This is a genomic window from Halococcus thailandensis JCM 13552, assembly GCF_000336715.1.
Lineage (GTDB): Archaea > Halobacteriota > Halobacteria > Halobacteriales > Halococcaceae > Halococcus > Halococcus thailandensis.
This window is the reverse complement of the sequence record NZ_AOMF01000159.1, coordinates 1-57671: the sequence shown is the minus strand read 5'-3', so window position 1 is coordinate 57671 and position 57671 is coordinate 1. Positions and strand designations below refer to the sequence as shown.

Annotated in this window: 52 protein-coding genes and 2 pseudogenes (1 of these 54 running past the window's edge); 33 read left to right on the top strand and 21 right to left on the bottom strand. The window is 64.4% G+C overall.

Annotated features, from left to right (window positions below; all coding sequences use genetic code 11):
• On the bottom strand, nt 1–472 hold the 5' portion of the coding sequence (locus C451_RS12185; protein WP_007740955.1) for a DHH family phosphoesterase. Its footprint begins 1421 nt before the window's first position; 472 of the gene's 1893 nt are visible here — the first part of the coding sequence; its start codon is at nt 470–472; its stop codon lies beyond the left edge, outside the window.
• Nucleotides 473–570: 98 nt separating this feature from the next.
• Here C451_RS12185 and C451_RS12180 point away from each other — a divergent pair, with 98 nt between their 5' ends.
• The 3 genes from C451_RS12180 to C451_RS12170 are packed head-to-tail and all read left to right on the top strand — an operon-like array spanning nt 571 to nt 1851.
• Nucleotides 571–1053 carry a Mov34/MPN/PAD-1 family protein gene (locus tag C451_RS12180; protein WP_007740953.1) on the top strand — a complete coding sequence of 161 codons (483 nt, stop codon included), beginning with the start codon at nt 571–573 and terminating at the stop codon, nt 1051–1053.
• Nucleotides 1050–1490, top strand: coding sequence for an adenylyltransferase/cytidyltransferase family protein (locus tag C451_RS12175; protein WP_007740952.1), 441 nt, complete (start codon nt 1050–1052; stop codon nt 1488–1490). The genes C451_RS12180 and C451_RS12175 overlap by 4 nt, the downstream gene beginning before the upstream one ends.
• Nucleotides 1491–1545: 55 nt before the next feature.
• On the top strand, nt 1546–1851 hold the full coding sequence (locus tag C451_RS12170) for a hypothetical protein (RefSeq protein WP_007740951.1): 306 nt from the start codon (nt 1546–1548) through the stop codon (nt 1849–1851).
• Between the two features lie 143 nt (nt 1852–1994).
• Here C451_RS12170 and C451_RS12165 read toward each other — a convergent pair whose 3' ends face one another.
• The 3 genes from C451_RS12165 to C451_RS12155 are packed head-to-tail and all read right to left on the bottom strand — an operon-like array spanning nt 1995 to nt 7712.
• Nucleotides 1995–3587, bottom strand: coding sequence for a hypothetical protein (locus tag C451_RS12165; protein WP_007740950.1), 1593 nt, complete (start codon nt 3585–3587; stop codon nt 1995–1997).
• 1 nt (nt 3588) lies between these two features.
• Entirely contained in the window at nt 3589–5595 is a 2007-nt protein-coding gene (locus tag C451_RS12160; RefSeq protein ID WP_007740949.1) for a type II secretion system F family protein, read from the bottom strand.
• Entirely contained in the window at nt 5592–7712 is a 2121-nt protein-coding gene (locus C451_RS12155; RefSeq protein ID WP_007740947.1) for a type II/IV secretion system ATPase subunit, read from the bottom strand. Before C451_RS12155 ends, C451_RS12160 begins: the two co-directional genes overlap by 4 nt.
• Before the next feature lie 147 nt (nt 7713–7859).
• On the opposite strand from C451_RS12155, the gene C451_RS12150 reads away from it, so the two are divergent.
• On the top strand, nt 7860–9086 hold the full coding sequence (locus tag C451_RS12150) for an inorganic phosphate transporter (protein ID WP_049913100.1): 1227 nt from the start codon (nt 7860–7862) through the stop codon (nt 9084–9086).
• A gap of 24 nt (nt 9087–9110) precedes the next feature.
• On the opposite strand, the gene C451_RS12145 is transcribed toward C451_RS12150, so the two are convergent.
• From C451_RS12145 to C451_RS12130, 4 genes are all read right to left on the bottom strand, one after another.
• On the bottom strand, nt 9111–10250 hold the full coding sequence (locus tag C451_RS12145) for a pyridoxal phosphate-dependent aminotransferase (RefSeq protein ID WP_007740943.1): 1140 nt from the start codon (nt 10248–10250) through the stop codon (nt 9111–9113).
• On the bottom strand, nt 10247–10735 hold the full coding sequence (locus C451_RS12140; protein ID WP_007740941.1) for an Lrp/AsnC family transcriptional regulator: 489 nt from the start codon (nt 10733–10735) through the stop codon (nt 10247–10249). The genes C451_RS12145 and C451_RS12140 overlap by 4 nt, the downstream gene beginning before the upstream one ends.
• Nucleotides 10736–10774: 39 nt before the next feature.
• Nucleotides 10775–12361, bottom strand: a complete 1587-nt coding sequence (locus C451_RS12135) for a bacterio-opsin activator domain-containing protein (RefSeq protein WP_241431233.1) — start codon at nt 12359–12361, stop codon at nt 10775–10777.
• A gap of 89 nt (nt 12362–12450) precedes the next feature.
• Nucleotides 12451–15858, bottom strand: a complete 3408-nt coding sequence (locus tag C451_RS12130; protein WP_241431232.1) for a PAS domain S-box protein — start codon at nt 15856–15858, stop codon at nt 12451–12453.
• A 138-nt stretch (nt 15859–15996) separates the two neighbouring features.
• Here C451_RS12130 and C451_RS12125 point away from each other — a divergent pair, with 138 nt between their 5' ends.
• From C451_RS12125 to C451_RS12115, 3 genes are all read left to right on the top strand, one after another.
• Nucleotides 15997–16566 (top strand): thioredoxin family protein, encoded by a 570-nt coding sequence (locus tag C451_RS12125; RefSeq protein ID WP_007740938.1) that lies wholly within the window; start codon nt 15997–15999, stop codon nt 16564–16566.
• Between the two features lie 92 nt (nt 16567–16658).
• Entirely contained in the window at nt 16659–18305 is a 1647-nt protein-coding gene (locus tag C451_RS12120) for a long-chain fatty acid--CoA ligase (RefSeq protein ID WP_007740931.1), read from the top strand.
• A 169-nt stretch (nt 18306–18474) separates the two neighbouring features.
• Complete coding sequence (locus tag C451_RS12115) at nt 18475–19623, top strand: acyl-CoA dehydrogenase family protein (protein WP_007740929.1); 1149 nt, start codon at nt 18475–18477, stop codon at nt 19621–19623.
• Between the two features lie 15 nt (nt 19624–19638).
• Here the strand turns inward: C451_RS12115 and C451_RS12110 are convergent, their stop codons facing one another.
• Both C451_RS12110 and C451_RS12105 read right to left on the bottom strand, forming a co-directional pair.
• Nucleotides 19639–20835: a GNAT family N-acetyltransferase gene (locus tag C451_RS12110; RefSeq protein ID WP_007740927.1), complete on the bottom strand. Its 1197-nt coding sequence runs from the start codon at nt 20833–20835 to the stop codon at nt 19639–19641.
• 38 nt (nt 20836–20873) lie between these two features.
• Nucleotides 20874–21689 carry an undecaprenyl-diphosphate phosphatase gene (locus C451_RS12105; protein WP_007740926.1) on the bottom strand — a complete coding sequence of 272 codons (816 nt, stop codon included), beginning with the start codon at nt 21687–21689 and terminating at the stop codon, nt 20874–20876.
• Between the two features lie 111 nt (nt 21690–21800).
• On the opposite strand from C451_RS12105, the gene C451_RS23815 reads away from it, so the two are divergent.
• From C451_RS23815 to C451_RS12070, 9 genes are all read left to right on the top strand, one after another.
• Nucleotides 21801–22358: a hypothetical protein gene (locus tag C451_RS23815; protein WP_007740924.1), complete on the top strand. Its 558-nt coding sequence runs from the start codon at nt 21801–21803 to the stop codon at nt 22356–22358.
• 54 nt (nt 22359–22412) lie between these two features.
• Nucleotides 22413–22820 carry a hypothetical protein gene (locus tag C451_RS23810; RefSeq protein WP_007740922.1) on the top strand — a complete coding sequence of 136 codons (408 nt, stop codon included), beginning with the start codon at nt 22413–22415 and terminating at the stop codon, nt 22818–22820.
• A 96-nt stretch (nt 22821–22916) separates the two neighbouring features.
• On the top strand, nt 22917–23294 hold the full coding sequence (locus tag C451_RS23805) for a hypothetical protein (protein WP_007740920.1): 378 nt from the start codon (nt 22917–22919) through the stop codon (nt 23292–23294).
• 42 nt (nt 23295–23336) lie between these two features.
• A complete protein-coding gene (locus tag C451_RS12095; RefSeq protein WP_007740919.1) occupies nt 23337–24506 on the top strand; it encodes a thiolase C-terminal domain-containing protein in 1170 nt (389 codons plus the stop codon).
• Complete coding sequence (locus tag C451_RS12090; RefSeq protein WP_007740917.1) at nt 24506–25894, top strand: zinc ribbon domain-containing protein; 1389 nt, start codon at nt 24506–24508, stop codon at nt 25892–25894. The genes C451_RS12095 and C451_RS12090 overlap by 1 nt, the downstream gene beginning before the upstream one ends.
• Before the next feature lie 162 nt (nt 25895–26056).
• Complete coding sequence (locus C451_RS12085; RefSeq protein WP_007740915.1) at nt 26057–26518, top strand: MaoC/PaaZ C-terminal domain-containing protein; 462 nt, start codon at nt 26057–26059, stop codon at nt 26516–26518.
• Between the two features lie 147 nt (nt 26519–26665).
• On the top strand, nt 26666–27475 hold the full coding sequence (locus C451_RS12080; protein ID WP_007740913.1) for a hypothetical protein: 810 nt from the start codon (nt 26666–26668) through the stop codon (nt 27473–27475).
• Between the two features lie 150 nt (nt 27476–27625).
• Entirely contained in the window at nt 27626–28498 is an 873-nt protein-coding gene (locus C451_RS12075; RefSeq protein WP_007740912.1) for an amidohydrolase family protein, read from the top strand.
• A gap of 65 nt (nt 28499–28563) precedes the next feature.
• On the top strand, nt 28564–28950 hold the full coding sequence (locus C451_RS12070) for a DUF2267 domain-containing protein (protein ID WP_007740911.1): 387 nt from the start codon (nt 28564–28566) through the stop codon (nt 28948–28950).
• Between the two features lies 1 nt (nt 28951).
• Here the strand turns inward: C451_RS12070 and C451_RS12065 are convergent, their stop codons facing one another.
• Both C451_RS12065 and C451_RS12060 read right to left on the bottom strand, forming a co-directional pair.
• Nucleotides 28952–29611, bottom strand: a complete 660-nt coding sequence (locus C451_RS12065) for a helix-turn-helix domain-containing protein (protein ID WP_007740910.1) — start codon at nt 29609–29611, stop codon at nt 28952–28954.
• Nucleotides 29612–29746: 135 nt separating this feature from the next.
• The gene (locus C451_RS12060; RefSeq protein ID WP_007740909.1) at nt 29747–31195 is read right to left on the bottom strand and encodes a potassium channel family protein; all 1449 of its coding nucleotides are present in this window, start codon (nt 31193–31195) and stop codon (nt 29747–29749) included.
• A gap of 205 nt (nt 31196–31400) precedes the next feature.
• On the opposite strand from C451_RS12060, the gene C451_RS12055 reads away from it, so the two are divergent.
• The gene (locus C451_RS12055; protein WP_007740908.1) at nt 31401–32738 is read left to right on the top strand and encodes an ISH6-like element ISHth1 family transposase; all 1338 of its coding nucleotides are present in this window, start codon (nt 31401–31403) and stop codon (nt 32736–32738) included.
• A 26-nt stretch (nt 32739–32764) separates the two neighbouring features.
• A pseudogene (locus C451_RS23800) lies at nt 32765–33706 on the top strand (ISH6 family transposase); the annotation flags it as partial.
• Here C451_RS23800 and C451_RS12045 read toward each other — a convergent pair.
• On the bottom strand, nt 33647–33958 hold the full coding sequence (locus tag C451_RS12045) for a hypothetical protein (protein WP_206536691.1): 312 nt from the start codon (nt 33956–33958) through the stop codon (nt 33647–33649). The pseudogene C451_RS23800 and the gene C451_RS12045 sit on opposite strands and share 60 nt — an antisense overlap.
• Nucleotides 33959–34033: 75 nt before the next feature.
• A complete protein-coding gene (locus C451_RS12040) occupies nt 34034–34216 on the bottom strand; it encodes a hypothetical protein (RefSeq protein WP_007740903.1) in 183 nt (60 codons plus the stop codon).
• An 87-nt stretch (nt 34217–34303) separates the two neighbouring features.
• Between C451_RS12040 and C451_RS12035 the strand changes: the two genes are divergently transcribed.
• From C451_RS12035 to eif1A, 3 genes are all read left to right on the top strand, one after another.
• Nucleotides 34304–34681: a hypothetical protein gene (locus C451_RS12035; protein ID WP_007740901.1), complete on the top strand. Its 378-nt coding sequence runs from the start codon at nt 34304–34306 to the stop codon at nt 34679–34681.
• Nucleotides 34682–34774: 93 nt separating this feature from the next.
• Entirely contained in the window at nt 34775–35257 is a 483-nt protein-coding gene (locus tag C451_RS12030) for a GNAT family N-acetyltransferase (protein ID WP_007740900.1), read from the top strand.
• Between the two features lie 88 nt (nt 35258–35345).
• Nucleotides 35346–35630 (top strand): translation initiation factor eIF-1A, encoded by a 285-nt coding sequence (gene eif1A, locus C451_RS12025; protein WP_004052190.1) that lies wholly within the window; start codon nt 35346–35348, stop codon nt 35628–35630.
• Between the two features lie 5 nt (nt 35631–35635).
• Here the strand turns inward: eif1A and C451_RS12020 are convergent, their stop codons facing one another.
• From C451_RS12020 to C451_RS12005, 4 genes are all read right to left on the bottom strand, one after another.
• A complete protein-coding gene (locus tag C451_RS12020) occupies nt 35636–37201 on the bottom strand; it encodes an acyl CoA:acetate/3-ketoacid CoA transferase (protein ID WP_007740898.1) in 1566 nt (521 codons plus the stop codon).
• 67 nt (nt 37202–37268) lie between these two features.
• Entirely contained in the window at nt 37269–38336 is a 1068-nt protein-coding gene (locus tag C451_RS12015) for an ABC transporter ATP-binding protein (RefSeq protein WP_007740897.1), read from the bottom strand.
• Nucleotides 38333–39148, bottom strand: coding sequence for an ABC transporter permease (locus C451_RS12010; RefSeq protein WP_007740896.1), 816 nt, complete (start codon nt 39146–39148; stop codon nt 38333–38335). The genes C451_RS12015 and C451_RS12010 overlap by 4 nt, the downstream gene beginning before the upstream one ends.
• Nucleotides 39149–40294, bottom strand: coding sequence for an extracellular solute-binding protein (locus tag C451_RS12005; RefSeq protein ID WP_007740895.1), 1146 nt, complete (start codon nt 40292–40294; stop codon nt 39149–39151).
• Nucleotides 40295–40357: 63 nt separating this feature from the next.
• Here C451_RS12005 and C451_RS12000 point away from each other — a divergent pair, with 63 nt between their 5' ends.
• Complete coding sequence (locus C451_RS12000) at nt 40358–41074, top strand: TOBE domain-containing protein (protein ID WP_007740892.1); 717 nt, start codon at nt 40358–40360, stop codon at nt 41072–41074.
• Between the two features lie 57 nt (nt 41075–41131).
• Here the strand turns inward: C451_RS12000 and C451_RS11995 are convergent, their stop codons facing one another.
• The gene (locus C451_RS11995; RefSeq protein WP_007740890.1) at nt 41132–42400 is read right to left on the bottom strand and encodes a digeranylgeranylglycerophospholipid reductase; all 1269 of its coding nucleotides are present in this window, start codon (nt 42398–42400) and stop codon (nt 41132–41134) included.
• A gap of 63 nt (nt 42401–42463) precedes the next feature.
• Nucleotides 42464–42919, bottom strand: coding sequence for a ferritin-like domain-containing protein (locus C451_RS11990; RefSeq protein WP_007740889.1), 456 nt, complete (start codon nt 42917–42919; stop codon nt 42464–42466).
• 148 nt (nt 42920–43067) lie between these two features.
• Here C451_RS11990 and C451_RS11985 point away from each other — a divergent pair, with 148 nt between their 5' ends.
• The 9 genes from C451_RS11985 (at nt 43068) to C451_RS11945 (ending at nt 53631) form a co-directional block, all read left to right on the top strand.
• A complete protein-coding gene (locus C451_RS11985; RefSeq protein WP_007740887.1) occupies nt 43068–43709 on the top strand; it encodes a CoxG family protein in 642 nt (213 codons plus the stop codon).
• The gene (locus C451_RS11980; protein ID WP_007740886.1) at nt 43706–44224 is read left to right on the top strand and encodes a (2Fe-2S)-binding protein; all 519 of its coding nucleotides are present in this window, start codon (nt 43706–43708) and stop codon (nt 44222–44224) included. Before C451_RS11985 ends, C451_RS11980 begins: the two co-directional genes overlap by 4 nt.
• Complete coding sequence (locus C451_RS11975; protein ID WP_007740885.1) at nt 44224–46665, top strand: xanthine dehydrogenase family protein molybdopterin-binding subunit; 2442 nt, start codon at nt 44224–44226, stop codon at nt 46663–46665. Before C451_RS11980 ends, C451_RS11975 begins: the two co-directional genes overlap by 1 nt.
• Complete coding sequence (locus C451_RS11970) at nt 46665–47558, top strand: FAD binding domain-containing protein (RefSeq protein ID WP_007740884.1); 894 nt, start codon at nt 46665–46667, stop codon at nt 47556–47558. The genes C451_RS11975 and C451_RS11970 overlap by 1 nt, the downstream gene beginning before the upstream one ends.
• 203 nt (nt 47559–47761) lie before the next feature.
• The gene (locus C451_RS11965) at nt 47762–48664 is read left to right on the top strand and encodes an AAA family ATPase (RefSeq protein ID WP_007740882.1); all 903 of its coding nucleotides are present in this window, start codon (nt 47762–47764) and stop codon (nt 48662–48664) included.
• Nucleotides 48664–49938: a VWA domain-containing protein gene (locus C451_RS11960; RefSeq protein WP_007740880.1), complete on the top strand. Its 1275-nt coding sequence runs from the start codon at nt 48664–48666 to the stop codon at nt 49936–49938. Before C451_RS11965 ends, C451_RS11960 begins: the two co-directional genes overlap by 1 nt.
• Nucleotides 49935–51059 (top strand): XdhC family protein, encoded by a 1125-nt coding sequence (locus C451_RS11955; protein WP_007740879.1) that lies wholly within the window; start codon nt 49935–49937, stop codon nt 51057–51059. Before C451_RS11960 ends, C451_RS11955 begins: the two co-directional genes overlap by 4 nt.
• A 1131-nt stretch (nt 51060–52190) precedes the next feature.
• On the top strand, nt 52191–52601 hold the full coding sequence (locus C451_RS11950; RefSeq protein ID WP_007740878.1) for a DUF5805 domain-containing protein: 411 nt from the start codon (nt 52191–52193) through the stop codon (nt 52599–52601).
• Complete coding sequence (locus C451_RS11945; RefSeq protein WP_007740877.1) at nt 52591–53631, top strand: tyrosine-type recombinase/integrase; 1041 nt, start codon at nt 52591–52593, stop codon at nt 53629–53631. The genes C451_RS11950 and C451_RS11945 overlap by 11 nt, the downstream gene beginning before the upstream one ends.
• Before the next feature lie 342 nt (nt 53632–53973).
• On the opposite strand, the gene C451_RS11940 is transcribed toward C451_RS11945, so the two are convergent.
• The gene (locus tag C451_RS11940; RefSeq protein ID WP_007740875.1) at nt 53974–54858 is read right to left on the bottom strand and encodes a winged helix-turn-helix domain-containing protein; all 885 of its coding nucleotides are present in this window, start codon (nt 54856–54858) and stop codon (nt 53974–53976) included.
• A gap of 207 nt (nt 54859–55065) precedes the next feature.
• On the opposite strand from C451_RS11940, the gene C451_RS11935 reads away from it, so the two are divergent.
• Together C451_RS11935 and C451_RS11930 are read left to right on the top strand one after the other, a co-directional pair.
• On the top strand, nt 55066–56268 hold the full coding sequence (locus tag C451_RS11935; protein WP_007740874.1) for an MFS transporter: 1203 nt from the start codon (nt 55066–55068) through the stop codon (nt 56266–56268).
• 56 nt (nt 56269–56324) lie between these two features.
• Nucleotides 56325–57611 (top strand): annotated as a pseudogene (locus tag C451_RS11930) (transposase); the annotation flags it as partial.
• Nucleotides 57612–57671 lie beyond the last annotated feature (60 nt).

Sequence of the window (57671 nt, the reverse complement as noted above, 5' to 3'; positions counted from 1 at the left end):
GGACACCGGCCGCCTCGAAGGCTGCACACGGAACGATTCCGACGCCGTCGCGTAGCGTGAACACGGTGGGGCCGCCGGTCTGTTTGATCTGGACGAGTTCGCCCTCGACGGTGATCGACTCGCCGATCCGCTCGGCGAGATCGTCGGTCGCCGTGATGTCGGGCTCGTGGTCGATCTGGACCGTCTCGCGATCCGCGGCATCGATCGATTCGAATCCGAGATCGCCGTTTTCCCTGACGTCGACGAGGCGCACGGTGAGCTCGTCGCCGACGTCGTAGCTCCCATCGAGGTTCGATTCGTGGACGAGACCGGAGACCGATGCAGAGAGATCGACGAAGACACCGTATTCGACGACGCCGTTGACCGTCGCCCGGTAGCACGCACCCTCCTCGACGTCCTCGATCGTACAGTCGGCAGCGAGATCGTACACGGGGTCGTCCCCGGTCGCCTCAGAGCGCGATGGCGTAGACATTCTTGACAGTCGTTCGCCGCGACCGACTTTAACGCTTGGCAAACACGGTGGTCGGCGCTCCGGAACGCTTAGATGGACGCCGAGCGACGTGTCCCCATATGGGGCTGTTCCGGTCACGTGAGCTACTCGGCATCGCCGCCGACACTCTCGAGTTCGCTCGCTCGGCAGCCGCCGAGACCCACCCGAACGAGTATATGGGTCTCCTGCGAAGCCAACCCGCCGACGAGCTCGATCTCGACGACGCCGGCAGCGTGATCACCGACGTGCTCGTCATCCCCGCGACGGAGTCGAACCCGGTCAGCGCCACGGTGAAAACGAGCCTCGTCCCCAACGACATGCGCGCCGCCGGATCGATCCACTCCCATCCCAACGGCGTGCTCCGGCCGAGCACCGAGGACCGCGCCACGTTCGGCAAGGGCGACGCACACATCATTCTCGGCGCACCCTACGGACCCGACGACTGGCGCGCGTTCGACCGCGAGGGCGACGAACGCGATCTCCCCGTGCTCGACGTCTCGCTCCCCGATCCCGAGGAGTTCTTCGATTTCACACAGGCCGACATCGACGAGGAGCTCCGATGAGCGACGACGCCACCACGGTCATCGCACAGGGTACCTTCGACGTTCTCCATCCGGGCCATCTCCACTATCTCCGCGAGGCGGCGGCGATGGGCGACGTCCTGCACGTCATCATCGCCCGCCGTGAAAACGTCACCCACAAGCAACAGCCGGTGCTCGCCGACCGCCAGCGCCGGGACATGATCGCCGCACTCGACCCCGTCGACAGCGCACTGCTCGGCGACAGGGAGGACATCTTCGTCCCGATCGAACGCATCGATCCCGATGTCATCGTGCTCGGTCACGACCAACACCACGACGAAGCGGGCATCGAACACGCGCTGACCGAACGCGGCATCGACTGTACGGTTGAACGTGCCTCCGGCCGCGAGCCCGAATTCGACGACGAACTGCTCTCCACCGGACGGATCATCGATCGCATCTGCGAACAGCGCTGCTGACCGTCCGACACCCGTCTGACTGAGCCTTTTATTGTAGCGTGCTCCCTCTGAGAGTATGTCAACCACCCATGCGGCGAACGCGCGTGCGGTCGTCGAATCGCTCTCCTATCGAGACACTCCGCTCGATCGGACACCGGCCCGTGACGACGCCGTCCTCGCCGCCTACAAACATCTCATCACTCATCGATCGCTCTCGCGACTCGCCCTAGTGGGCAACGTCTATCCGATGCGCGATGCCGGACTCGGTGCGGGGGAATGGTACGACGCACTCATCGTCCCGCTGTTGGCCGATCTTCCGGGCGTCTCACCGCCTGGACCGGGAACGGCACTCTGGCGCTACGAGCCGGCATCGATATCCTGACAGTACGTCTCTTGATGAGGAATAGCCATTGTTCGACCACTAACGACCGCTATACGAACCGATTCGATACAGCTATACAGAACCGAGACACTCGGTTGGGAATTTCGTTCGTAGCACCACATCCCTCGTAGCGACGAACGGAATCAGTTACCCACTTTGATATAGATCGGCCGTTTCGACGAGTCCTCGGGATGGAGATAGATGATGAGATCCGCAGCTTCGTACGATGTGGCCACGTCGACCGACGAGATACTACTTGCTCCGATTTTGTCGAGAACGGCGTGCGAATCACGGATTGGCTGTGGACCCTCCTCGAACGTGTATTCCTCGCCGTCGAACTGGATCGGCTCGTCGGAGTCGTACTCCAGGTCCCCTGGATCGTCGATCTCGAACTCGTGCTCACCGCTGCTTTCGTTCGTTTCCGCGAGATCCTTTTTCGTCCGCACTGAGAACCCGTCGATGTCGTCCGGACCGTTCGGGATGTCGAACGACAGTCTTCCATCGTTGTGGAACGACAGTTTCTCGATCGTGAGCGGCTTTCTGTCCTTGTTTCCGGTAGATCCACCGGATTTGGGGTACGACAGTTCAAACGTCACGCTTTCACTCGTGTCTTTGAGACTGATGTCGACGCTCACCGTACTCCCGCTGTCCATCGTGCCCGGGTTGTAAACGAACGACGCCGTTCCGTTTCCGTTCGCCGTTTGCTGCGTCGAGATGAGTGTTCCCTTGCCAGTGGTAACGCTGGCGGTGATCGGTGTATCGGGCGACACACGCTGTCCGAAGTGATCGCGCACGCTGATGGTGAGACGCTCGTTCTCGTCGAGCGATACGTCCGGTTGTAGCGCCGATTCGCCGACCAGATGCAATCCTCGATTGGAACGGCCGTCGTTCGTCTCCGGATCACCTGCCGTTCCTTTGTAGACCTGCACGGTTGTTTCGGCATCGATGCTGATGGTGGCTGTGTTGAACCCATCCGAATTGGTCGTGAAGCCTGTGAGCTGCGAATCCCTGTCGGCCAGCAGCTCGTTCCATTTCGCTTTCGAGAGGGATGTGGGAACGTCGAGAGTGCCGCTCTTTCCAGCCCCGATGGATTCGACTGCCGTCTCGGTCGTGATCCGGGGCGTGATCGTGAGGCTTGCCGTGGGCGCGGATCGTTCGTAGCTCCCGTTGAGAAGAACGAGATTGATCGTTTTCTCGCCGCTCGGGAACATTACGCCGCCTGTCGTGAGACCGGTATTCTCCGATGTGGAGTAGTCCTTGACCAACATACCGTTCTCCGAGGTGTACTTCGTCTCCTCCTGCAACAGATTGTAGCTCGGCTGGTAGGAGACGAACGCCGTCTCGAAGCTCTGACCACCGCTATAGTAGCCGTCTCCATCTAGATCGATGGTAACTTCCTGTTTGGGCTCGACGACGCTGAGATCGCCGACCGTGGCTCCCGGATTGATCGCGAACGCACGACTCGGATACTGGACGCCGGTGTCGAGCGTCACCGACCGCGCTCGACCGGACGTCACCGTATCCGTGATCTCGTCGTTCAGCACGCTCATCTGTCCCTCGATCGCCCGGGAATGCTCGAACTCGACCTCCTCGTTCTGTGCCGGGACGACGCTCGACTGATAGAGCGTGAACACGATCATCACCAGCGCGAAGATCAACACGAACCCCACGACCGGTGAGACGCCACGCTCGTCGTCCACGAACCGCTGCAGTCGTCGTTTGAGTGTTTCCTTCATGTTATATCACCGCGAAGATGGCGAGCGCGAACGTCGGCAACACGACGGCGAACTTCGCGCCCGTGAGCAAGTCGCCGCTGCGGATGTAGCCCGCGATGAACCCGGACATGATCCCCTGGATCGTCACCGCGTGGAAGAACAGCATCCCCATCAGCTCCACGTCGATATTGGCCCCGAGACCAGCCTGGCCACCCGCACCGCTCGTGTCGAGCCCCGCCAGCGTGTCGAGGAAGTTCGTCTTCAAGATCGCCATCACCGCCAACAGCGTGAAAAACGTCATCACGATGATGACGATCTGCATTCGGGCCTGCGAACGCTGCTCGCGCTCGATCTCGTCCTGGTTTTCGCTCGCCCGCGCCGCCGTCGAAAGCACTTCCGTTATCTGACTCGACGCCTCCTGGGCCTTGCTGACGACGTTCACCGTGCGCGAGAGCCGTGGAATGTGGTACTTGTTGTTGAACTCGACCAGCGCCGTCGTCAGGTTCGTCCCGTAGTTCACCTTCGCATACATCGTGTGAAACTCCTCTGCGAGCCGACCGGAGGAGGTATCGGCGACGAGATTTAGCGATTCCAGCAGCGTGAGCCCCGTGCTATTCGCGCTCGACAGTTTCCGAAGGTTCTCCGAGAGCTTACCCGTGATATGTCGGCGAGTGCGGACGTTCCACTCGTAGAACACCGCCACCGGCAGACAGTTCACGTACAGCGGGACGTACACCCAGAGGAAGGTGCCGACGATGGAGTGCTGAACGAACCCGTCGATCGAGGTCGGCGCACGCCCCGACACGACTGCGAAGGCGACCAGCACGATCGAAGCCGGCAGCGTGAGTGCGAGTACGGCCAGCGGATGATCGCGGAAGAAATGGTGCGGGTTGGCGAGCAGCGTCGCCGTCCGATGGGTCCCCTCGCGACTCTCGATACGCTCGAAGACGCCGTACGAATCGGTGTAGCGTTCGACGAGTCCGAGATCGCTGATGCGCTCGATACCCGTCGTCGCCCCATCCTCGTCGTCTCCCTCGGGATGGAGATAGCCGTCTCCTATCTCGTCCTGTTTGACCGTCGACACCATGACGGTGAACCCGATCCCGATGAGCGGGATCAGCCCGTAGACGGTCACGTAGAGCAGTAGCGTCTGCGAACCGCCGATCATGCTCATCACGACGAGAATGATAATAAGGAGGAGCGGAAACACCGAGAGGGTGATGTACATCTCGCCGAACAGTTCGAGCGTTTCGAGGACGAGCGACTGCTCCTGTTTGGTGGTGCGGAGATGTTTGTCCTTCTTGTCGTTCAGGAAGTCGGTCATGTCGCCGCCGGAGTCGATGATCGAGAGCATATCGGTCAGAAACTGACTCAGCTCCTCGCTCGGCGTCCGGAGCGCCTGCTTTCTGATGGCGGTGCGGTAGTCGGTGTCGAAGTATTCGGTCTCCAGATGGATGCTCTCGAACTCCGCGGCGACCGCGCCGTAGGTGTCGTCGGCCTCGGCCATCGCCTCGAAGATTTCGAGCTGATTCAGCCCGCCGATCGACAGCGCGTACATGAACGAGACCGAATCGGCGAGCAGCATGTTGATCTCGCGTTTGCGTGAGTTCGCCCGGACGTAGGGTACGGCGACGAGCGTGCCGAACCCGGCGACGAACCCAACCAGCCCACAGACCAGCCCCGAGAGCAGGACGAGCAGCGGGAGTTTCACCGCCTCGAAGACGGCGAGCGCCGGCCCGTGAAGCACCCGGAGATCGGTGAGTTTCGGCACCTCCGTCACGAACAGCTCGACGACCGCGTAGCCCGAGAGCGAGGCGAACAGCCAGAGCAGCCCACCGGCGATGACGCCGATCGCGAGCGCCCGCGAGAGATACATCTCGACCGTATCGGCCATGCGCGCCGCGGCCAGCTTCCGCTGCACGTCGTCGACGAAATCGCCGTCCTCGTCGAACAGATACCGATACAGCGGGTAGAACCGATCGCCGAGCGTCCGCGTACGCCCGCCGTAGCCGTCGGTGCCGTAGCTCATTTCGCGTCCTCGGTATCGGTCGTCGCCGATCCGTCGGCTCGCCCACCGTCGGCGATGGCGGAAGCAAGATCCGGCGTTTCGTGGCCGGCGTACTCGTCGAACAGCCGCTCGTCGGCCTCGTCGAGGATCGCCGCGGTGTGCTCGCGCAACTCCTCGCTCGGATCCGGTCGCGGCACCATCGCCTCCATCGCCGGATCGGTGTCGATGTGGACGCTCTCCATCCCCCGGAGATCGTCGAGACTCGCCTCCAGACGATCGTTGGCGATGAGCGTCAGGATCGCGTCCGGATCGTTGATGAACGCCTGCAGCGTGGCCGCGGCCTGCGTGTACGTGTTGAGACCGCGATCGACGAGATAGGCGAGCACTACCTTCCGTTGGAACAGTTCCTCGGAGAGGCGCTCCTGGCTCCAGCCGCGATCGAACTTGATCGACTCGAGCGTGTTCGACGTGCCGAGTTTCAGGTAGTCGTCGGTCTCGGCCTGCCACTGATAGACGTCTTGGACGTTGATCTCGTCGTTCTCGGCGTCGTAGTAGTTGATCTCGGTGAGCGCCTTGTTCCGGCGGACCTTCTGCCCCTGCACGCGCGTCGCGGTCTGGATGCTCACGAGATCGAGCGCCGTGAACATCGTCTTGGATACGTTGATCGGATCGGTCGTGAACCGCTTGATGACCTCGCCGACGTTGTCGGCGTGGAAGGTCGTGAGCGACGTATGGCCCGTGCTCATCACCTGGAACAGCGTCCGCCCCTCCTCGCCACGGATCTCGCCCATCACGATGTATTCGGGCCGCTGGCGCAGCGCCGCCTCAAGGAGTTTGAACTCGTCGATATCGCCGGCCTCATCGCCCGTGAACGAGGGCCGTGTCGTCGAGGCGACCCAGTTACGCTGGGGGATTTCGAGCTCTCTGGTGTCCTCGATCGAGACGATCTTCGCCTTGCTCGGGATGAACAGCGAGACGGCGTTCAGACTCGTCGTCTTGCCCGACGCCGTGCCGCCGGCGAAGAGCATCGACTTGTTGTTCTCGATGCAGAGCCAGATGTAGGCCATCTCTTCGAGCGAGAACGTATGCCAGTTGATAAGGTCGACAGGAGTAAAGGGAACGTCCTTGAACTGGCGAATGGTGTAGTTCGTGCCGTGATCCGAGACCTCGTAGCCGAGCGTGAGCTGGGCGCGCGAGCCGTCCGGCAGCGTGGCGTCGACCTGTGGCTGGCGTTTCGAGATCCCCTTGCCCGAGCGCTGGGCGAGCTTCACGACGAAGTCGTCGAGGTCCTGTTCGCCGTGGCGGACGTTGGTGATGAGCTGCTCGCGATCGGCGTGATAGACGAAGACGGGCGAGTCGTAGCCATCACACGAGATATCCTCGACGTTGACGTCGTGTTTGATGCCGTCGATGCGCTCGTAGCCGATGAAATCGCGTTTGAGATAGTAGAGCAGCTTCTCGACCTGATACTCGGTGAGCGATTTCGCGTCCTCGTCGACCACCGCCGGCTCCGGCCGGGCGGCGATCCCCGAAACGCCCCGTTCGGTCGACGAATCGTCCGGGTCGTCACCGAACAACCCCTTCAGTTTCGAGACCAGTCCCGAACGCCCCGCGCCCGCGATGGAACCGTCGTAGAGGTCGTATCTGTCGAGCAAGCGACCGGTCACGGCTTCGATGACGTCCGCGCGTTCGGCGTCGTCGTCGTCCCCGACGGCGCTGTCCTCGCCCGAATACGTGATCGCGGTCTTCAGCTTCCCGGTGAGGAACTCCTTGAGCTCCGTCTCGATGGGGGTGAGATGTGGTTCGACGAGATAGTATTTCCCCTCGTTTTCGCGTGTCGAGTGGAAGATGACGACGAACGCGTAGGGTTCGTTGACCCAGTAGCGCGTCACCTCGCGGAAGTGTCGTTTGCGCTCGGTCGAGACGGTCTTTTCGAGATCGTAGCGGTTCGCGATCGTCGTCCGTCCGTCGGCTCCGGTGAAGAATTCGTCCTCGTCGTCGGGGCCCGTCGCGACGGTCCGATCGTCGACGACACCCGCGAGGGCGGTCGCGGTGTCGATCGCGTCCGCGAGACGGCCGCGCACGTCGTCGCCCGTGCCGTCGTCGTCCGTACTACCATCCGCACCACGATCCGACATTGGGAATCGGTGGTCGCGGTATCGCACAAAAACCCTCGCACACGCTCATCGAACGATGACTGTCTTTCGATCCTACCGATAAGTTATCAAAAGGCCATGGGTGAATAAGAAAGAACTACATAGCGTGGTCGAATGGTTCAATGTATGGTGGTCTCGCTCCTCTTGCTGGTCGGTCTCGCGGTCGCGGTCTTCGTCGGCTTCAACATCGGTGGTTCCTCGACGGGTGTGGCGTTCGGCCCGGCGGTCGGCAGCCGTCTCGTCTCGAAGACGGGTGCGGCCGGGCTGTTCACGCTGTTCGCGCTCATCGGCGGCTGGACGGTCGGGCGCAACGTCGTCGAGACGATGGGCGGTGATATCGTCCCGTCGAGCCAGTTCACGCTCGCGGCCAGCGTTGGCGTACTCTTCTTCGTCGGGCTCGCACTCCTTATCTCCAACCTCTTCGGCGTCCCGGCCTCGACTTCGATGACTGCCGTCGGCGCGATCGCGGGGCTGGGACTCGCGAGCGGCACCCTCGACTGGGAGGTGATGGGGCGTATCGTCTCGTGGTGGCTCGTCGCTCCCGTGATCGCCTTCTGGCTCTGTGCGGTCATCGGCCGGTATCTCTACCCCTATCTCGACGCGTGGTTCGCCCTCGACCGGTCGGACAACGCCCTGTTCGAGATCGATCGGTCGGGGATCGTTCCGCTCCCGCGCCTCGCCGAGACGACCCGACCGAAGGAGGTGTTCTGGAGCGCCGTCGTCCTCGCCATCAGCTGCTACATGGCCTTCTCCGCGGGCGCGTCGAACGTCGCCAACGCGGTCGCACCGCTGGTCGGCAACGGTTCGATCACGACCGGTCAGGGCGTCCTGCTCGCCGTCGGTGCCATCGGCGTCGGCGCGTTCACGATCGCCCGGCGCACGCTCGACACGATCGGTAACGATCTCACCGACCTGCCGCTCCTGGCCTCGCTCATCGTCGCCAGCGTGAGCGCCTCGATCATCTCGGTGCTCTCACAGCTCGGCATCCCGGCGAGTCTGGCTGTCAGCGCGACGATGTGCATCGTCGGGCTCGGCTGGGGGCGTGCGACCCGGACGACGACGATCGCCGACGCCGCGTCGGCAGCCATCCAGGGCGAGGAGAGCGCGACGCTCTCGACGGGGGCGCTCGCCGCCGAGACGCCCGAGCGAACGGCCAACACCGGCACCGCCGACGGCCCGAGAGCAGGCGAGCGCGTCCGCCCGATCGGCGACGAGGAGCCGACCGAACTCACCTCCAAGGACCTCTTCGATCCCTCGGCCACGGGGCGGGTCGTGATGCTCTGGATCCTCACGCCCTCGCTGTCGGCGATCGCCTCCTTCCTGCTCTTTCAGCTATTCCCCGTCTATGGCGGCTGAATTCGGTCGCCCGTCGCCACAGATTCAGTCGAGAAACCGCTCGATCCGATCCATCGCCTCGCGCAGTTCGTTCATCCCTGTCGCGTACGAGACGCGGAGGTGGCCCTCGCCGCCAGCGCCGAAGACGTCGCCGGGAACGACCGCCACACCCTCGGCGTCGAGCAGCGCCTCGGCGAACGCCTCGGCGTCCTCCCAGGGACTCTCGGGGAAGACGTAGAACGCGCCCTTGGCCGTGAAACAGTCGATCCCCATCTCGTCGAATCGTGAGAGCACGAACCGACGGCGGCGATCGTACTGGCTTCGCATCTCTCTCACCTGTGCCTCGCAGTTGTCGAGGGCATCGATGGCGGCGTGCTGTGCCGTCGTGGGGGCCGACAGCATCGAATACTGGTGGACACGGTTCATCGCCGTGATCGCCTCTGGCGGGGCGAGCGCGTAGCCGAGCCGGAGGCCGGTCATCGCGTAGGCCTTCGAGAAACCGTTGAACACGACCGTGCGCTCGCGCATACCCGGGAGGGTCGCGATCGACGCGTGGTCGCCCTCGTACGTGAGGTCGGCGTAGATCTCGTCGGCGAGCACAGTTAGGTCGTGTTCGCGGGCGAAGGCGGCGATCGGTTCGAGATCGCCTTCGCTCATCGTCGCGCCCGTCGGGTTGTTCGGATAGCAGAAGACGAGCGCCTCGGCGTCGGCGGCCCCGTGTTCGCGGAGTGCCTCAGCAGTGAGTTCGAAATCGTCCGCCTCCCTCGTGGGGATCGGCACGGGCTCGCCACCGGCGAAGGTCACACCTGGAACGTACGAGACGTACGACGGCTGGGCGACCGCCACCCGGTCGCCGGGATCGACGAACGCACGGAAGGCGACGTCGATGGCCTCGCTCGCGCCGGCGGTCACGAGCACCTCCTCGTCGGGATCGTAGTCGAGATCGTAGCGCTCGCGCGAGCGCTCGGCGATGGCCTCCCTGAGCGCCGCCATCCCACGGTTGGCGGTGTAGGAGGTCCGGCCCCGTTCGAGCGAGTCGATGGCCGCCTCGCGCGCACTCCACGGTGCGGTGAAATCGGGTTCGCCGACGCCGAGCGAGATCACGTCGTCCATCTCCTCGGTGAGTTCGAAAAACCGCCGGATGCCGGAGGGTGGGACGCGCTCGACGCGCTCGGAGATCTTCATGGCGAGACCGAGAGCCGATCGTCGTCCCCGTCACCATCGAACTCGATGCCGCGCTCCTTGTACGACTCCATCAGGTAGTGGGTCACGGTCTGGGTGATCTCGGGGACGGGGGCGACCTTCTCGGAGACGAACCGGGAGACCTCACCCATCGAATCCGCTTCCACGGTCAGCGAGAAGTCGTATTCGCCGCTCACGAGTCTGAGCGACTGGATCTCCGGAAAACCGACGAGTCGTGCGGCGATGTCGTCGTAGCCCGTCTCGCGATCGAGCGTGACGTTACACTCGACCAGCGCGCGCACCGGTTCCTCGTCCGTTCGTCGCCAGTCGATGACCGCCTGATAGCCCTTGAGAACGCCCTCGGCTTCGAGGGTCTCGATCTGCTCTGCGACCTCGCTCTCGTCGGTTCCGAGCATGCGCGCGAGATCGACGGTCGTGTAGCGCGCGTTCTCACGGAGCAAGGAGAGCAGTTCCGCGCGGATGTCCATACAGCGACCCCAGCGCCATAGGACAAAAGCGTTCCGTCGCTACTCCTCGCCGAGGAAGGCGACGAGCAGCTGCTGCTGGGCCTTCCGGAGGTGGTTGTGCAGCGTCGGTGAGGAGACGCCCATCGAGTCCGCGATCTCTTCGGCCGTCGACCGCCGCGGCCACTCGTAGTAGCCCGCGAAATACGCCGCCCGCAGCGCCGCCCGCTGTTTGTCGGTGAGTCGTTCGTCGACCGCCTGCCGAGCGGTCGCGTCGTCCGACCGATCGACGGTGTGTTTCGAGAGCAGTTCCGATCCAGGGTGGGCGCGCTCGAACGCGGCGACCATCGTCCGCACGTCGGTCTCGGGGGCGACCGCGACGACCATCGTCCCGTCACCGTTCTCGACGAGCCACTCGTCGATCGTGCCGCCGGCGTCGACGATGCTGTTGACCGGCGACTCCCGCGTCGCGATCTCGAAGACGCCACCCTCGTCGTGGCTGCTGACGAGGCGGCAGTCCTCGACGACCGACGATTCTTGGGCGAGTTCGCGCACGCGATCGGGGTCGGTACCCTCGACGGTGACGTACTGGAGGACGGCCCCGTCGGCGGCTGGAACCACTCCGTCGACGAGATACCGGCAGTCGAGGCGGCGCGTCAGCGTCGTCGGGAACGCCGCCTCGTCGACGACACGGAGTTCGAGCACGAGCGCCGTGTCCGACAGCAGCAGTTTCGTGTTCTGTGCAGCATCGATGGCAAACCCAGCCACCTCACCGAGAACGGCGAAACCGGCGCGCTCGCGCTTCGAGAAGGCGTCGGCCCGCGTCGCCGCGACCACGAGCACGCCGTAGACAACCTCGTTGTACGACAGCGGGACGGCCGCCACCGGGCCCGGCGGCTCGCCATCGATCTGCCACGGGCCCGTCCCGTCCTCGAAGACTTCCACGACGTCCGTCTCGGGCAGTTCGGCAGGTAGCCGCGCCGTACCGCCGTCCGTGGCCGCGATCTCGACGGTATCGGTGTCGACGCCGGCACCGGTCCGGACGGTGAACTCGCCGCCGGCGTCGCGCTCGGCGATCCACGCGAACTCGTACAGTTCGGCGGCCGCGATGCGCTCACAGACCGTGGCCGCGATCTCCTCGCGCGTCGCCGCCGCGACCAGCCCCCGAACGATGTCCTGGATGACGACGTTGATACGATCGAGCGTCGCCAGTTCGTCGCGCTGGCTTTCGAGGCGGCGCTCGGCACGGCGCTGGGCGACCGCGTTCTCGATCCGGTTGGCGAGCACCGTGTACTGATCGAGCCCGCCACCCTTCTGGAGGTAGTCGGTGACGCCGGCCGTGATGGCCTCGCTCGCCACGTCCTCGCTCCCCTTGCCCGTCGAGAGAACGAACGGGAGATCAGGGTGCTCCTCGCGAACCCGTTCGAGCAGCGCGAGTCCGTCCATTCCCGGCATCCGGTAGTCGCTGACGACGCAATCGACATGGGCGTCGTCGAGATGCGACAGCGCCGCCGCGCCGCTCGTCTCGGTGTGGACGACGAACCCCTCGCCCGCGCGTTCGAGCGCCGTCGCCGCCAGCTCGACGATGTGGTGCTCGTCGTCGACGAAGAGCACACGAACCTCGTCCTCGCCATCCATCCGTTCGGTCACGGTCTGCAATACAACAGTGGGCGCATAAACAAAAAACAGTATGCCGACAAACCGATAGTTTTGCGGCCATCGCCCGCCGTCGATACTCGTCACTCGTCGCCCGCGGTACGGATCTCGAAACGGGCACCGTCGGCCACGTCGGCGACCGAGACCGTCCAGCCGTGTGCGTCGGCGATCCGCCGGACGATCATCAGCCCCAGCCCGGTGCCGGACTCGCTCGTCGAGTAACCGTGCTCGAAGATTCGTTCGCCCTCGCCGTCGGGGATACCGGGGCCGTCGTCGGCGACGAAAAAACCCTCCTCGGTCGTGCCGGCGGTGACGTGGACGTCGTTGCCGGCGTGATCGATCGCGTTGCGAAAGAGGTTCGCGAACAGGCGCGTCAGCCTGTCGGGATCGCCCGCGACCGTCCCCGAGAGTTCGACGTCGATCGTCGCCTCCGCGCCGTCGATCGTCCGCCACGCCCGCTCGGCCGCGCTCGCGAGTTCGACGGGTTCCGGATCGTCGATGACCCGTCCCTGGCGGGCGAGCGTGAGCATGTCCTCGATGAGCGTGTCCATCCGATCGAGCGCCCACAGCGCCGCGTCGTGATGCTCCGAGTGGTGATCGGCCTCGGCGAGTTCGAGCCGGCCGCGCGCGACGCCCATTGGGTTGCGGAGATCGTGCGAGATGACGCTCGCGAACCCGTCCAACAGTTCGTTCTGGCGTTCGAGATCGCGCTCGCGGCGCTTCTGGTCGGTGATGTCGGTGTAGATCGCGTAACCACCCTTGCGCTCACCCGGTTCGAGCGGGGCGATCTGCACCAGGAAGTCGCGCACGCCGTCGGCCGTCAGCCGGCGGACGGTCGTCTGACGGCTCGTTCCGTCGGCGAGCGCCGCATCGACCGACTCGGTCGCCATCTCGCGATCGGACGGAACGATGTAGTCGCCGGCGTTCTCTCCCGTGATCTCTCCCGCGCTGTGGCCGAACACCGTCTCGAAACGCCCGTTCACCCGTCTGGTGATCGGCTCGCCGTCGACCAGTTCGTAGCGCAGCGCCGCGTCCGGCACGTTCTCGAACAGTGCCGTGAGGCGATCGCGCTCGACGACGAGTTCGCGCTCGCGTTCGGCGCGTTCGAGCGCCGCCTCGGTGTTCGCCGCGAGCAGTTTCGCTAGCGAGACGTCGCGGTCGTCGAACACGCCCGGTTCGGTCGCGCCGATGGTCAGGACACCGTGGTCGCCGAGCGGCAACAGCAGCTCGCTTCTGATCGGTGTGTTCGGGTTGTGAGCGCCGGAGGCGCGGTCGACGCGGTCGTACTGCTGCATTGTGCCGGACTCGAAGACCGTCCAGGCGAGACTCTCGTCGCCGGCGAACGTCGGGGGTTCGTCGAACAGCTCTGTACCGACTTCGGAGATCGCCACCGGTCGGAGTTCGCCCACCTCGTGGAGCCAGACGCCGTTCAGTTCCATGTCGAGCACGTCGGCAGCGGTCTCGACGGCGACGTCGGCGACCTCGCGCCGTGTGGTGGCCGCCATCATCTCCCGGCTGGCGTCGTGGAGCGCTTCGAGCAGTCGCTCGTGGCGCTTGTGGACCGTGATGTCGCGGACGACGCCGACGGTGCCAGCGAAGCCGTCGTCACCCTCCAACGCCGTGAGCTGGATCTCACATGGGATGGAGTCGCCGTCGGCGGTGCGGACGGCCGCATCGTAGGAGTCGCTGACGGCGTTCGCACCGTCGGCGAGCAGCCGCTGGATCACCGAGCGGCCGAGTGCAATGTCGTCCTCGTCGAGCAGCATCGAGACGGATTCGCCGAGGAGCTCTTCGCGACCGTAGCCCGTCTCCGCGACGAGCGTGTCGTTGACTGTCCTGAATCGCCCGTCGGCGTCGAGCGTGTAGATCATGTCGCCGGCGGCGTCGAGCATCCGGCCGTACCGGCGCAGTCGCTCCTCGCGTTCGAGGCGATCGAGCGCCGCTTCGGCGTTCGCCGCGAGCACGCGCGCGAGTCTGACGGTACTGTCGTCGAACGATTCGTCGGGCGAGGCGACGGTGATCGTGCCGTGGTCGCCGAGCGGAAGGTAGAGTCGATGACGCAGCGGAATGCCGTCGTCGGGTGCGGTCGCCTCGCCGACGACGATCGCCTCGCCGGCACGGAACGCTCGCCACGGGAACCCCTCGCCGCGCGCGTAGCGCGGCCGCTCGCCGAGTCGGTCGTGTGTCGCAGCGGTCACGGACACGGGATCGAGGCTGTCGCGCTCGTCGTCGTGCAGACGTACCACGGCGATCGGAAAGCCGAGGATCTCCTCGATCGTCGTCGTGACGGCGTCGGCGATCCCGTCGTCGTCCCTGGCGGCCACGAACCGGCGCGTCGCCTCGTGAAGCGCCCCGATGACTCGCTCGCGGCGGCGCTGCTCGACGACGTTGCGCCCGACGCCGACGATGCCGTAGCCGTCGCCGAGGGGAACGCGCGCGCCGCTGAACTGGTGGGGGATCGTCTCGCCGGCGTTCGTCACAAGCGCCGACTCGACGACGGCGCTCTCGTCCGTTTGGAGGATCTCCTGTATGCGCTCGTCGATACGGTCGTGATCCGCATCGGGGACGAACTCGGAATAGTTCGTACCGGCGATCGCCGTGTCGTCGTCACCGACGACGGACGCGAACTCCTCGTTCCAGCGAACCATCGTGCCGTCGGGATCGAGAACATAGGCCGGGTCCGGCAGCGCCTCGAAGAAGCCGTCGGTGATGGCGCGTTCCCGGCCGCGGTCGCGTCCGGTCCGCGTCGAACGCTCCCTGAACACGCCATGGAGGAGCGTACGATCGTCCATCTCGACGGTGCGTGCTCTGAGATCGACGGGTATCGTCTCGCCGTCGGCGGTTTCGATCAGTACCGCCGAACCATCGCCGAACCGGGCGGCGTCGGTACCGGACGACGCGGCGTGCCGTTCGAACAGCTCGCGATAGCGCTCCCGCTGGTCGGCTGGGTGGAGCGCCGTCTGATCCATGCCGACGAGTTCCTCGCGCGGGCGGTCGAACAGCGTCGCGGCGACGTCGTTCGTCTCGACGATTTGTCCCGTATCGGCGTCGGCGATCACCACCGCATCCGGCGTGGCGTCGATGAGCGAGCGATAGAGTCGTTCGGATTCGGCGAGCGCGCGCTCGGCGCGATAGCTCTCGACGGCGTTGACGATACTGTTGGCGAGCAGTTCGTACCGTTCGCTGCCCGTCCCCTTTCGGAGATAGTCGGTGACGCCTGCCGAGATGGCCTCGCTCGCGACCCCCTCGCCGCCCTCGCCGGTGAAGAGGATGAAGGGGAGGTTCGGATGGTGCTCGCGTACTCGGTCGAGCAGCGCGAGGCCGTCCAGCCCCGGCATGCGGTAGTCGCTGACGATACAGTCGATCTCCATCCCTTCGATGCGGTCGAGCACCGCCTCGGCATCCGCCTCGGTCGCGACCGTCAGCCTGTCGTCGATCCGTTCGAGAGAGGTGCTGGCGAGGTCGGCGACTGCCGGTTCGTCGTCGACCATCAGCACCGACATCGCCTCCGACATCCTTGTTGTGCTCGAATGCCGCCCGGAGCGAGAAAAACCTGTCTCGGCTCGCGCCGTGATGCGTTGCGTCGTGTGGTTCGTCGAACCTTTAGCCCTCGCGGTCGTCCGGCCCGCATGGTTCTCGAAGAATCCACGCGCGAACTCGAACGCGGCGACACGGCCCCCGATTTCGAACTGCCCGGTGCTGACGGCGAGACGCACACGCTCGACGACTTCGACGAGTACCGGGCGCTGCTCGTCGTCTTCACCTGCAACCACTGTCCGTACGCACAGGCGAAGATGGATACCCTCAACGAACTCGCCGCACTCTACGATAACGACGTCGCCGTCGTCGGCATCAACCCGAACGACGCCGAGGAGTATCCCGACGACTCCTTCGAGCGAATGCAGGAGCTCGTCGCCGACGGCACCGTCGACTACGACGCCTACCTGCGCGACGAATCCCAGGACGTGGCACGGGCCTACGGCGCGGTCTGCACGCCCGATCCGTTCCTCTTTCGCAACGGCGATGCGGGTTTCGAACTCGCCTATCACGGTCGTCTCGACGACGCTCATGGCCCCGACCAGCGACCGTCCGGCGAAGCAGGGTTCGAGATGGCCGGAGCGATCGAATCGGTGCTCGGGGGCGTCCCCGTCGATCAGCAGTTCCGCCCCTCGCGCGGCTGTTCGATAAAGTGGCGCTGAGTCGGGCCTCGCTTCGCGTTCTTCCGTACTGAAACCGCGTGACGTGGTATCGTGGGGGAAGAATCATTACCGAGCGGTCGTTCTGTGAACGTATGCCAGGAGGCACCGACCAGACCCTGCGACCGTTCCTGTGGCGCGCCGAGCGCATGCATCCCGATGTCGAGATCGTCTCGCGCACCCACGACGGCATCGAACGCTACGACTACGCCGAGTTCGGCGGGCGCGTCGCCCGATTGGCGAACGCCCTCGACGAGGCCGGTATCAGTGACGACGCGCGCATCGGAACCTTTTGCTGGAACCATCACCGGCACTTCGAGACGTATTTCGGCGTACCGGATTCCGGCCGGCAGCTCCACACGATCAACCCGCTGCTGCCCGACGAACACATCCAGTTCATCGTCGAGAACGCGAGCGACGAGCTCCTGTTCGTCGATCCGTCCCTTCTGGAGAAGCTCGCCGGCGCGGCCGATCCGGACGCGTTCGCCTCGGTCGGGCAGTTCGTCGTGATGGGCGAGCAAGTTCCGGAAACGGATCTCGACGCGACCGACTACGAGTCGTTCATCGCGGGGCGGAGCGACGAGTACGACTGGCCGACGCTCTCCGAGGATCGGCCGGCCGGGATGTGTTACACCTCGGGCACCACCGGTAAGCCGAAAGGTGTCGAATATACCCAGCAGATGCTCTGGTCGCACACGATGGCGACCCTCACGCCCCAGGGGCTGGGGCTCGACGACACCGACGTCGTGATGCCGGTCGTCCCGATGTTCCACGTCAACGCTTGGGGGATGCCGTTCACGGCGACCGCGGCGGGCGCGAAACACGTCTATCCCGGCCCGTCGCCCGATCCCGCCGATCTCGCCGCGCTCATCGAAGAGGAAGGCGTCACGATCACGGCGGGCGTCCCTACGGTATGGCTGGGACTGCTCGAATACATGAACGACAACGAGGTCGATCTCTCCTCGCTCGAACAGGTCATCATCGGCGGGAGCGCAGCGCCCGAGTCCGTGGTTCGGCGGTTCGACGAACTGGGCGTGGACGTGCTCCACGCGTGGGGGATGACCGAGATGAGTCCCATCGGCTCGGTCGCACGGCTCAAGGACGGGATGGACGAGTGGGACGACAGCGATCGCTACGCGAAGCGCGCCAAGCAGGGACTGATGGTGCCCGGACTGGAGTTCAAAGTCATTGACGAGGGCGGCGACGAGATCGAGTGGGACGGCGAGGAGTTCGGCGAGCTATGGGTCCGCGGGCCGTGGGTCACGACCGAATACTTCGAGCGGCCCGAGGCGAACGAGGAGGACTTCGAGGACGGATGGTTGAAGACTGGCGACGTGGTGAGCGTCGATCCCGACGGCTACATCGAGATCGTCGATCGCGCGAAGGACGTCATCAAGTCCGGCGGCGAGTGGATCTCTAGTGTGGAACTCGAGAACGCGCTGATGGCCCACGACGACGTGAGCGAGGCCACAGTAGTAGGAGTGCCCCACGAGAGATGGCAGGAGCGCCCCGTCGCCTTCGTCGTCGCCAGCGAGGAACGCGAATCGCTAAAGGACGAACTGCTCGATCTCGTCGGCGAGGACTACCCGAAGTGGTGGGTGCCCGACGACGTGCTGTTCATCGACGAGGTGCCGAAGACCGCCACCGGGAAGTTCTCGAAGAAGGACCTCCGCGAGGAGTATTCGGACGAATCGCTGATCGCGGGCAAGGCACCGGAAGAAGCCGCTCCCGAAAGCGACTGATACCGTCGGACGGTTGGACATGAACGGCGGATTCGGGAACCCGTGTGCAACGAGTAGCCGTTCGCATCACGGCTGCGGGTCAGTTCCGTCCGACGGTACGACCGACAACTCGCCGTGACTCGTTGCCGGTTTACACGAGTTATTTGCGTCGCGCTCCCGTCTTGGGGACATGGAGCTACTGGACGAGTCGATCGTTCCCGAACACGCTCGCGAGGTCAAACAGGACGCTCGCGAGTTCGCCGACGAACACATCGCCCCGAACGCCGAGGAGTACTTCCGGACGGGCGAGTATCCCTGGGAGATCCTCGAAGCCGGACAGGAGGCGGGGCTGGTCGCCCAGGACATCAACGAAGATCTCGGCGGGCGCGATCTCGACCTGGAGCAGATGCTCGCCATCGGCGAGGAGTTCTACAGGGCCGACGCGGGAATCGCGCTCACGCTTCAGTTGGCGAGTTTCGGCGCGGAGATCGTCGAGAAATACGGTAACGAGGACCAGCACGAGGAGTATCTTCGGCCGGTCGCCGAATGCGAGCAGATCACCGGATTGGCCGTTTCGGAGCCCCAGACCGGCAGCGATCTCGCCGGGATGCAGACCACCGCCGAGAAGGACGGCGACGAGTGGGTTCTCAACGGCGAGAAATACTGGGTCGGCAACGCCGTCGAGGGCGACTGGCTCACCGTCTACGCCAAGAGCGGCGACTCCGACGACCGCTACTCGAACTACTCGATGTTCATCGTGCCCACGGACGCACCGGGCTACGAGGCCGAGCATATCCCCGAGAAGATGGGCTTTCGCGCCTCGAAACAGGGTCACATCTTCTTCGAGGACTGTCGGATTCCCGAGGAGAACCTCATCGGCAACGAGGGGACCGGTTTCTACATGCTCGCCGAGTTCTTCAACCACGGTCGCGTCGTCGTCGGTGGACATGGGTTGGGACTCGCTGCGGCAGCCATCGAGGAGGCCTGGGAGTTCGTCCACGACCGCGACGCCTTCAACCGCGAGATCAGCGAGTTTCAGGCTGTCCAGCACGATCTCTCGGACATGCTCATCGAGTTCGAGAGCGCTCGGGCGCTCAACTGGCGCGCCGCCGAGAAGGTCGCCAATCAGGACAACGCGGGCTACTGGGCCGCACTCGCCAAGGCAAACTCGACGGAGACGGCCGTCGACTGTGCCGAGACCGGCATGCAGCTCCACGGCGGGCGCTCGGTGTTGACCGAGAACCGTATCGCGCGCGTCTACCGTGATTGTCGGATCCCCGTCATCTACGAGGGCGCGAACGCCGTCCAGCGCAACCTGATCTACAGCCAGCGCCAGTAGGTGGCCACTCGCCGCTCAGAAGTCTTCACTGAGAATCACGTCTCGTGGCGGGAACATCGCCGCGAGACGTGCCGCCGTCTCCTCCGATTCGACGGTGAGGTCGCCAGCCATCCTCGCGTGTTCGACCGAGAAGTGGCCGACGAACAGCTGTGAGAGCGTCGTGATCGCGATACGTGCATCCGGAAATTCGTCGACTGGAGTGCAAGTCGCTGCGCCGTCCTGCACCGCGAGCGCGAACGTGTCGTCGTTCCACGCGGCGGTCGGATCGTCGACCGAGAGCACGACGCGCCCCTCGGCAGCGGCGGGATAGTCGAGAGCGGAAAGCGCAGCCTCGACGTCGACGATCCGGACCATCCCGCCGGGGATCAGTTCGCAATCGACGGCGCGGGGATCGTCGGCGAGATCGGCCAGCGGCCAGTTGGCTCGGCCACGGATACGGACGCGATCGACCTGTGAATCGTGGTAGAACAGAAATCGCAGGAGATCGAGGAACGCTGCGTTGTCGATCGCGTTGCACTCCTTCACTCGCATCGTGCACCCATCGTCGGCGTCGATGTGGTAGACGACGTACCCCCCGAGGTCGCCATCGTGCTCGACGCCGTAGACGTAGGGGTCGTTCTCGCGACCGGTGAAAACTCGATCGCGCCACCACGCCTCGCTGCGGCGCATCCAGAGCGAGACGCCCTCGCCGGCGGCCGCGAGCACCGGGTCCATCGCCGCGAAATCGTCGGCATCGAGTCGGCGAAACTCCCCGTCGCGTTCGGTTTCGGCCGCGAAGGCGAGCGCCTCCGGATCACACTCGTAGATCGCGGTAGTGCCGGCCTGTGCCCAGCCGTACTGTCGGTAGAAGGCGTACTCGAACGGCCAGAGCGCCGAGAGATACTGATCACGCTCACGATACTCGACGAGCGATTCGCTAAGCAGGCGGGCGATCAGTCCCTGTCGACGGTTCTCCGGTGGCGTGGCGACACCCGCGAGCCCCGCCAGCGGATGCTCGCCACCGCGCACCGTGGTCGTGAACCAGTGATGGGCACCAGTACAGAGCAGTTCCTCGCCGTCGAAGAGACCGCGGCGCGCGCCGTGTTTCGCCCGTCGCGGCAGCTCGTCGACGCTTTCGACAGGCTCCGTCGGCTCGGCGGGACTGAAGGCGTACTGCTGGATCGCCCGAAACTCGTCGATCCGGTCGTCGGGCACCGGGCGGTAGGTGGGCATGGGATGCCTGCGATCCGAACGGTGAAATAGCCACTCGGTCAGACGAGGAAGACGCCGCCGCCGACCACCGCGAGCGCGCCGAGACCGACACAGACCAGCCAGAACGAGACGCGTTCGACCAGTCGCATCAGCGCGTCGATCGTCAGGTAGCCGACGACCGCACTCGTCAGGAGCGCGACGGCGGCCATCGCGGGCGAGATCGCCGGGATCCCATCGCTGAGCGTCGTGATCGCCCCCGCGCCGAGCGCTGCCGGGATCGAGAGCAGAAAGGAGAGCCGGAACGACGACGGACCGTCGTGGCCCCGGAGGAGGAGCGCGCTCGCGGTCGTCCCCGATCGGGAGACGCCCGGCAGGATCGCCAGTCCCTGGAGTCCGCCCACGAGCACCGCATCGACGAGATCCGGCGTTCCGCGCCGTCCGCCACGGCCCTCGACCCCGCGCTGGACGAAGCCCGTGACGATCAGCAGGACACCGATGAGTGCGACGAACGCCCCGCCGGCGAGCTGGCTGACGAGCTCTTCGAGGGCGACGTATGCAGGTAGTCCAACCACACCGGTCGCGAGCGTGGCGACGACGAGGAAAGTGAGTTCGGAGCGATCGCGGTCGAACGCCCGATCGGGTCGCCAGTTTGGAATCTCGCCGAGCAGGGCCGCGACCTCGTCGCGGTAGTAGGCGAGCGCCGAGAGTGCGGTGCCAGCATGAAGGAAAAGCGACAACTGGACGGCGACCGTCGGCGAGACGTTTTCGACGACCGTCAGATACAGCGTGATGTTCCCCTCGCTCGATATCGGCAGCCACTCGAAGATGCCCTGCAGGATTCCGACGATGAGCGACAGCGCGACCGAGGGGTCCATGTTCGACCGGCCACGGGCCCCGGATAAAGGCGGTTCGATCGTCACCGCGATATCACTCCGAAAACCGATAGATGTATGTGGGGATGCGACCTATATTGTCAGAGTATAGACGTGAGTGGACATCTCGCCGAGCGGTTCGGGACGGCCGGCAACGCCCTGGCGGTCGGCGAGAGCGAGGTGCGAACCTACGTGTGGACGGCACTGCTGCTGACCGCACTGATCGCCGTCTGCGTACCCGTGGTCGCCGTGGTGAGCGGTCTCCCGACCCCGGTGCTCGTCGTCGTCGCTGGCCTCTGCTATCTCGCGGTCGTGTTCGCGAGCGGACACGCTCTCACGGGGCTCGCGAGCGCCGCCATCGTCCTCACACTGTTTGATATCTCCACGACGCTCGTCGAGGGGCCCGGCATCGCGACGATCGACGTGATGGCCGCCGACGTCGTCACCGTCCCGCTGCTGTTCGTCCTCCTCTACGAGTTTCTCGACGACCGACCCTCGGTGGGGTTCAACGGGCGGTCGATCGCGACGTTCGGGCTGGTCGGGTTCGTCGCCTGGACGTTCGTCGCCGGCCTCGTCGCCAACGGTGGCTCGACGGGGGCCGGTGTCATGTACGCCATCGAGCAGTTGCGCAATCTCATCGTGTTCGCCGTCGCCGCGCTGATCGTCCACTGATCGGACATCCGCTGTGTCGTCTACCCGTTTCTCGTCGCCGTCGCGGGCAACCTGTTGCTCTCGCTCGCGCAGATCGTCAACGAGGGGATGCTCGGCTTCCCGTTTCTCGGCGAACCGCCCGATCGCTATCTGCGCTCGTTTATGCTCGGCTCGTTCGAGATCGCGACCGGCTTCTACGCGGGCGGGTTCGTCGGCCACGGCCGCGAACTGGTGATGGTGCTGTTGCTCGCGCTCCCGCTCGCGGTCGCCGTCACGATCCGGCGGGCGTGGCTCTCGCCGTTCGTCGCGGCTGCGGCCACCGTTTCTGTGCTCTCGATTCGCGTCGCCGACACGGACGCTGGCTGGGCGACGCTCATCCTGCTCGGACTCGGTTTCGGCGCATGTCTCACCCTCTGGCTGCTCGTCACCGCGAAGCGACGCCATTCGATCGCCGTGACGGCTGTCTCTTATACACATCTCTGATNNGATACGCTGGCGATACGGATCGAGGAGTACGTCACGGCGATCCAGCTCGCGGTCAAATATCCGCTGTTCGGCATCGGCGGGAAGAACTTCTACGTGTTTTCGGAGCGCTACGGGCTGCCGGCGGATCTCGGCGTCCACAACACCATCCTGTCGAACCTCGCCGCGACGGGGTTCGTCGGCGGTGGCCTCTATCTCCTCGCCATTCTCACCGTGGCGTTCGTCGCGTTCCGACTGATCGTGAGCACTGAGGGCGTCGAGCGTCTGCTGTGGATCGCCATGCTCTGTTCGATGGCCACCTTCCACGCCTACTCCTCGTGGATGGCGGCCTACCACTGGACGGTCGGCAACGCGGCGTTCTGGCTGCTCGCCGGCGCGACGATCGGCGCGGCGAGTCGCCGCTATCGGAGCTGGCCGACGAACGCCGAGGTGGCGGAGGAAGGGCTGTCGACGACGGGTCGCGTCCAGGGCTGACCCCACCGAGCGGTTTTACCGATCCGCAGCGATACCGTTCGCATGCGCGATGCATACGTCGTCGGCGCGGGCCAGTCGCCGTTCGGCTCGTTTCCGGACGCGACCTATCGTTCGCTGTTCGAGACGGCCTTCGACCGCGCGCTCGACAGCACCAGCGGGGCGTTCGATCCAGACCGCATCGACGAGGCCTTCCTCGGAACGCTCGGCGTCGGCGGCCGTCAGATCGGTCTGAGCGCGCCGGCCGTCACCGAACACGTCGGCCTCCACACGACCCCGACGACGCGCGTCGAGAACGCCTGTGCGGCCGGTGGCTACGCGTTCCGATCGGCGGTCACGGCGGTGCAGTCGGGCCGGGCCGACGTCGCCCTCGCCGGCGGCTACGAGGTGATGACCGACACGAGCGCCGACCAGACCAGATGGTGGCTCGGCGTGAGCGGCGACACCGAGTACGAGCGCCTCAGCGGGACGACCTTTGCGGGGGTGTACGCCCAGATGGCGAACGCCTACTTCCACGAGTACGACGCGGACCCGGACGCACTCGCACGAGTCGCCGTCAAAAATCACGCCAACGGGGCCGAGAACCCGAACGCACACCTCGGATTCGCCTGTTCGATGGCCGACGCGACCGATGCGCCGCCGGTGGCCGAACCGTTGAACCGCTATCACTGCTGTCCGATCTCCGACGGGGCGAGCGCTGTCCTCGTCGTCTCGGCGGACGTCGCCGAGGAGTTCGCCCCCGTTCGCGTCGCGGGTGTCGGCGCGGCGAGCGGTCGTGTCGGCCTGTTCGAGCGTGACACCCTCACCTCGATCCCAGCGAGCGCGGCTGCCGCCGAGCGCGCGTACGAGCAAGCGGGAATCGATTCCGAAGACGTGGATTTCGCCGAGGTGCACGACTGCTTCGCCATCGCCGAACTGCTGGCCTACGAGGATCTCGGCTTCTGCGAGCGTGGTGAGGCAGGGATACTCCTCGACGACGGGCGGACCGATCCCGACGGCGAACTGCCCGTCAACACATCGGGCGGGCTGAAATCGAAAGGCCATCCGATCGGCGCGACCGGCACCGGACAGCTCGTCGAGCTGTTCGAGCAGTTCCAGGACCGCGCACACGTCCAGGTCGATTCACCCGACATCGGTCTCGCGCACAACGTCGGCGGGAGCGGCGGCGGGGCTACGGTGACGGTTCTCGAACGTACGGACGTGGGAGGGGCGTAATGAGGGGTATCGATGCCGCTGCGGTCTCTCTCCCGCGCTACCGGCTTGCCGGCGAGGCGGTCGAAGAGGCATGGGGCCGAAATCCGCACCGAGAGATGGTGGTGCCCAGGGCCGACGAGGACGCCTTCACGATGGGCATCGCTGCGGCCGAGCGGCTGTTCGAGAGAGGCATTGAGCGCGAGGCGATCGAACACGTCGCCCTCGCGAGCACGACACCACCACTGGACGAGGGGCTGTTCGCACCGCGACTCGGGCGTGCACTCGGGCTGGGACGGAACGTGGAAACGAGCGAGCACACCGGGAGCACGCTCGCCGGTGCCGAGGCGTTCTCGCGGGCGCTCGACGCCGACGGACCGGCGCTCGTGGTCGTATCGGACTGCCCTGCCGGCGATCCGGCCGACGGGTGGGGTGCCGGCGCGGTCGCGCTCCTCGTCGCCGACGAGGCCGCCGTCGGAGTTCCCGAACGGGCATGGCATGCGGACGAGTATCCCGGACTCCGCTATCGCGAGCGTGGTTCGGAGGATGTGGCGTCGATCGGCGTCACGACGTACGAACGGGACGCGATCCGCGAATGCGTGACCGGGGCCGCCTCACAACTCGACAGTATCGGAAGCGTCGCGCACGCAGCACTCCACCAGCCCGACGCACGGATGCCGGGTCGCATCGCGAACGATCTCCCGATCGACGACGAGGCGGTCGAGCACGGCACCGTCGTCGATCGAGTGGGCGATGCCGGCGCGGCCACCGTCTTCCTGGGACTGGCTCGCGCGCTCGGGGGTGCCGACGCGGACGACCGGACGCTCGCGGGCGTGTTCGGTAGCGGCGGCGCAGGAGCGGCGTTCGTCCTCGATGGCGGCCTCGATGTCGCGGGGCTCGTCGACGGTGAGATTCCCGACGGCGAGCGGATCTCATACACGAACGCCCTCCGCAAGCGTGGTGTGCTCGACGAGGAGGAAGTCGCGGGCGGCGGCGCGCGCGTCAGCCTCCCGACGTGGCGCGGGAGCCTCGACCAGCGCTACCGACTCCGAGCCGGGCGCTGTCCCGACTGCGAGACGGTGGCGTTCCCGCCGGAAGGTGCCTGTCCGCACTGCGGTTCGCGAGCCGATTACGAGCCGTACGACCTGCCGCGCGTCGGCGTCGTGAGGGCGCGAACGGTCGTCGGACAGGGCGGCGCACCACCCGAATTCGCCGCTCAGCAGCGCCGCGACGGTGCCTACGGCGTCGTCGTGGTCGGGTTCGAGGGAATCGACGCGACGCTGCCGGCACAGCTCACCGACTGCGATCCCGAATCGGTGGCGATCGGCGACGAACTCCGGGCCGTCGTCCGCCGGATCTACGAACAGGAGGGAATCGGGCGCTACGGCGTGAAGTTCGTCCCGACCGCGTAATCGTGCGTCGTCGACCGGTGCGGTCGGAATGAGTGTGATTGAGAGGAAGGGTGATGAAGGAAAGGATGGAGACAGAGGGGGGGGGGAGAAGGGTTGAGGTGAAGGGGGAAGGAGGGCTGTATCAGCAGTGGGTTTCATATACCACACCGTCGATGATTGCGTATGCCATACAGTTACGAACCACACTACTTCGAGGATCTCGACGTCGGCCAGACCTTCGAGAGCGCCGGACGAACGGTCACGGAGACGGATTTCGCCCTCCACTCGATGTTCACCGGCGACTGGACCGAACTCCACACGAACAAGGAGTATTCCGAAGACGGTCCGTTCGGCGAACGTATCGCCCAGGGACCGATGACGTTCATCCTCTCGACGGGTCTGTTCCAGCGCACGGGGATCGTCGAACGGACCGTGGTGGCGTTTCTCGGGATGAACTACATGGACCTCCCCAGCGCGGTGCGAATCGGGGAGACGATCAGCTGTGAGTTCGAGGTGGCCGAGAAGCGCGATCTGGAGAGCCGCGACGATGCCGGCCTCGTCGTCGTCGACGTCGTGACCTCCAACCACGAAGGAGAGGTAAAACTAGAGGGAGACATGAAATTCCTGTTCAAGAACAGGGAGTGAGCGTCAGCACCCATTGGCACCGGGGCAGGGATTCGCGAACGAAACGCCTGCAAGAGTAACACTGTTTCCTGCGAGGTAAACTCTGATTTTTCTAAATTCTCAGCGCAGAAAGGGAACCTTCATGTATTGTATGAGCGGATCAGTGCTATGCAACGACGTCGAGTCCTGACTGGTCTCATAGCAGGTGCCTCGCTCCTCGCTGGCTGTAGTAGTACCGACGGCGGGAGCGGCGACAACGCTACCCAATCCACGAACGGCTCCGATACGACGGGCAACGAGTCGACCACGATGACGGTCGCGACCACGATGACCGAAACTGCACGGGAGACCGCCACTCGGACACGAACGCAAACCCGGACTGCCACTACAACTCCTACCCCGACCGAGACGGCGACATCTCGACCCACGTCAGCAACCACGGCTGCCGAGACGGCAGCGATGGCCACGACCATGCGGTCGATGGAGATCGACCTCTCGGATCGCGAGACCTACAGCAGCGACACCTACCCGTACACGATCGAGTATCCGACCGAGTGGCGGATCGACGAAACCGATCCCACGGAGGTTTCGTTCACGAGTCCGTCCACACCCGGCGAGCTCACCATCTACATCAGCGAGGATGCGCCGTCGTCGGTGACGCTCGAACAGGCGACGGATCAGTTCCTGAGCGGCTATCAGCAGTCCGCCGGGGACAGCGATCTGGAACACGAAACGCTCGGTCGGCGCGAGGTCACGCTCCCGAACGAGTACGATGCCGTCTCTCTCGATCTGCGACTCAGTTCGCCCGACGTCGCCGTGCGTATTCGACAGAACGCGGTTCTCACGCTCGTCGGCGATACCCTCTATACCGCCGCGACCACCCTCCCGGAACCGGCGTACTCCTCGTCGGTCGATCAGCAGACGGAGGAGATGTTGCTGTCGCTGACAGTCAGTGAGGACGCGTCGATCTCGGTGTGACAAACCTGTTCGGCATCGCGTGACTCGATTGCCGGATCGAGATCGTGACGATCCGGAACAGATACCGACATCGGTGACGGTTCCGCCGCCGTTGCGCCGATCGTCCGCCGCCACACAGCTATTTATCCGATGGCTACGAGACGTGTGAACATGGCCGATCTCGACCTGCTCGACGAGCCACGCGCCATCGACACCCATGCCCACCAGCCGACCAGCGAGTTCCTCCACGACGCCGGCGGCGAGATGATGCGTGACGCGGCCGGCAAGTTCGGCACCGAACTCGAAACGTGGGGTTACGAGGAGATGCGCGAGGAGTACCACGCGGCCGGCATCCGCCACGCCGTCCTTCTGGGGTGGGATGCCGAAACGAACACTGGTAACCCACCCGTCGAGAACGACTACGTCGCCGAAGTGCGCGACGAGTATCCCGACTTCTTCACCGGGTTCGCGAGCGTCGATCCGCTCAAAGACGACTGTGTCGCGGAGGCCGAACGCGCGATCGAGGAGCTCGACCTCTCGGGGTTCAAGTTCCAGCAGATCGCTCAGGGATTCGATCCGAGCGCGCCGGAGCACGACGAACTCTGGAAGACGATCGAGGATCTCGGCGTTCCGGTCGTCTTCCACGGCGGCAACTCGACGCTCGGGGCCGGCGCGCCTGGCGGGCGCGGGCTGCGGGTCCGGCACGGCAACCCGCTACTCGTCGACGATGTAGCGGCGCGCTTTCCGGACATGCAGATCCTGCTCGCCCATCCGGCCTTCCCGTGGGAGAAAGAACAGCTCGCCATCTGCCAGCAGAAGGGCAACGTCTACATGGATCTCTCGGGCTGGCTCCCCAAGTACATCGACGAGCAGGTGCTCCAGTACGCCGGCTCGCTGCTCCGCGACAAGGTGATGTTCGGCACCGACTACCCGATGATCCGCCCCGAGGCGTGGCTCGAATCGTTCGCCGAGCACACCGATTTCTCCGAAGAAACCCAGCGCAAGCTCCTCTGGGAGAACGCCGAGGACTTTCTCGGACTCTGAGCGAGGGAAACGAGACCGTCGCTTGCAGGCAGCACGCCGAACTGCGCTGTGGGCGACGAGCCGACATGGACGACGAGCAGTTCTTCGCCGACGTGGAATCGCGCGCCGATCTCGATTCGCGGGAGCAGGTCGTCGCGGTGGCCGAATCGGTGCTCGACGTGCTCGGCGAACGGCTCGATACGACTGACGCGCTCGCCGACGAACTCCCGGAGAACCTCGCGGCGGCGCTCGACGGCGCTGGCCAGGAGGCCGCCGGGTTCACGCCCGAGGAGTTCGTCGACTGGGTGCGCGAGGCCGAACGCGAGAAAACGACCGACGTCGACGTCGATCGGGCACGACTCCACACCCAGGCCGTTCTCGAGAGCCTCGCACAGTCGGTCGAGGGCACGACCTGGAACGACGTTCGTGGCCAGCTCCCCGACGAGTACGAGCGCCTCTATCGGGCGGGCTAGTTCACTCGTCCGAGCGCGTGCCCATCAGGATCGTGTCCTCGGCCAGCACCCGCTGGGCACGGCGCAGCCGTTCGGAGAGCGCCTGATGGGAGATGCCGAGCTCGTCGGCGAGCGTGGAGACGTCGGTCTCGCGTGGCACCGAGAAGTAGCCCTGCTCGGTCGCCAGCCGGAGCGCCTCGTACTGCTTTTCGGTGAGGCCGTGCCGGCCGACCGGGTTGCCGTCCATCTCGCGGATCGTCTCGACCTCGAAAGTGAGCCCGTTCTCGTCACAGAAATCGTAGGTCTCGGAGAGCGATTCGCGGGTCGGGTAGAGAACGCGGAGATACCACCAGCCATCGGCCCCGTAGGCGTCGAGGATCGTCGCCTCCACACCGGTGAGCATCTGGAGGACGAGCTGGATGTCGGCGATCCACTCCATCCGATAGAGCGATTCGGTGTCGAGATCGCTCAGCAGCGTCGGATCGCCGACGCTCGGATCGTCGGCGAGCGCCGCCTCGTAGCGCTCGGCGTCGCTCCCGCGGAGCCAGACCAGCGGCATGACGACGTCGTCGCCGGTCTCGACGATGCGCTCGATCTCGCACTCGATATCGGGGTCTGCCGTGAGTGTCTCGTAGAGGGCGAACTCGCCGGCCGGTACGCGTCCCTTGACGACTGTCGCCATCGATACACGGAGTACCGGGAGCAAACGGATAAATCAGCGGGATCGGGCGTCACGTGGCGGAGCGGTCGGAACGCCGCATCCCCGTGCCGCTCACATCCTTGGACCGGACGCGGCTCAACACGACCGGTGATCGAATCACGACGCCGGTTCGGTCGGCGAGACGTCGAACCGTTTCTCGAAGCGCTGGATCGCCTCATCGGTGCCGACGATGACGAGCCGTTCGTCGCCCGCGAACGTCCGGTGGGGATCGACGGTGCTGGAGAGTCCATCGTCGCCCGTGACGGCGATCACCCGACAGCCGGTCGTCTCGGCGAGCTCCGATTCGGCGAGCGTCGAGCCAGCGAAAGGGGCCGCGGCAACGCGGACGAGGCGGATCTGGCTCGCGGGCGCGAGCACGTCCTCGCCACGGAGCTCCTTCGCGATCATCCGCGCGCTCACGCGGGGCACCGAGAGAACGTAGTCAGCACCGGCGCTCAGCGCCTTCGCCGTCGCGTCCGTGTCGCTCACCCGAGCCAGGACTTCGATCTCCGGGTTCAGCGATCGTGCCAGAACGGTGGTCAGCAACACCGCCGAGTCGTCGGGCAGGCCGACGATGATCGCGTCGGCGGCGTCGATGCCGGCGGCCGCGAGCGTCGCCTTCTCGCCGGCGTCGCCGACGACGTCGACCGCTTCGCCGTCCTCGATATCGACGGTCACGCTGTCGACGCCCGATTCGGAAAGCGTCGCTCGCGCGGCTTCGCCGACCTCGCCGAGCCCGGCGAGGACGATGCGGTCGTGCCGGCGCGACGACCGCCGGGGACCGGTGAACTCGCTCACCGCCTCCAGGGCATCGTGATCACCCGAGACGAGCAACACGGTGTTCTGCCGGACGATCGCGTCCGGCGACGGCGGCAGCTGGAGCTCGCCGTCGATCCACGCGCCGACGACGTTCGCTCCCGTCTCCTCCCGGATGTTCGAGTTCTCGATCCGCGTTCCGATCAGTCGGCTCTCGGGATGAACGGGGATCTCGGTCACCTCGATGTCGCCGCCGAGAACCGTCGTCTCGGTGAGCTGCGAGCTGAACGAGGAGACCGCCATCTCGGCGAGCCGATGGCCCAGGATCCCGCGCGGCGAGAGGACCGTATCCGCCCCGCAGTCGAGAAGCACGTCCCGCATCCCGTCGTCGTCGGTGAGGACGATGGTCTCGATATCCGGGCGCAGCGAGCGCGCCGTCAGGATCGTATCGACGTTCGCGTCGCCCGCATCGGCGATGACCGCCCGCGCGGTGTCGATGCCGGCGCGCTCGAAGGCCGCGGCCTCCTGTGGGGAGCCGTCGATGACGGAGTAGCCCTCGTCGGAGAGCTCTCTGGCGTTCTCCGCGTCGGACGAGAGCAGCACGTAGTCGATACCGAGCTCTCCGAGTTCGTCGAGCAACACGGCCGAGTCGCGGCGGTACTCACAGATGATGACGTGGTCGTCTTTGGGTGTGAGTCGATCGTCGAGATCGACCTCGGTCTCGCTGAACAGCGGGATGACGATCAGTCGGAGGGTGAAGAAGCCGATCCCGACGCCGGAGATCTGGGCAAAGGCGACGAACAGATACATGAAGGGATGAGTCCACAGCCCCGAATCCTGGGTCGTGTCGCAAAGCGGTCTAGACTTCGGTAGCAACTGACTCCCTTCAGGAGGGGGTTGTCTCTGGTGACCAAACCGAGACCACCNGGTGGTGTCGCAAAGCGGTCTAGACTTCGGTAGCAACTGACTCCTCTCAGGAAGGGGTTGTCTCTGGTGACCAAACCGAGACCACCCCATGCACGCTGAAATCAACGTGCGGTTCGAACTCAGTATCGACGACAACAAAACCATACCGCTCGCCGCACTCGCCGAGTTCGTCACCGACCAGAACATCGAATCGGCACTCCTCGAAGAGCTCGTCGAGAGCCTCGACGCGAGCCGCGTCGAGGCGCTCTGTGGCGAAAAATACGCCCACGGCAACGGTGACCAGCGGTTCCAGCGCCGCGGCACCGACCCCCGCACAGCCGTTACAACCGCCGGCGAGCACGAGTTCGACCTCCACTACGTCGAAGATACAGCCGCTGACCACGACGAACCGAGCTATCTTCGGCCCGTCGAAGACGTCGTCGACTTCGACGGGCAGAACCGCTATCAACAGGATATCGCGGCCAAGAGCGTTGATCTCGCTACCTCTCTCAGCTATCGGGATGCCGCCGATCACGGCGACGGCTTCGTTTCGATGCCGTCGCCAGATACCATCAACCGCCGTGCCAAAGAATACGGCAGCAAACTCAAGCAGTTCCTTCCGGACTGTGTTGGCGGAACGGACGCTGACGCTGTCATCGCCGACGGGACGAAGTGCCACAGCCAGGACGAAGACCGCTCGTACCACTCCGTCCAAGCAACGCTTGGCGAGGATACCGCCGCGGACTCACGATCCCTGCTGGATCTGTCGGTCAACGCTGACTGGAACGAGACAGCAGCTGCTCTCGATGACATCGACGCAGTCACTGACGACGCTGCGGTCGTCAGTGACGCTGATGGTAATATCGTCACGGCGTTTACCGACGAAAGCCGCGAGCATCAGCTCGATCTTGTTCACGTTGGCCGGACGCTGGGCTACAATCTCTGGGATGACGGCGTGTTCCCCCTGGAGCGGCGCACCGAGATCATCACGGAAGTGATCGACGAGGTGTTCCATCTGAAGAACTCGGTTGCCAAGCACCTTCCTGAAGAGGAGTTCGCGGCGATCCGCGAGCGGATCGCGCGAACGACCAAGCGTATTGAGAAGACAGCGTGGCAGCTCTCGCAGTATGGTTCGGGGAAGGCCGCAAGGTATCTCCGGCGGTGGCTGCCGTCGATTGTGACGTTCGCCGAACAGGCTCTTGAGGGGTTCGAGGTGCCGTGGACCTCGAACCCCGTGGAACGAGCGATGGGAGAAGTCTCCAAGCGCTGCAAGAACCAGTGGATGCGCTGGACAGAGGCTGGGTTAGAGGCGTTACTCCAACTCAGGCTCGTGAAGTACGCCAATCCAGACCACTACCGAACGTTCTTCGACGAACTCCTCAACCGATCAACCAAAACAACCATGAGCTGTGACCTCACAGTCGAGGCTACCAGAGGCAAAGTCTAGAGGACTTTGCGACACGACCAATTCGNACCATCAACCGCCGTGCCAAAGAATACGGCAGCAAGCTCAAGCAGTTCCTTCCTGACTGTGTTGCCGGAACGGACGCTGACGCGATTATTGCCGACGGAACGAAGTGTCACAGCCAAGACGAAGATCGCTCGTACCACTCCGTTCAAGCAACGCTCGGCGAGGATACTGCTGAGGACTCACGGTCCCTGCTGGATCTGTCGATCAACGCTGACTGGGACGAGACAGCGGCCGCTCTCGATGACATCGGCGCAGTCACTGACGACGCTACGGTCGTCAGTGACGCTGATGACAGTATNACAGCGGCCGCTCTCGATGACATCGGCGCAGTCACTGACGACGCTACGGTCGTCAGTGACGCTGATGACAGTATCGTCACGGCATTTACCGACGAAACACGCGAGCATCAGCTTGATCTCGTCCACGTCGGCCGGACGCTGGGCTACAATCTCTGGGATGACGGCGTGTTCTCCTTGGAGCGGCGAACCGAGATCGTCACAGAAGTGATCGACGAGGTGTTCCATCTGAAGAACTCGGTTGCCAAGCACCGTCCCGAGGAAGAGTTCGCGGCGATCCGCGAACGGATCGCGCGAACGACCAAGCGCATTGAGAAGACAGCGTGGCAACTCTCGCAGTTCGGTTCGAGGAAGGCTGCGGGGTATCTCCGGCGGTGGTTGCCGTCGATGGTGACGTTCGCCGAGCAGGCTCTTGAGGGGTTCGAGGTGCCGTGGACCTCGACCCCCGTGGAACGAGCGATGGGAGAGGTGGNGAACCAGTGGATGCGGTGGACAGAGGCCGGATTAGAAGCATTGCTCCAACTTAGACTCGTGAAGTACGCCAATCCAGGCCACTACCGAACATTCTTCGACGAACTCCTCAACCGATCAACCAAAACAACCATGAGCTGTGACCTCACAGTCGAGGCTACCAGAGGCAAAGTCTAGAGGACTTTGCGACGCGACCGAATCCTGGCCGTAGCCGGTCGTCGTCATCGTCTGGATGACGAACTCGAACGACGCGACGATCGACTGATCGACCCCTTCGAGCCGCGCCAGCGCGACGTTGTAGACGATCGTGTAGAGGACGATGAGCGTCCCGAGCCCGACGAAGTAGTAGACGACGCGCCGGTTTCGTCGGGAGAACTCGATGTCGGAGAGCGACTCGGGAAGCGAGAGCATCGTATCTCTGTGAGACAAATCACGCATCCGGGCAAAAAGCGTTCGTCCTCGTGTCGTATAGCGTGGATATGAGGTCGAACGAACGTTCGCCAGTTACTGCTCGTCGGTCGTTGCTGCGCCGTCGCCGGTATCGTCCTCGCCGGTGCCACTCAGAAACCGTCGCTTGACGAACCGGATCCCGAGGATCACGCCACCGCCGGCGGCCAGCGCCCCGGGGATGCCGTATCGTTTGTAGCCCTTCTTCGCCGCTTTCATCGCTGCCGTGCTGCCGAGCATGGTGTCCGTGTCGGCGGCCGACGGAAAAGCGCGCTGCCTGCATCACCCGGATACAGGTTCGAGAAGTCGTATCCCGAGCCGGACACGATGGCCCGCTCACGTCGCCGGTTCCTCGCCGCGCTCCCGATCGCCGTCGGCCTCGATCTCGGCGGCTGTCTCACGCTCGATCCGACGATAAACGCCGACACCGCGGGGTCGGCCGTTTTCGAGGAGATCGCGACCGACGAATCGTGGGCGAGCGGTCGCGTCCGAGCTTCGATCACGCTCGCCGCGAACGCGACGAGCGACCAGGACGTCACCGATCTGACGGTGACGACCGAGAGCGGCACGAGCTTCGACTCGACGAGCGTCAGCAACAGCCAGACCCGCGGGCACACCCTCTACCTTCCGGCGGGCGCAACGTCTCGTACTCTCACTCGGTCATTGGTCAGTAGTCACACGTACCCTGTCGCCACCGAATGCTAAACGGATGCTTTCGACAGTTCCATCCCGGCGAGTGACATGCTCAGTGCTGGCAGCGTCGCAATGGCTATACAGTTTCATGCTGTACGTCATCGTATGACAATACGCGAGGCTGCGACCGACGATGCCGAGGCAATCACGGCGATCGCACGGGAATCGTGGAGCCACGACTACCCCGACATCCTGAGCCGCGACACGGCCGAACAGGGCGTCGAGGAGTGGTACGCACCCGAAACGATCAGCACCGAGATCGACAGCGACGACGCGGTCGTGCCGGTGGCCGAACGCGACGACGAGGTGGTCGGGTTCGCCCACGCCGTCGAGGACGAGACCGGCGGCACAGTGCTCAGAGTCTACGTCGCGCCCGATCACCGGGGCGACGGCATCGGCAGCGATCTGCTCGATTACGCCCGCCAGCGGCTCGTCGACCGCGGTGCCGGGCGGCTGCGGGCGATGGTGCTCGCCGAAAACGAACCGGGCAACGAGTTCTATCGAGAGCTCGGCTTCGAGCTGCGCGAGCGAAACGAAACCCGCATCGGGGGAGAGACCTATCGGGAGAACGTCTATCTCGATCTGTGAGTGGCGCAGCCGATCGGCCCGACGACGGGGTGGAGAGCGCGACCGGCGATTCCCAACGGCTTAACCGTCTGCCGTTCCTATCGAGCACATGAGCGAAGAATCCGGGCGGAAGGATCTCCGCATGCCCGACGACAACGAGGTGTTCGCCGTCGTGACCCAGCACAACGGCGGCAATCACGTCCAGCTCCGGTGTATGGACGGCAAAGAGCGCATGGGCCGGATCCCCGGCCGCATGAAGTATCGCGTCTGGATCAACGAGGGCGACGTCGTGCTCGTCGAACCCTGGGACTGGCAGGACGAGAAGGGGACCATCGAGTGGCGCTACTCCGATCAGGACGCCGATCAGCTCCGCCGCGAAGGTCACATCGAGTAGTCGTTTTATTCCGACCGGACGAACTCGGTCAGCGCCATCGGCTCCGCACGGAACAGCCGCGCGTCCATCTCCGAGAGATCGTCGGCGACGGTCGGCGCGAACGCCATCCGGTCGACGACGTCGCTCTCGATATCGACACCCGGCGCGATCTCGGTGAGCACGATGCCCTCCTCCCCGAGTTCGAAGACGGCCCGCTCGGTGACGAAGACGACCGGCTGGTCGGTTTCGAGCGCGTAGTCGCCGCTGAAGGTGACCTGCTCGACGCGCTCGACGAACTTCGACGCTCCGTCCTCGCCCTCGACGGCGAGCCGTCCGTCGCCGACGGACACCGAGGAGTCGCCGGTCGTGAGCGTGCCACAGAAGACCACCTTCGCGGCGTTCTGGGTGATGTTGATGAACCCACCACAGCCCGGCAGCCGCGAGCCGAACCGGCTGACGTTGACGTTGCCGTCGCGGTCGGCCTGTGCGATGCCGAGATAGCCGATATCGAGTCCGCCCCCGTCGTAGAAGTCGAACTGCTCTGGCGAACTCACGAGCGCGTCGTGGTTGCTGGCGGTCCCGAAGTCGATACCGCCGGACGGCGAGCCGCCGATGGGGCCCGCTTCCACAGTTTGAATGATCTCGTCGCTGACGCCGCCGGCGGCCGCGACGGCTGGAATCGCCTCGGGCACGCCGACCCCGAGGTTCACCACGGCGTCGGGCACCAGTTCCATCGCCGCCCGGCGTGCGACGACCGTCCGCGCGGTCAGCGACGTTTCCTCGGCCGTCGAGTCGTGCGGTGGCCGGACCTCGCCGCTCAACGCACCGCTGTAGTCGGTCCCGTACGTTTGCGTGTGATCTTCGGCGGGGGCTTCGACGACCGTATCGACGACGATGCCCGGGATGTCGACCTCGCGTGCGCCGAGCGAGCCTGACTCGGTGACGCGCTCGACCTGTGCGATGACGGTCCCACCGGCATTGTGGGCGGCCTGTGCGGTCGCCAGCATGTTCGCCGTGAGCGCCTCGCGCTCCATCGAGACGTTGCCGCGCTCGTCGGCGGTCGTCCCACGGATCAACGCGACGTCGGGCGCTATCGCGTGATAGAAGAGATACTCCTCGCCGTCGAGCGTGACGACCTCGACGAGATCCTCGGTCGTCGCGTCGTTGACCTTCCCGCCCGTTCGCCGCGGGTCGACGAACGTTCGCAGTCCGACGGTCGTCACCGTCCCCGGTTTGCCGGCCGCGGCGTCGCGCAGCAGGTGGTCCATCGCGCCGAAGGGCAGGTTGTAGGCCTCGACGTCGCCGGCGACGATGCGCTCCATGAGCCGCGGGACGAACCCCCAGTGGCTGCCGATGACCCGTTCGAGCATCCCGTCGCGTGCGAGATGGGAGACGCCGTGGCCCTGCCGGTCGCCCTCGGCTGCGGGATGGTACAGCGTGAGGTCACCGGGCGACCCCGTTTGCGCATAGCGCTCGCCGAGCGCCGAGAGCAGGTGTTCGGGGATTCCGACGGCGACGAACCCGCCGACGGCGACCGTATCGCCTGTGGCGACCGCCTCGACGGCCGCGTCGGCAGGACGAACGAGAGACATACCTCTCCCGTCTCCGGTTCGGGACATAGACGTGTCGATACCGCCCGCTGCTCGTCTACCAGTCGATTCACCGGCGGGCGGGGCCTATCGCTGAACACTCCTCGACGCCACCGATGACGTGGATGGCGTCGGCCGGCAATGCCAGCCGCACCCGATCGCGCTCGTCGAGTCCCGCGCGCTCGTAGGCGGGCGGCGAGAGCGCGAGGCGCACGGCCTCGTCGCCACCGTCGGGGACGACGTCGAGCAGGTAGCCATCACCCTCGAAGACACGTCGGGTGATCGCTCCCTCGACGGAATTTCTCGTTTCGTCGGCGGCGAGTGTGACGTACTCGGGACGGATGCAGAACTGGACCGTCTCGCCGACAGTCGCCCCACCGATGGCGGCGTCGAGTCGGCGGCCGTTCCAGTCGAGTGCGCGGCCCGTTCCGGTTTCGACGACTGCTCCCCGAAACAGGTTGGTGCTGCCGGTGAACGAGGCGACGAACGGCGTCGCGGGGTGGGCGAACACCTCGTCGGGCGTGTCGAGCTGGAGCAGTTCCCCGTCGGCGATCACCGCGAGTCGGTCGCCGATGGCGGTCGCCTCGCGCTGGTCGTGAGTGACGTAGATGACGGGCACGTCGAGCGAGGCGAGCAGCGGCCGGAGCTCGTCGCGGAGCCGGCGCTTGATCGGCGCGTCGAGGTTGGCAAGCGGTTCGTCGAGCAGCAGCGCATCGGGATCGGCCGCCAGCGAGCGCGCGAGCGCGACCCGCTGGCGCTCGCCGCCCGATAGCGTGTCCGCGCGCTGATCGAGAACGGCATCGATTTCGAGCGCGTCGGCGAGCTCTTCCACCCGCTTCTCCGAACTCGCGGCGTAGGCGACGTTCTCGCGAGCGGTCATATGGGGGAAGAGCGCGCCGTCTTGGAATACCAGCACCGTACCACGCTTTTCGGGTGGTCGACCGGTGAGATCCAGTCCGCCGAGCGAGATCGTGCCGGCGTCGGGGGTGACCGTGCCCGCGATCGTCGAGAGCAGGGTGGTCTTGCCACAGCCCGACGGCCCGAGCACCGAGAGTACCTCCTCGTCGACCGCGAGATCGATCGGGCCGAGCTCGAACGCGCCGTGGGATCTCCGCATGCCGTCGACGACAAGGGTCATTGCCACGGGTTGGCCGCGACGGTGTTGAGAATTGCGAGCGCTGCAACCGAGATGAGCAGCAGGAGAACGGCGATCGGATAGGCGTTGTCGAGCCCGAGCTCGATGAACGAGACCCAGATCTGGACCGGCATCGTCCGAGGGTAGTACGAGAGCATCATCGTCGCGCCGAACTCGCCCATCGCCCGCGCGAAGGTGAGCGTCACGCCGGCGGCGATCCCCGGCATGGCGAGCGGCAGCGTCACGTTCCGAGCTGTCGTCCACCGGCCCTTGCCGAGCGAGCGCGAGGCGTGTTCGAGCGTTCGATCGACGCCCTCGAAGGCCGCCTTCGCCGTGACGACGACGAACGGCGAGGCCACGAAGGTTTGAGCGAGCACCACGCCGGCGAGCGAGCGCGTGAGCGGCACGCCGGCGCTGGCCGCGGCCGCACCGATCGGTGCGCCGGGACCGAACACCGTGAGCAGGACGATCCCGCCGACTGTCGGCGGGAGCACCAGAGGAAGGACGACGACTCCCAGCACGGCGTTCGTCCAGCCCGATTCGCTCCGTGCGAGCCAGTACGCGAGCGGCAGGCCGAACACGGTGGCGACGGTCGTGCTGATCGACGCCGACAGCAACGACGTCGTCGCCGCGTCCACGACCGTCGAGTCGGTCATCCGGGCGAGGATCTCACCCGGCGGTACCGACAGGAACAGCGAGACCAGCGGCGTGAGATAGTAGAGACACAACACGCCCCCGAGGACGAGCGCCACGGTGAGCCAGTCGAAGCCGAACAGCGTCGTCCGCGATCGTGCCGCGTCGGTGCGTGTCGCCATTCAGATCAGGACCGTGATGTCCGATACCGTCGCGGATAGTTCCACCGGGCTCTCGCCGAGCGCGGACTGGGATCCCGCGGTTTCGGTGCTGCCGGAGCGGTTTTCGGTCGATTGCGTCCCGCCGGATTCGTTACCACCCGAGCCGCCAGTCGCCCGTTGCACACGCTGTGGCACGTCCCCCTCGTACATCGGGAACTGGTCACGCAGGAGGAACCCGTGTTCGTCGAGGTAGTCGCCGGTCGTGTGGGCAGCGAACACGTCGAGAGCGGCGTCGCTCATATTCCGGATCGTCGACCCGTAGCTGATGAGCCCTCCCTGGAGCGTCTGATCGGTCGGAAGCGTGTACGAGACCGTCGAGTACCAGTCCGTCTCGTATTTGGGGTTACTCAGGTCGATTTGATCGGGGAGATCGATATACTCGTAGTCGCGCTCGACGGCCATGTTGCGGTAGGCGATCGCGGCGTCGATCGACCCGCTCTCGAACTGACTGATGAGCGCCGTCTCGGGGAAGATCTGCTCCTTCTGCAGTATCTTCTCTCGGAGGTTCGACGCATCGTCGTAGTACCGCGAAGCGAGTTCGAGGGTGAACAGCGTGCGATAGCCGAGCGGGTCCTGGTCCGGGTCGGTGCGGCCGATGCGCACGTCGTCGCTGGCCAACGCGTCGTACCAGTTTTCGGAGCCCGCCTCGGCGAGGCGCTTGCCACCCTCAGTGTCGGGGTTGTAGGCGATGACGACGGCGTTGCTCGTGAACACCGAGTACCAGGGCGGTGAGAGAGGGTCCTCGAACAGCGCCGCGTCGGCGACGCTCACGATGTCGGGGTCGCGCTTGCCCTCGTCGATCATGCGCGCGACCGTCGCCGATCCGTGGGACTCGACGTTCACCGGGACGTCGACGGCGGGTTCGAGACCGTTCGACAGCGCGTTCTGGAGGCTGCCGGCCGCGAGGATCGCGATCGTCGTCGACGTTCCGCTTCCACTGCTGCCGTCCGTACCGGCACGACCGTCAGTGTCCGAACCGTCGGCGGTGCCGGTAGGGTCACCGCTGCCGACACAGCCCGCCGCGCCCGCGAGTCCGACCGCACCGACCGCTCCGGCCGCCCGTAGGAGATCGCGACGCGAGCGTCCGCCGGACCGTTGTTCTCTCATGGACACAACCCTCTCTTCACGGCCCCGTGATAAGCGTTTTGCCGGTTCGCACGAACCGATCGCATGGACCTCGAGGCGGGTTTCGACGCACAGCTCGACAAATCGGGGGTGGGGTTCGACGAGCGCGACGCGGGCCTCCTCCGGGCGATCGACGACCACGGCTCGCTCAACGCGGCCGCCGGCGCGCTCGGGCGATCGTACTCGCGCTCACAGCGCCGCGTCGTCGAACTGGAGGAGGCGTTCGGCCCGCTGGTCGTCCGCGAACGGGGCGGTTCGGGAGGTGGCGGCAGCACGCTGACCGACGGCGCTCGCGACCTCCTCGCGGCGTTCGAGCGCCTCACTGCCGAATTCACGGGCGTCGCCGAGGTCGAGGAGACGGTACTCGACGGAACGGTCGTCGAGCGCGACGGCGAACTCGCCACCGTCGAGACGCCCGCCGGAACCGTTCGTGCGATCGTTCCAACAGGGAGCCGCCGGGTCCGTCTCGCCATCCGTGCCGACGCCGTCACGCTCCACACACCTGGGGCGCTGCCCGACCGCGAGACGAGTGCTCGCAATCGGTATCGAGGGACGGTCAGTACCATCGAGAGCGGTGACGCACTCGCCCGGGTCGCGCTCGACATTGGGGACGACACACGGCTGACCGCGCTCGTGACGCGCGAGAGCATCGCCACGCTCGCGCTCTCGCCCGGCGACGAGGCGGTCGCCTCGTTCAAGGCGACGGCGACGCGGGCGATTCCGGCACAGCGGGACGCAACCGACGAACGGACCGACGACTGAGCGGTGATGTCGGTCGGTGAGCGAAAGCGGCAGTTCGTCAAGAGAGGGAAAGAATACTCAGTCGGACAGCAGCGAGCGGGGACCGGGGAGCAGCTGGCCGATGAGCTCGCGGTGCTCGGCGACGAAATCACGCAGCAGTGGGATGTCGCCGACGTGGAAGAGTTTCGCCAGCGCGAGCGGGTTGCCCGCGTTGGCCGACGAGAGCGTGTCGCCGCTGAGCCGGCGGAGGTCGCGGATGAAGCGGTTGTACCGCTCGGTCGGGGCGTAGTAGATCAGATGCGTCATGAGCAGCCGCATCGCCGCCTTCGGAGCCACGTTGCGGTGCCAGAGCATGTCGTAGATCGTCATCTCGTCGGCCGAGGTGTCCATCTGGCCGGTGAAACAGCGATCGGCCGTGACGGCCGCTGCACGCCCCGAACGCATGCACTTGTCGATGCCCTGTCCCCAGAGCGGATCGACCGAGGGGACGGTGTCACCGATCGCCATGAACCGATCGGTGCTGAGCTGTTTCGGCGGCTGGATGTGTGCCGAGCCACGATGCTGGCTGTCGTCGATGCGGGTGGCTTCGGCGAACCGTGGATCGTCGTCGAGCCACCGTGCGAGCGCGTCGTCGATGCGGACGCGGTCGTCGGTCGGACTGTATTTCTCGTTCTGGATGAAACAGAGTCCGACTTTTGCCGTGTCGGCACCGGTGTGGAAGATCCACGCGTAGCCACCCGGTGCGAAATCGTGATCGAGTCGGAGCATCATCGAATCGTTGAGATCGGCGTAGCCGGGGTAGTCGAGCGCCACGCCCTCGTACTCCCACTCGATGCCGATCGCCTGGCGTTTCCGTTCGAGGTCACTCACCCCGAGGGCCTTCGCCAGCGGCGCGGCCGGTCCGGTGGCATCGATCACGATGTCGGCGTACACCTCCTCGCCGCCGTCGTAGCGCACGCCGGCGATCTCGCCGTTCTCGACGATGGGCTGGGAGACCCGGGAGTCGAAGCGGTAGGTCGCGCCGTGTTCGCGGCCGTCACGGACGAGATATCGCTTGAAATCGGCGAACTCCAGCACCGCACCGGGCTGGGTCAGCTGGAAGTTCTCGTCGGGCGATTCGAGGACGACGCTGTCGGTGTAGTGCATCACCACGTCGTCGGGGATGCCGAACGACCCCATCATCGAAGGGAAGGTTCCGCCGGTGGACTTGTTGCTCTGTGCGGGGAACGTTCCCTCGGGTTCGGTCTCCAGGACGAGCACTTCGTAGCCGCGCTCGGCGAGATCCCTGGCACACTGTGCACCAGCGGGACCCGCGCCGGCGATGACGACGTCGTATCGCTCGGACATGAACGCCGTTCGGATCGGTGTGCTATTTAGTCTTGCTGGCCACACCCGCCGTGTGCCTGTGACTCACTCCCGGTAGCCCTTGCGGAAACTCCGGAACTCGCTCCGGTGTGACTCCTCGTCGCTGAGGATGTCGATCGCGAGATCCTCGGTCACGGGATCGTCGGCATCGCGGGCAGCCTCCAGCAGCGACCGGTAGGTGTCGATGGCCGCCTGTTCGTACTCGATCACGCCGTCGATCACGCTCAGGACGTCGGCGGTATCGTCGGGCGGCTGAAGCGCCTCCTGTTCCGGTTCGAACTCGAAGGAGGCCGGCGGCTGGGCGTCGAGTTCCTTCAGCCGTTTGCCGAGACGCTCGGCGTGGAGCAGCTCCTCCTGTTTGGCGTCGGTGCGAAGGCTGTCCTTGACCTCGGCGGCGCTGACGCCGTCGAGCACCGACGCGTTCGTCAGGTAGTTCATCACCGTCTCCATCTCGTCGTTGTAGGCGCTGCGGAGTAGCTCGATCACTCGGTCGTTCGTCATAGCCTCACGTAGACGAACCTATTACTTATATCATTGGTTATTTTTTCTTCACGACTCGGACGTTTCGACCCGTTCTATGGCAATCTTTTTGGTGGTATGGCGACAGTACCGTGTGGGAGTGAGTTACTCCCACAGGAGACACTCACACATGGAATTCAGTGGGACGTTCGAACTCGAAGACGCGACGACCGAGGAGGTGTGGCTCGCGCTCTCGGACCCAGTGATGATCGAGCACGCGCTGCCGGGCTGTGAGTTCCTCGTCGTGGTCGAGGACACGGATCCGGATTTCGACGCCCTCCGCGAGGAACACGCCGATCGTGACGTCGAGCCGACGTCCGACCCGGAAGTCATCGCCGAGCGCGCGTTCGAGGAGGGGAATCACTACGCCGCCATCATCGGCATCAGTATCGGCCCCGTCAACCCGACATTCGAGACGGTCGTCACCATCGACGAGCGTGACCAGCCGTACATGGAGGCCTCGGGCGAGGGGTCGGCCGGCGACAGCTCCTTCGAGATGTCCTCCTGGATGGATCTCGACGGGGCGGACGACGGCGTCGAAGTCGAGTGGGCGACCGAAGCCGACGTGTTCGGGCGCATCGCGCAGATGGGCCAGCGCGTCATCAACCCGGCGGCCAACCAGGTCGTCAAGCGATTCTTCTCCTCGGTCCAGGACGAGATCCGCGAACGCGAGATCGCCGAGGGTAGCACCGTCGAACAAGCGCAGTCGGACGAGGACGACCGCGGTATCGTCGACCGGATTCTCGGTCGATCGGACGGGAGCAAGCAATGACAGAACACGACATCGAACTATCGGTCAACGGGACGACACACGAACTCACGGTCGAATCGCGAACCCTGCTCGTCCACGCGCTGCGCGACGAGCTGGGCTATACGGGGACGAACGTCGGCTGCGAGAGCTCGACCTGCGGGGCCTGTACGGTACACCTCGACGGCGACGCGGTGAAATCCTGCACGCTACTGGCGGTCCAGGCCGACGGTGCAGAGATCGGCACCGTCGAAGGGCTCGCCGAGGACGGCACGTACGCTCCGATCCAGGAGGGATTCCAGAAGGAACACGGGCTCCAGTGTGGCTACTGCACGCCAGGGATGATGCTCGCGGCGGACGACCTCCTGGAGCGCAACCCCGACCCCGACGAGGGCGAGATCAGGGAAGCGATCGAGGGGAACCTCTGTCGGTGTACGGGCTATCAGAACATCGTCAACGCCGTCGAGTTCGCCGCCGACGAGATGGGGGAGGCGAGTAGTCCGGAGATGACGGCCGCGGACGGCGGAGGTGACGACTGATGGGGATCGAGACGATCGAAGCCGACGAGCTCGACGTGGAATCGGTGCTCGGCTCGGCGGTCGAGCGCCGTGAGGACCCCTCGCTGATCACGGGCGAGGCCGAATACACCGACGACATCCAGCGGCCGAACATGGCCCACATGAGCGTGCTCAGGAGCCAGTACGGCCACGCGACGATCAATGGGGTGGACACGAGCGACGCCGAGGCAATGGACGGCGTGATCGGTGTCTACACCGCCGACGATCTCGACGTCCCCGGCGAGATCCCCGTGGGCTGGCTGCTCGACAGTCTGGAAACGCCGGTGCATCCGCTCCTCGCGGGCGAGACGGCGCGCTACCAGGGCGACGGGATCGCGGTCGTTGTCGCCGAGGAGCGCTACATCGCGAGCGACGCGGTCGACGCCATCGACGTCGACTACGACCGCCGGGACGCGGTCATCGATCCGAAGGAAGCCGTCGAGGACGACGCACCGGTGGTCCACGACGATCTCGACGACAACACGGCCTTCGACTGGGAGATCGGCGACGCCGACGAGACGGACGCGGCGTTCGACGAGGCGGCCCACACCGCGGAGGTCGATCTGACGAACCAGCGGCTGATCCCGAACGCGATGGAGCCGCGCGCGACCGTCGCCGAGTACAAACCGGGCACCGAGGAGCTGGAGGTCCACATGACCTCCCAGAACCCGCATCTCCATCGCCAGCTGATGTCCGGAGTGCTGGACGTGCCCGAGCACAAACTCCATATCGTCGCGCCGGACGTCGGCGGCGGGTTCGGTTCGAAGATCCACCACTACCCGGACGAGGCGCTCGCGTGCTGGTGTGCGATGGAGACTGGCCGACCCGTCAAGTGGACCGCCACGCGCACCGAGACCTACCTCACCGACGCCCACGGCCGCGATCACGAATCACACGCCGAACTGGCGATGGACGAGGAGGGGATCATTACTGGGATGCGCGTGAAGACCTACGCGGGGATGGGCGCGTATCTCTCGACGTTCGCGCCCGCCGTGCCGACCTACCTCTACGGCACCCTCCTATCGGGCCAGTACGACATTCCAGCTATTCACTGTAACGTGGTCGGCGCGTTCACCAACGGCGCACCGGTGGACGCCTACCGCGGCGCGGGACGGCCGGAGGCGCTGTATCTCGTCGAGCGCATCATCACCCTCGGCGCGCGCGAGATGGGGATGGATCCCGCCGAGTTCCGGCGGCAGAACTTCGTGCCGAGCGACGACTTCCCCCACCAGACGCCCGTCGCCGTCGAGTACGACAGCGGCGACTACGAACCGGCGCTCGACAAAGCCCTCGAAGCCGTGGGCTACGACGACCTGCGGGAGCGCCAGGAGGAACTCCGTGAGGAGGGGCGATATCTCGGCATCGGACTGTCGAGCTACATCGAGGCCTGTGGGCTCGCACCCTCGGAACTCGCCGGTCAGCTCGGCGCACAGGCCGGCCTCTGGGAGTCCGGACTCGTTCGGGTGCACCCGACAGGAAAAGTGACGGCCTTCTGTGGCACCTCGGGCCACGGCCAGGGTCACGAGACGACCTACGCACAGATCGTCTCCGACGAACTGGGGATCCCCTACGACGACATCGAGATCGTCGAGGGCGATACCGACGAGATTCCCCAGGGGATGGGTACCTACGGCTCGCGCTCTGCGGCCGTCGGTGGGTCGGCGCTGGCGACGAGTTCGCAGAAGGTCGTCGAGAAGGCGAAGAAGATCGCCGCCCACCAGCTGGAAGCGAGCGAGGAAGATGTCGAGTTCGAGAATGGTGATTTCAGCGTCGCGGGCGCGCCCGAGCGCTCGATGCACATCCAGGACGTGGCCGCCCAGTCCTATCTCGCCCACGACATGCCCGACGGGATCGAGCCGGGGCTGGAGGAGACCTCCTTCTACGATCCCGACAACTTCGTCTTCCCGTTCGGCACCCACATCGCGGTCGTGGAGGTCGACCCGGAGACGGGGGAGATCGAGTTCGAGAACTACGTGGCCGTCGACGACGTCGGCCCACAGATCAACCCGAAGATCGTCGAGGGACAGGTCCACGGCGGCGTCGCGCAGGGCATCGGTCAGGCGCTCTACGAAGGTGCCGAGTACGACGACAACGCACAGCTGGTGACCGGCTCGATGCAGGACTACACGGTGCCGAAGGCCGAGCACATCCCGACGATGGAGACCGACTCGACGGTGACGCCGAGTCCGCACAACCCGCTCGGCGTCAAGGGTGTCGGCGAGGCGGGCACGATCGCGGCCCCGCAGGCGGTCGTGAACGCCGTCACCGACGCGCTCCAGCCGTTCGGCGTCGACCACATCGACATGCCGCTCACGGGCGAGGCGGTCTGGCGGGCGGTGAACGACGCCCCCGATGCAGGGGCGGAGGGTGGCGACGAGGCGATCGCGGACGGTAGCGGGGGCAAGGACGGAGGTGAGAACTGATGTATCCCGACGAGTTCGACTACTACCGAGCCGAGAGCGTCGACGACGCGCTCGATCTGCTCGACGAGCACTCGGGAGCGGGGACGACGGAACTGCTCGCCGGTGGCCACAGTCTGCTACCGGCGATGAAGACCGGGCTGTCGAGCCCCGACGTCCTGATCGACATCAGCGGCGTCGAAGAGATGCAGGGGATCTCGGTCGACGGCGACACGCTCTCGATCGGCGCGATGACGCGGTACAGCGACCTGCTCGGCTCCGACGCGGTGGCCGAGCACGCGCCGGCGCTCGCGGCGGCCGTCGAGCAGGTCGGCGACGTCCAGGTCAGAAATCGGGGGACGATCGGCGGGAACCTCGCCCACGCCGACCCCGCCGCCGACCTGCCGGGTGCGGCACTCGCCTCCGACGCGACGCTCGTCACCCACGGTCCGGACGGCGAGCGCGAGATCCCGGCCGACGACTTCTTCTTCGGGATGTACACGACCGACGTCGGCCCCGACGAGCTGCTCACGCGGATCGAGATCCCCTCGGCCGACGGCGCGCTCGGGGCCTACGCGAAGAAGCCGAGTCCGTCCTCCGGGTACGCGATGGTCGGCGTCGCCGCACTGCTCGAAATCGACGGCGACGGCGTCACGTCGGCGCGCGTCGGCGCGAACGGCGTGATGGACCACGGCGTTCGTCTCTCGCCCGTCGAGGACGCGCTCGCCGATGGTGCACTCGACGACGAGACGATGGCGTCGGCCGCGAACCACGCCGGCGACGATCTCGACGTCGACATGATGATGTCGGATCTCCAGGCGTCGAACGAATTCCGCGCCCAACTGCTCGAAGTGTACACCGAGCGGGCGCTTACCGCGGCGATCGAGAGTGGTTCGTCGTCGGCCGCGGCCGACTGACACCTCTCCTTTCTCTTTTCTCCGGTCGTCACCCACCGACTCGTGACGGAGGACTGACGAACTGGTTTTTAAGGCACGGGTGCGTTACGTGCGGTCGTGTCACAGTCGATAGTGGATATCGCTTCGTCCGACCCGGGGCCGACCCCGCCCGACGATGCCCCGTGGCCGGCAGCACCGGCCAGCCGACGGATCGTGGAGGGCGAATGAGCGACGCGACCGGGTTCGACGGGGCGACCGAAGACGACGTCCGGGCGGCCTTCGAGAGCGAGGACTACGTCGCCGGCAACGAAATCCTCACGACGGTGACGCTGGCGCTCCGCCTCGGCAAGCCGCTGCTCGTCGAGGGCGAGCCGGGGGCGGGCAAGACCGAACTCGCCAAAGTGTTGGCCGGGGGGTTCGACGCCGAATTCTTCCGGCTCCAGTGTTACGAGGGGCTGACCGCCGAGAACGCGCTCTACGAGTGGAACTACACGAAGCAGCTGTTGAGCGTCCAAGGAACCGAGGGCGAGGAGTCGGTGTTCGACGAGGAGTACCTGCTCGAACGCCCGCTACTGAGCGCGCTCCGCGGCGAGGGCCGGCGAGTGTTGCTCATCGACGAGATCGACCGGGCCGACGAGGAGTTCGAGGCGCTGTTGCTCGAACTGCTCTCCGACTTCCAGGTGAGCGTGCCCGAACTCGGCACCGTCAGCGCGACGACCCCGCCCGCGGTGATCATCACCTCGAACCGGACACGGGGGCTGTCGGACGCGCTCAAGCGCCGGTGTCTGTTCCTCCACGTCGCGCCACCGTCCTTCGAGAAGGAGCGCGCCATTCTCGAACGGAAGGTGCCCGCGCTCGACGCGGCGGTCGCCGCCGAACTCTGTGCGATGGCCGGCCGGCTTCGCGAGGAACCCCTGCTCAAACCGCCCGGTGCGGCCGAGACGATCGACTGGGCACGGGCGATCGACGCGCTCCGCGACGGGGACGAGGACTCGCTCGACGATGCCGAGATCCGGAACACGCTCGGCTGCCTGCTCAAGGAGGTCGAGGACATCGAGCGCGTCGACGACGAACTGCTGGCATCGCTGCGCGAGGTGGCCGAACGCGCCCGCGCGGAGGCCGACTGATGGAGCCGACCGAGCACGTCCGCGAGGAGCTCGTCCGGTTCGTGCGCGCGCTCCGACGAGCAGGCGTGTCCGTCCCCGCGAATGCCGGGACGACCGCCGCCCGCGCGCTCGTTGCCATCGGGTTCGACGATCGCGAGCGCGCGCGAGTCGGGCTGCGGGCGTCGCTCGTGCCCGAACAGACGGACGTGGCGACGTTCGACGAACTCTTCGCCGAGTTCTGGCGGCGACTCACCGCCGGCCTCGATCCGATCGGCCCCGCGGAACGCCCCGACGATCCGCCGGACGGGGGACTCGCACCGCTCGGGGCCGAAGCGACTCCCGGAAAACGCGCCGAATCGGACGATGGGAACGATGAGAACGGTGATGCGGACGAAAGCCGAGACGGTCTGGGTGCGGTCGTCGGCCGCGGAACGGAAGCGGCTGGCGAGAACGTCACGACCGCCCGATACAGTCCGACAGGTCGATCGGAAGAGATCGCAGCATTCGCCGTGCCCGACGAGGAAGGGTTCGACGACGCCTTCGACGAGTTGACGCGCGCGCTCGCGGAACTCGCGGGTCGGCGCTGGACCACCGGCGAAGAACGTCCCGACGTCCGACGTGCGCTCCGGACGAGTGTCGGGACGGGCGGTGCGGTCGTCGACCTACCGCGTCGCGAACGAGCACGGACAGCGCTCCGGGTGCGCGTGGTGGTCGACGTCAGTCGATCGGTGCTCGACGTGATCGAACGGCCGTTCTTGCTACGATTCCTCCAGCAGGCCCACGCGGCCTGGCGCGACACGCGGGTGTTCTTCTTCGACGAGGATTTCCGGGAAGTCACCGAGTCGTTCGACACGCCGAGTTCGGACGCGGCGCTGGCCGCCCTCGAACGCGCCGAGGCCGAGTGGGGCGGCGGCACGCATATCGGCGAATCGCTCGATCGCCTCCGCACCGAATTTCCGTACGCCGTCGACCGGCGATCGGTGCTCGTCGTCGTGAGCGACGGTCTGGAGATGGGCGATGTATCAGCACTGGAGCGGGCAATGGCGGGGCTGTCGCGGACGGCAGCGGCGGTGCTCTGGCTCAACCCGCTCGCGGCCTCATCGGCGTACGAACCGAGCGCCCGCGGGATGGCGGCCGCGTTGCCGTATCTCGACGGGTTGTTCGCGTTCGCCGGACCGGCCGATCTCGCCGATCTCGCCCGGCAGCTCCGACAGCAAGGGTCACGCGGCGTTATCGGCTACGAACACGACAGGCGACGAACCGAGAGACGAACACAGCAACAGACAACGACATGACCGACACGAACTGGGAGATGGCCGAAGCGGACGTACTGGCAGCGATCGGCGACGCGCTCGATCGGGGCAACGATGCGGTGCTCGCGACCATCATCGACGTCGAGGGGAGCGCGTACCGCCGCCCCGGCGCGAAGATGCTCATCGAGGGCGATGGCGGTGCCGGCAGTCTCACCGCCGGCTGTCTCGAAGACGAGGTGCGTGGACTCGCGAACGAGGTGCTTGACGCCGGACGGCCCCGCATCGAAACCTACGATCTGATGGGTGACGAGGACGTCTGGGGGCTCGGCATGGGCTGTAACGGGATCATCACCGTCCTGCTCGAACCGCTCGACGCGAGCCATCGGCCGGCCGTCGAGCGCGTGGCACACGGCACGGACTGTGCGACCCTCACGGTCGTCGGCGGCGACCGCCCACTCGGCGAGCGTGGCATCTACGACCCCGACGACGGGTTTGCGGGTGCTCTACCCGAGTGGCTCGTCGCGGACCTCGCCGATCGAACGGCCGCGCTGTTCGACGCCGGGCGGAGCGAGACGATCAGTGTCGACACCGACGATGGCAGCGTCGAGCTGTTCGTCGATACGATCGAGGCACCTCCGGAGCTCGTCGTGCTCGGCTCCGGGCCGGACGTCACTCCCGTGGTCGAACTCGCGACGCGGGTCGGGTTCCGCGTCGCGGTCGTCGCCTTCCGTGGTGCGCTGTCGGAGGCCGACTTCCCCGCGGCCGACACGGTTCACACGACGTCGCCGCCGAAGCTCCGCGAGAGTATCGATCTCGACGCCGATACGCACGTGGTCGTGATGACCCACAACTTTATCGACGACCGGCTTGCGCTCGGCGAACTGCTCGACACGCCCGTGCCCTACATCGGTCTGATGGGGCCCCGCGATCGATTCGAGGAGATGCGCGACGAGCTCGCCGCCGAGGGCGTGTCCATCACCGACGCGGACGCCGATCGCATCTACACGCCCATCGGCCTCGATCTCGGCGGCGATGCTCCCTCCACCATCGCCTACAGCATCGTCGCCGAACTGCTTGCGGTCGCCAACGATCGGACACCACGCCATCTCGCCGAGCGTGCCGGACCGATCCACGAGCGTCGTGCCGTCGAACCGACCGAGTGATCGTGTATATTGTATAGCGGCATGTGGTTGATTCGTTCGGGTGGAAACAAGTGGAATAGTTTACCCAAATACGAGTTATTATCGGGTAGGGCCTATCCGTCAGTAATCAATCTCCGAAATCGACAGATCGAACCTCCTGGGTGAGCGTGGGGTATAAATAAACAGCTCCTGAGGAGTAGAGCAGTAATCATGTGGCCAATGATCCTAGGCCAGCGTTTGCGCTCTGCAGCGTAGAGTCACCTGAGCGCGGAAAGCCTGGCAGCTACGGTCACCAGTACGTCAACTGTGGCGTACAGGCGGTTGGAAGTGTACCACGTCGTTCACCCACCGTGGCGGGACGAGCCCGGTCACAGTCTGTCAGGCCTGCATGCCGAATTACACGAAGAGAACGATGACGACCCGAGCGATACGATCGAACGAGACGCTGGTAACAAATGATCATAGCTTCACAAGCCATTCGACCGACCCCACCATCCTCTGAGGTAGACGGTGCTATGGGTTTTGCACAGCTCAAGGTCGGCGTCAGCGAGCGCCACGACCGTCGTATCGCGGGCGTTGACGGTGGGGATATCGTCACTGGAAACGATATCGAAGAGCGTCGTGGGTAGCAGAGAGCTTTCCCGGGATTCGTATGAGGGAGCGATCGTACAGCATGGAGATACGAATCGCGATGATGTCCCTCGATAAGTCGATGCGCCGCGTCTCCAGACAATTGGCCGCGATACACATCCGGTCTAGCAGCTGTTTGCCAGTACGTACTCGTCGGGTGGACGACTGTCGCCGCTGGCTGTCGGGACGCTGGTCGAATCACGAGCACCAGTGTGCGGACGAGGGTTCCAAATCGAGGAGCCACACGATACGCACCCCGATACTCCCTTATCGAACGCTTCCCAGAACCAACCGAATGCAGATGCGTTCTCGAAGAGAGTGCTCGCTGTCGTCCGGTAATCCATATCTCACTACGAAGAGAAAATAGATGCTATCGACTGACATTCCATAGATTACTATCCATGTAGTACCAGATTGGGATACCAGGGGACTGCAAATATAGATATACCAGAATAATGCGGAACTGAAGGGGTCGAATTAGGGCATAAGAACGCTTATCGAGAAAAAGAGAACGTTGATACCGTGGGCGGTCGTTCGGCCCCCGTGAGCGAGAGTGACACCGAACGAAAGGTCGTCAAGACCTACGTTCCGGCCCATCAAAAAGAGCGGTGGCGCGAGCACGCCGCCGAGCTGGAGATGAGCCAGAGTGAGTTCGTACGACTGATGATACAGGCTGGCCGGCGCGATTTCGACCTCGATAGCGAACCGACGGAGGACGGTTCTGGCGACGAAACCCCTGGGGTTGATGGCCTCGAAGACCGGGTGCTCGACGTCCTCGACGACGGCTATTGCTCGTGGGACGAACTCGTCCAGTCGCTCACCGACGATATCGAGGAGCGACTCGAAACCACACTCCAACGGCTCCAGCGCGAGAACCGTGTCCGCTACAGCGGCCGCCACGGGGGCTACACCGCAGGGGACGATGGCCGCTGAGGCGACCGACGACGCGGTCGGCTATTTCATCGAGGATCTCGAATACCACGGTCGTTCGGAGCGCACGCGTGAGGCCTACGAACGGGTCCTCCGGCGGTTCGAGGAGTTCATCGCTGGCCCTCGGTGCCCGAACGAGCGCTCGCTCACACCTGCCGAGGCGGGTCAGCGCGAGTGCATGGCGTGGGTACATTCACTGCGGGAGTCACACAGTCAGAGTACGGTGGCGACCTACGCATCGTATCTCCATCGGTTCTACGCCTATATGATGCAGGTCGAGGCGTTCGATTCGAACCCGATGGCACTTGTCGTCGAGGAGATGGACGAGACCATCGAAAAAGACCCTCAGCGTCGGGAGATCTCGCTCTCGGCCATGCGCGAGTTCGTCGCGGGAATCACTCACCCGCTCGATCGAGCCGTGATCGTCGTACTGCTGAAGACCGGGATGCGTGTCGGCGAGCTCTGTAACCTCGATCTCCGCGATCTCGTGCTCGACGACGCGGATCTCGACGAGACGTACTCGTTGGGTACTCGTGGCCAGTTGAACGATCGGGCCGAATCGCTGTACGTGGCGAACGACGTGGGTCGTGGTGACGTTATCAACGGCGAGCAACGACACGCATCGAACAAACGACGGCGTGCGACGATCGTGCCGGTCGATGTGGAGCTTCGCCGAACGCTGCGGCGCTGGCTCGCCGTCCGACCGAACACGGTTTCGGCCGCCGACCCCCTGTTTCTCAGCACCAGAGACGACTGGGGCGAGCGCCTCACGCCACCGATGGTGCGCTCGATCGTCACCACGCACGCTCGTTCGATGGGCTGGTATCAGTCGGGTGGCGACGCGGCCGAAAACGTCACTCCACACTACTTCCGACACTTCTTCACGACGCATCTCCGTGATCGGACCGGTGATCGCGGCATCGTGAAATATCTCCGTGGCGATGTCGCCGACGATATCATCGATACGTACACCCACAACTGGGGTGATCGCGTCCGTGAGCTCTATCTCGACAAAATATACGATATTCTATAATTCTTGAGACTGTCGTATCTCGAATTCATACACTATATGTTGCTATACAGATCCCGCCAGCGAGCGGACGATGATCTCGAACTGTGAACCTGCCAGCTACGTGCGATTATGCTCGTCACACGAGCGCGAAGAGTGACCGAAGACGACTGATTTCCGTGCCGCTCCATCGATCCATGGGGTTCGGCGGCTACTGCTGGTCAATCAAAACGATATTCGACGGCTGACATACAGCGGTTCTATGTCCAGTCTCGGGCATAGTTTCAGACGAACCCTTGTGCGGTTGAAGCTGAAGTTGGGCAGTTGATTTCTTATGCACGAATTGTTTTGAACGTATCATTACAGTCACGCACTTGAGTTACTCAGTGAGTTGATTGAACAATCGGCGACAGTCGTATTCATTGTCTCATCGAGTCTGAGGCGAATAGTTTCACCTTCGTATCGAATCGCCTGTTCGACCATCCACGGATTCTCTGACAGTACCGCCACATCATCGTTGTCGGTACAAAACTCGAAGCTCCAGTACGGGATTGTAGTGACATCACGACCAAGTAGATAGAAAAACGAAATCACAGCTGGGTCGCTGAGAAAGACCTCTCCGACGTGAGTTGTAAGGAACCCCTCACATCGGGTACACTGATGCGTAATAAGGACCTCCTCTGGGTCCCCAGATCGTTCGAAATCGTGTGAGACTGTACTTGCACACCACGGACAGACACCGCTCTGAAGCAGGTCAATCAATCGACGGGACCACGCATCGAAGGCCATTAGGAGTTCTTGATCCGTTCTATTTACAACTCCTGCTGGAAAGAACGGTGAACTCAGCACAGTTTCATCGCATGATTTACATCGGGCATAGAACACCTGATTTTCGTATGATAACACAAGCGAACCGTGGCATAGTGGACAGGGAGTTTCGAGCACGATCTGCGGAACATCGTCCGGTCCACCAAGCGTACCAAGCACAGCCCGGTAGAGCGCAATGCCTCCAGCGAGGTGGGTGTATCCCTCATCTGTTCGCTGAATGAACGTCCCCATGAGCTGATTGAGGTGGTACTGAAATTGGCCGCTGTCGCGCATTCCAACGGCGGTTTTCAGTTCCGTGAACGTTGCTTCCCACGCTGGCCGCGTCCAGAGTGCATAAAGTATTGATAATCGTGTCTCGTTAGCGAGTAGCTGAAACGCATTACGGATCTCAGTGAGTTCCACTTCCGAGGATGTGTCAGTCATTGATGTGATCTATGTGTGTATCCGCCAAAGTCCGTCGGTATGGACTTCGTATCCTGTTGCTTCACCAATTGAAATGATCTTCTACGAGGTCTTAACCCCTGCCCAAAAGTATCGGTATATGTCGTTCAATGAGAGGAACTCATACTAGCAGGCGATTGCTATCACGCGCATTGCAATATCGGATTATACGAATACGAGGGTGATTAGATGAGTTCTATCAATTCACTCCTTCGGCGATTCTACGCCTACCGGCTGTTGACCTCGGAGGGGTTCGTGTACCCGATTCTTACGGTTCACGCGCTCGCACAGGGATTAGACCTCGCAGGCGTTGGCCTTGCCGCGGGAACATTTTTCCTCGGGACACTATTCGGTGAAATTCCAACTGGATATATCGGTGATCGAGTCGGCCGACGGAACAGCTTGGCTCTCGGAGCCGGACTAGTCTCGATAACCCATATCGGATTTGCCATGGCTGATTCGCTCATCGGGTTTATCCTGTGCTGGTCATTCTGGGGGGTAGCCGCGACCTTCCGTTCAGGAAGTACCGATGCATGGCTCTACGACATGCTCGTCGATGCCGACGCGACATCGAGGTACACGGCGGTACGAGGCCGAAGTACATCGATGTTCTATATAGCCGCAGCAGTCACTGCACTGAGCGGTGGGTTGCTTTACGAATACTGGTCTACTCTTCCGTTCGCTGCAGCTGGAGTAATGACTGCTCTCGGTGGTCTACTTGTCCTAACACTTCCCGAACCGGACGCTAACACTTCGAAAAAGGATTTTTCGCTACGAGAGGCTGCTGCGGCCTTCACGACAGTCCTCACGACGAGTCGCATCAGGATCTTTGTCGTTTTATCGGCAGTGGTTCTGGCTGTGCCAGAGACTATCGAAGTGTTCGTACAACCAGTTGCACTATCAGTTGGGTTCACTCCGTCGCTTCTCGGGCCATTGTACGCAGGATTGATGATCGCTGCCGCAGTAGGTTCGTCCCTTGCCGACCCAATTGCAGACCGATTCAGTATCGGCGGCTGGTTCACGCTTGGAACAGCAGGACTCGCAGGAGTTCTTCTACTCGCAAGTCTGCTTCCCGTGGCTGCAATCCCGGTGTTTTTCATTGCCCGCAGTGCCAACACCGTGAGCGACACCCTCGGGAGCACGTATCTGAACAACCGACTCGATTCACAAGGGCGAGCGACCGCACTCAGCGGTGTTTCGATGGTGCAAGCACTCATCTTTGTACTGGCACGGTCAACCGGAGGAGCACTCGCTGATGCGACCACTCCAATGACGGCATTAGCCGTCCTTGGACTAATCGCTGTCGTAGCCGTAGTGGTGATACGGTTACTTGCGGACCCCTTCCAGTCAGGGTCTGTTATGAATTCTTTCCGTTCATCTGAAGCTGACTAGACATAATGTAGCAAATCTCAAAATAACTCCATGATTAAATATAAGTTTGGTAATATATGAAGGAGGGATCTATCTGCTTGACTTCAAATCCTCACAGTCAGTCCCGCTTTTTCGATATCGAACCTGTCCGAAAAGGTAGTGATCTCGACGAATTGGTCACGGATGTCACGACAATAATGCAGTCGCAGTGCGAGCGCGCTACGGACTACGCCGATATCGAGATGGTGATTTGTCGTCTCCCGATAGGCCATCTTACGTTTGCCGCTCACGATTCGTCCGCACCCTATTCGGGTCCGTATCCGATGGCGCTACTGCTGCGGGCGTTCATCATCAAGGAGATCAACAGGTGGGGTGAAACCACGCTTCACGACCACCTACGAGCGAATCCCTCGCTGCGCCGAGATCTTGGGTTCGAGAGCCTCCCAAATCAATCGACGTTCTGGCGCGCGTGGAGCGAGCGTTTCAGTGAGGACCTGCGTGACGCCGTACAGAAGTGCGCCGACAGTATCGTCACGGCCGCGCGTACCAACGGGGTCTCCCTCCCCAAACGAGTCAGCACCAGCGAAACGGACGAAACCAAGACCAACAAGCCTCCGAAACACCAGCTCGTTGCCGAGAGGACCGACGAGGTGTGGCAGCAGGCGAAGCCCTTCGTGACCGACGCCTTCGCGCTCAAGCGCGGGTCGAACTGGCAGATCCACGAGAACGCCTTCTGGGAGCAGCACGCCTACATGGGGATGCGTGAGGACATGTACGCGCGCAGCGGCCCGGCATCGTTCTCACTCGATACCACGCGCGAGCGCATACCAACTGGATCGACCCACCGCTACCAGATCGGCAAGCTCTCGGTTGCGGATATCCGCTCGATGCTTCGCAATACGACGCGGATGCTGATCGCCCGTGCGCGCCAGCACGGCGAACTCACCGGGAAGCTCTGGGCGGCCATCGACGTGACCAAGGGCTTCCCGTTCACCGGCGACCCAGAGGGTCACGAGGACGACATCCTCGGGTACAGGGATAAAAACGAGTACTACCAGTGGGCGGTGCTCAAAATCGTCGGGAGAGATGTTCCGTTGGTGCTTGACGCTATCCCGCGCGTGCGCGGGCAGTCAAAGGACGAGATCGTCGAGAAACTCCTGACGCGGGCGACCGATATGGTGGATATCGATCTCGTGATGATGGACCGCGAGTTCGACAGCGAGTCGGTGAAAGGCACCTGCGAGGAATACGACATTCACTACCTCAACCCGACGCGTATCTACACCAATAGCGATGAGGCCGACACCATCAAGTGGATGTACCGCAACGGCGAACGATTGGTCGTGTCGCAAAGCGGTCTAGACTTCGGTAGCAACTGACTCCCCTCAGGAAGGGGTTGTCTCTGGTGACCAAACCGAGACCAC

What these genes read in the sequence shown, in the direction of transcription:
- C451_RS12180 (WP_007740953.1), top strand. Translation starts at nt 571, where the DNA reads ATGGGGCTGTTCCGGTCACGTGAGCTACTCGGCATCGCCGCCGACACT.
- C451_RS12175 (WP_007740952.1), top strand. Translation starts at nt 1,050, where the DNA reads ATGAGCGACGACGCCACCACGGTCATCGCACAGGGTACCTTCGACGTT.
- C451_RS12170 (WP_007740951.1), top strand. Translation starts at nt 1,546, where the DNA reads ATGTCAACCACCCATGCGGCGAACGCGCGTGCGGTCGTCGAATCGCTC.
- C451_RS12165 (WP_007740950.1), bottom strand. Translation starts at nt 3,587, where the DNA reads ATGAAGGAAACACTCAAACGACGACTGCAGCGGTTCGTGGACGACGAG.
- C451_RS12160 (WP_007740949.1), bottom strand. Translation starts at nt 5,595, where the DNA reads ATGAGCTACGGCACCGACGGCTACGGCGGGCGTACGCGGACGCTCGGC.
- C451_RS12155 (WP_007740947.1), bottom strand. Translation starts at nt 7,712, where the DNA reads ATGTCGGATCGTGGTGCGGATGGTAGTACGGACGACGACGGCACGGGC.
- C451_RS12145 (WP_007740943.1), bottom strand. Translation starts at nt 10,250, where the DNA reads ATGAAGATCTCCGAGCGCGTCGAGCGCGTCCCACCCTCCGGCATCCGG.
- C451_RS12140 (WP_007740941.1), bottom strand. Translation starts at nt 10,735, where the DNA reads ATGGACATCCGCGCGGAACTGCTCTCCTTGCTCCGTGAGAACGCGCGC.
- C451_RS12130 (WP_241431232.1), bottom strand. Translation starts at nt 15,858, where the DNA reads ATGGTCGACGACGAACCGGCAGTCGCCGACCTCGCCAGCACCTCTCTC.
- C451_RS12125 (WP_007740938.1), top strand. Translation starts at nt 15,997, where the DNA reads ATGGTTCTCGAAGAATCCACGCGCGAACTCGAACGCGGCGACACGGCC.
- C451_RS12120 (WP_007740931.1), top strand. Translation starts at nt 16,659, where the DNA reads ATGCCAGGAGGCACCGACCAGACCCTGCGACCGTTCCTGTGGCGCGCC.
- C451_RS12115 (WP_007740929.1), top strand. Translation starts at nt 18,475, where the DNA reads ATGGAGCTACTGGACGAGTCGATCGTTCCCGAACACGCTCGCGAGGTC.
- C451_RS12110 (WP_007740927.1), bottom strand. Translation starts at nt 20,835, where the DNA reads ATGCCCACCTACCGCCCGGTGCCCGACGACCGGATCGACGAGTTTCGG.
- C451_RS12105 (WP_007740926.1), bottom strand. Translation starts at nt 21,689, where the DNA reads ATGGACCCCTCGGTCGCGCTGTCGCTCATCGTCGGAATCCTGCAGGGC.
- C451_RS12095 (WP_007740919.1), top strand. Translation starts at nt 23,337, where the DNA reads ATGCGCGATGCATACGTCGTCGGCGCGGGCCAGTCGCCGTTCGGCTCG.
- C451_RS12090 (WP_007740917.1), top strand. Translation starts at nt 24,506, where the DNA reads ATGAGGGGTATCGATGCCGCTGCGGTCTCTCTCCCGCGCTACCGGCTT.
- C451_RS12085 (WP_007740915.1), top strand. Translation starts at nt 26,057, where the DNA reads ATGCCATACAGTTACGAACCACACTACTTCGAGGATCTCGACGTCGGC.
- C451_RS12080 (WP_007740913.1), top strand. Translation starts at nt 26,666, where the DNA reads ATGCAACGACGTCGAGTCCTGACTGGTCTCATAGCAGGTGCCTCGCTC.
- C451_RS12075 (WP_007740912.1), top strand. Translation starts at nt 27,626, where the DNA reads ATGGCCGATCTCGACCTGCTCGACGAGCCACGCGCCATCGACACCCAT.
- C451_RS12070 (WP_007740911.1), top strand. Translation starts at nt 28,564, where the DNA reads ATGGACGACGAGCAGTTCTTCGCCGACGTGGAATCGCGCGCCGATCTC.
- C451_RS12065 (WP_007740910.1), bottom strand. Translation starts at nt 29,611, where the DNA reads ATGGCGACAGTCGTCAAGGGACGCGTACCGGCCGGCGAGTTCGCCCTC.
- C451_RS12060 (WP_007740909.1), bottom strand. Translation starts at nt 31,195, where the DNA reads ATGTATCTGTTCGTCGCCTTTGCCCAGATCTCCGGCGTCGGGATCGGC.
- C451_RS12055 (WP_007740908.1), top strand. Translation starts at nt 31,401, where the DNA reads ATGCACGCTGAAATCAACGTGCGGTTCGAACTCAGTATCGACGACAAC.
- C451_RS12040 (WP_007740903.1), bottom strand. Translation starts at nt 34,216, where the DNA reads ATGCTCGGCAGCACGGCAGCGATGAAAGCGGCGAAGAAGGGCTACAAA.
- C451_RS12035 (WP_007740901.1), top strand. Translation starts at nt 34,304, where the DNA reads ATGGCCCGCTCACGTCGCCGGTTCCTCGCCGCGCTCCCGATCGCCGTC.
- C451_RS12030 (WP_007740900.1), top strand. Translation starts at nt 34,775, where the DNA reads ATGACAATACGCGAGGCTGCGACCGACGATGCCGAGGCAATCACGGCG.
- eif1A (WP_004052190.1), top strand. Translation starts at nt 35,346, where the DNA reads ATGAGCGAAGAATCCGGGCGGAAGGATCTCCGCATGCCCGACGACAAC.
- C451_RS12020 (WP_007740898.1), bottom strand. Translation starts at nt 37,201, where the DNA reads ATGTCTCTCGTTCGTCCTGCCGACGCGGCCGTCGAGGCGGTCGCCACA.
- C451_RS12015 (WP_007740897.1), bottom strand. Translation starts at nt 38,336, where the DNA reads ATGACCCTTGTCGTCGACGGCATGCGGAGATCCCACGGCGCGTTCGAG.
- C451_RS12010 (WP_007740896.1), bottom strand. Translation starts at nt 39,148, where the DNA reads ATGGCGACACGCACCGACGCGGCACGATCGCGGACGACGCTGTTCGGC.
- C451_RS12005 (WP_007740895.1), bottom strand. Translation starts at nt 40,294, where the DNA reads ATGAGAGAACAACGGTCCGGCGGACGCTCGCGTCGCGATCTCCTACGG.
- C451_RS12000 (WP_007740892.1), top strand. Translation starts at nt 40,358, where the DNA reads ATGGACCTCGAGGCGGGTTTCGACGCACAGCTCGACAAATCGGGGGTG.
- C451_RS11995 (WP_007740890.1), bottom strand. Translation starts at nt 42,400, where the DNA reads ATGTCCGAGCGATACGACGTCGTCATCGCCGGCGCGGGTCCCGCTGGT.
- C451_RS11990 (WP_007740889.1), bottom strand. Translation starts at nt 42,919, where the DNA reads ATGACGAACGACCGAGTGATCGAGCTACTCCGCAGCGCCTACAACGAC.
- C451_RS11985 (WP_007740887.1), top strand. Translation starts at nt 43,068, where the DNA reads ATGGAATTCAGTGGGACGTTCGAACTCGAAGACGCGACGACCGAGGAG.
- C451_RS11980 (WP_007740886.1), top strand. Translation starts at nt 43,706, where the DNA reads ATGACAGAACACGACATCGAACTATCGGTCAACGGGACGACACACGAA.
- C451_RS11975 (WP_007740885.1), top strand. Translation starts at nt 44,224, where the DNA reads ATGGGGATCGAGACGATCGAAGCCGACGAGCTCGACGTGGAATCGGTG.
- C451_RS11970 (WP_007740884.1), top strand. Translation starts at nt 46,665, where the DNA reads ATGTATCCCGACGAGTTCGACTACTACCGAGCCGAGAGCGTCGACGAC.
- C451_RS11965 (WP_007740882.1), top strand. Translation starts at nt 47,762, where the DNA reads ATGAGCGACGCGACCGGGTTCGACGGGGCGACCGAAGACGACGTCCGG.
- C451_RS11960 (WP_007740880.1), top strand. Translation starts at nt 48,664, where the DNA reads ATGGAGCCGACCGAGCACGTCCGCGAGGAGCTCGTCCGGTTCGTGCGC.
- C451_RS11955 (WP_007740879.1), top strand. Translation starts at nt 49,935, where the DNA reads ATGACCGACACGAACTGGGAGATGGCCGAAGCGGACGTACTGGCAGCG.
- C451_RS11945 (WP_007740877.1), top strand. Translation starts at nt 52,591, where the DNA reads ATGGCCGCTGAGGCGACCGACGACGCGGTCGGCTATTTCATCGAGGAT.
- C451_RS11940 (WP_007740875.1), bottom strand. Translation starts at nt 54,858, where the DNA reads ATGACTGACACATCCTCGGAAGTGGAACTCACTGAGATCCGTAATGCG.
- C451_RS11935 (WP_007740874.1), top strand. Translation starts at nt 55,066, where the DNA reads ATGAGTTCTATCAATTCACTCCTTCGGCGATTCTACGCCTACCGGCTG.